Here is a 57,671-nt window from a genome sequence, read left to right as displayed (position 1 = left end):
TTTAAACGCATAAGCATTACCATTGCTTCTAACTTACGTCGTTGTTCCAATTGATTAACAGGAACTATTAATTTAATTTGCTTTAAAATATCAAATAATTCACTAAATTGACTTGTTTCTTTATAAGCTTTAGCTAAAGAAACCATATACTGTATTTTATTTGGAGCTAAACTGTTAACTTTTTCAAGTAATTTAACAAATTTAACTTGAGAACCAGTGAGATGATAGTAATTACCGATTACATATAACAACTCGGCATTTTCTGAATCAATTTGATAAGCAGCTTTCAAGACTTTTGCTGTTTTTTTTATGTTAATTCGACCTTGAAATGTCCTTAAACCTTTATCAACTGCTAATCTTCCTAATGAGCGAGCCCGTTCGATTAAAATAATCATTTGCTCCTCATTCGTTAATTCATTGGCATTATATAATTGTTTTCCAATATAAAGCGATCTTTTATAATATTGTTCTGGTGAATGTTGACTATCAGGGTAATTTCGCAACGCATCCTGATTTAACTGAACCAACATGCTAAACATCTCTTGACGAACATCAAATTCACCAACACGTTTTTTATCTAAACGCTCGTTGGCTAACAGCGCAAGTGTTTCCATATTTGTATCATTAATTTTTTTCAAGCTTTTTTTATCAGACTTATGTAAATAAATTGGATTCCCAATTGCAACATCTACGCGATTTTTAAGATTAGGCCAATTTGTTTTTCGAGGTAAGACATCAAATAGGCCATGCATACCAATTGGTATTATTGGGACACCCGTTAAATAAGCTAAAGTTTCTGCACCAGTTTTGCCATGATACATTTCACCAGTTGGACTGCGTGTGCCTTCCGGATAAATAACAACAATTGCCTTTTCAGACAGTAATTTATCTTTTAAAGTCAACATGGCAGTTGTTGCTTTACCATTACGATCTACTGGTACACAATTTAAATTTTCATGCCACCACTTAGAAAACGTACCGTCAAAGGCCTCTTGTTTAGTTAAAAAATATACTGGTTGCTTTGAATTAGCTTTTTTTAAAAGTTGTAAAAGGACGAAATGATCTAAATAACTATTATGATTAGCAATGATTATTTTGGGCCCAGACATCTTCAAAATTCCAAAATTTTTAACATTACCTAAAACAAATAATTTAACCAAACCTGTTGTAGAATTTGTTAAAATTTTATTTGCAATTGCCATCTTGATTCGTAATATCCTCCCTAACATGTGACGTCAAATAATCTTGCAATTGTGCAACAGTAATCAATGGTAATTCATACTCAATTGACATTTGCTCTAAATAATCTCGACGCGCCATATGTCCATCAGGTAATAGAATTTCACAGATAGCCCCTACCTCAGGTTCACCAGCCAATATTGCTAAGTCAATTGCCGCTTCAGTGTGACCATCTCTTATTAAAACCCCTCCTTCTTCAGCTACTAGAGGAAAACTGTGACCTGGATGAACAAAGTCACTAGCCTTCACACCGTCAGAAGCAATTTTCATTATCGTCGCTGAGCGATCATAAGCCGAAACACCAGTTGTTACACCAGTTGCTTCTGTAGATCCATCAATAGAGTATGTGAATTTAGTCCCATTAGTTTCTGTATTATTTTCAACCATTTGAGTTAGTGATAATTTCTTAGCAATATCCTTTGAGACAGGTGTGCACAACAAACCACGTGCTTTTGTAACCATAAAATTGACATTTTGCGGTGTCATCTTTGAACCCAATCCGATTAAATCTCCTTCATTTTCACGACTATCATCATCCATCATAATAATTAACCCACCATTTTTTAAATGACGTACGGCTTGTTCAATTGTTGTTTGCATTAATACTTCCTCTTTTCATTTGATGTATTCATCATAAGTGATTAGCATTGACACATCTAATCAGAATACTAATAATTTAAATAAGTATTCTAATCATTTAATATTTAAATGCTGCTAACAAAAAAATTTTAAGCTGAACAATTACTTAAATGGTCATATGAGAGGCACCAATCGACGTATTAATCAAATTAGTCGTTCATCATAGTTTTAAAGTATATGCTTTAAGAATTCGTTTTTAACTATTTAAGCATCATGTATTACAAAACACTTTTAACTTCTTACTGTAAACAAAAAAACGTAAATTTGATGTAAATAAAACATCATAGAACAGCAATTTACGAGTAATTGTCACAGACTTCATTGGATAATTTTAAAATTAGTTGTATATTTAGTCATGAAAAATACCCCATAATTGTTAGATTGTATGTCTAACAATTATGGGGCACTTCACTTCCAACCACTTGTTTTAAAATTCATTAATTAATTGCCAATGGTACTTTATGATTTGGCTTTGGATACTCTTGATCTAATCGTTCAAGATCTGTAGGAGTTAGTTCGAGTTTAGTTGCTTGCATATTTGCTGCTGCATGTTCTGAGTTATTGGTCTGTGGAATGGCAATCGTCTTTCCATTTCGTATAATCCAAGCTAGCAACAACACATATGGTGTCACATCATGTTGCTCAGCAATTTCTCTAACTACTTGGTTAGTCAACATTGAAGTACCTAACTCATTTTGTTTACCACCAACTGGACTATAAGCAATCAAAGGTACATGATGTTCATCCTGCCAAGGTAGCAAATCATACTCAATTCCCCGTTCCTCAATATTATAAAGATCTTCATTGACAGCTGCGTACTTTCCGGCAGGTAACTCCCAGAGTTCTTCCATATCCGCAACATCAAAATTTGAGACACCCCAAGCTTTAATTTTGCCAATTTGCTTCATACGGTCTAATTCGTTAATGGTTTCAGCTAAAGGAACACTACCACGCCAATGATAGAGATAAAGGTCAAGATAGTCTGTTTGTAACCGATGTAATGTCTCATCTAAATGAGATTCCAATTTAGCCTGAGATGCATTATTTGGTAAAACCTTTGAAACTAAATAAATCTCATCACGTTGATAGGGTGCCAGTGCTTTCCCAACTAATGCTTCTGATTTACCTGAACCATACATCTCGGCTGTATCAATTAACCGAGCACCTGCGTCTAATCCGCTACGAATGGCATTGATTTCACGTTGCTCTTGTGATGGATCTTCTCCCATATGCCATGTTCCAAGTCCAATTGCTGGTACTTCTACACCTGCTAATGTTACTTTCTTCATCGCATTCTCCAATCTAGCATATTACATAATGACTACACTTCGAGTCTAACTAAAAGCATCATTAAATACAATCAATATCATTTAAAAACTATTAATAATCTAATTTATTCATCTTATTAGAAATTCTATACTCAACAATTAAGACGATAATTAAAAAAAGTACAAATAAACCAATTATGATTATTAACGATTGATTAAAGTTCAATAGATGGTCCCATTTCAATTGGATTCCTAACTCTTCAGAAAACTCATTTCGTTGTGCCAATTTAGGGAAAAGATCTATCATATCATCGTTCAAAAGTGTCTGACGATAAAGTGACGCAATATACGAGCCGGGAGTCAATTTAACTAAAAATTGGGCAAATTCAGGTAATATACCAATTGGTATATATGCACCAACTAAAAATCCAGAAACTGTTCCAACAAGACTGGCAATAGCATTTAAGGTATTTCTGTTATGAACAAATATCATAATGACAGCACTAACAAGTGCATTTACTACTGATCCCAATACCATCAAACCAACTAACACAACAATTTTTGGCAATGGAATGCTCAAATCGTCCACAAAATGAAAGTAAACATACATCACTACAAAAACGACAATCTGCATGATGTAGCTAATTATCGCTGCACTCAAAACGTAGCCAAATGTTAATTTAAATCGACTAGTTCCCGTTAAAATAAAATCATTTTCTGTATTCTTTTCATGATCTTCAACTTTTTGACTCAAAGCGGACAATGTCGTTGTCATAGCTGTAATTCCCAACGTGCCACCAATTAGCCATAAATCTAAGAATGCGGTATGACCAGGTATTCTACCCCAATTACCAGCAATCGTATCTTTTAAAAACGCAATGTATAAAATAAAAGAGATTATAGCCGCTAGTAACGAAAAGAACACACCAGATTTATTACGGAAGTACAACAGTAAATTTCGATAGCACAATATGATCATATCAACGCATCTCCTTCCCTGTTAAAGCAATAAACGCATCATCAATCGTACCCTCTCGATATTCAAAATGCGTTATGCATGGCTCAACCTCGCGTAAAATACGCAGGGTTTCTTTGGTATTTGTTGGCGTAAGTTGCAATTTATTTTCTGCGATAACAGTGTACTGTACTGAAGATAGTTTCTCTTTAATAACTTCTACATCGTCGGTTTCCAAAATGAGCTGATTTTTAGCATATTGATATTTCAAATCAGTCGCTGAACCATGTGCAATTAATTTTCCTTGATCAATAATAAAAATCATATCTGACTGATCTGCTTCTTCTAAATAGTGCGTTGTCAAAACAACTGTTAATTTTTCTTCTTGGCGTAATTTCGTTAAAATTTTCCAAATCGCTTTTCTAGTCTGAATATCTAATCCAGCCGTTGGCTCATCTAGAAATAGAATATCTGGATCACCTATTAATGCCCGTGCAATGTCGGTCCGTCGTCTTTGCCCACCAGAAAGCTGGCCATATCGCTTATTAGCAAATGAACTAACACCTAATTTATGCATCACTTGATCAATTTCTGATTTATCTGCTTTACCGGTCATTTTCTGACGAATATTTAAATTTTCTGACACTGTTAATTCCGCATCTAATACACTTGTTTGAAATACCACACCAATCTTTGGTGTTTTTGTGTGATAAACAATTTTGCCACTTGTTGGTGACAATAAACCAAGTAGCATCGATATAGTTGTGGATTTTCCCGCACCATTTGGACCAAGAATTGCTGTAAAACTCCCTTGATCAATCGACATATCTATCTTATCAACAGCAACTTGATCCCCAAAAGCTTTCGTAAGCCCTTTTGTTTCTAAATACATCCTACTCCCCTTCAAATGATTATACTTCCCTCTAACTTACCTACTATTATACAGGCATTTTCACCATATTCTATTATTTGCAATGATTGGTCTATTTATTCAGAAATCGGTCATATTTTAGACATAAAAATCGACGATAGGTTGTCGATAAATATTGCACTAGTTCCCGTCAAGGTACTACGTCCCCTGAGAGTTGACGGAAAAAATAATATAAATTTCTCTCATTAATTATTAGGAGACTATAGCACTACTAACATTTGAACTCTTTTTCTTTTTATGTTGTCTTTTCTTCAATTTTGATTTACAATGTAACCTTAGTTTACGTTGTAAACATAAAAATATATCATGGGAGAAAAATATGTCAGTAGTAATTGATTTTAAACATGTCAGTAAACAATTTAACAAGAGAAAAGTGTTAATTGACGTAAATTTCCAAGTCAAAACGGGTGAGATTATTGGACTACTAGGCCCTAATGGGGCTGGAAAATCAACGTTAATAAAAATTATGACTGGTTTACTTAACCCTGATGGGGGACAAATTATGATCTTTGGGAAACAGTTAAATAAAAACAAACAAAAAATTCGAAAATATTTAAGTATTGCCCCACAATCTTTAGCTGTTTACCCACAATTATCGGTAAAACAAAATTTGAAAATTTTTGGGGAAATTAATGGACTATCAAAAAAAGAAATTAAGGAAAAATATTCTACAGTTATTCAAACGTTTGGACTTCAAGCTATAGCAAACCAAAAAGCAAATAACCTTAGTGGTGGTCAAAAACGAAGACTTCATTCAGCAATTGCGTTAATGAGTCCAGCAAAAATTATTTTCCTTGATGAACCAACAGTTGGAGCTGATGTTGATTCTAGAGACAGCATAATTCGTGCAGTTAAAAATTTAGCTAAACAAGGACTGACAATTATTTATACAACACATTATCTTCAAGAAATGGAAGATTTGGATGCTCGAATTATATTTTTAAATAACGGAGTAATTCAAACTAGTGGGAGCGTAAAAAATATAATTGATAAGTATGCTCACCCATTTTTAAAGCTATATTTTAAAGAAAAAATACCAGAAGATATACCTGGCTGGCAAAGTGAAGATGGTTATTTAAAATCAACCAATTTAGGATCCAGTGATAGCAATGCTAAATTGGTGCAAACCGTTTTAAACAAACCTGAGTTAAAAGAAAAAACATTGACTGATATAGAAATTGGAAAAGCTGATTTGGAGACAGCCTACCGCACATTATTAAGGAGGAATATTTAGCATGAAAATTAAACAAATTAGAGCAATCATAAAATTAAATATAGTTCTTCGATTATCCGATCCAGCTGTTTCAATTATCCTGATAATTGTTCCGTTGATAATGGCCCCTTTCATGATTCCAGCAGCTAAAATTCAATTGATTGCTCAAGGATATTTACACGCTAACGGTAGTGAACAAGTCATTCCGGGATTGGCAGTTTTGTTTTCTTTCTTCTCAATTCAATTAATAATACAAATGTTTTTCGACGAAACTACTTGGAATACTTGGAATCGTCAGCAGGTTTCTGCTACATCCTTAAGTGAGATCATTGCTGGAAAAGTGGTAGTTGCATATACTATTCAACTTTTACAACTTTCAGTTGTTATTTTACTGAGTTCTTGGCTTTTGAAATTTAAACCTAACGGTAGTTGTTTGGCCTTCATTATTATAATAATAGAATTTTCGGCCGTTTTAACATTTTTTGGAACTCTTCTGGTAAGTTGGGGCAAATCAGCAGATATAGCTTTGTCACTATCAAATTTATTAGGAATTTTAATGGCTGGTTTGGGCGGTAGCCTATCTCCAACAAGTACATTTCCAAATTGGGCTAAATCACTGGCTAAATTTGATCCGGCTTACTGGGCTTTGACAGCATTTAAAAAGATCAGTTTAGAGCATGGAGGATTAGCTTCCATAAATAAAAACCTGATTATTCTTTTGATTATGGCTATTTTATTTGCTATATTTACATTAATTGGATTTTACTATACCCCTTTGAAAGAAGGAAACGACTAAAATGAAGCCTCAAAAGCCAACAAAAGATACTTTAAATAAAAATTATATTTTAAATACTGCTCTTGATTTGATAGACAAGGACACACTTTCTAAATTTAACATGCGCAAGTTAGGCAAAGAAATGGGTGTTTCTCAAATGGCTGTTTATCGATACTTCGACAGCCAAGGAGCTCTTTTTGATGATCTTGTTGAATTAATTTGGAAAAAGGCGTTATTAATAAAGACGAATTCACCAAAAAATACTTGGCAAGAACAGCTTATGAATTCAATGGCACAACTTAGACAAGCATTATTAAAACATCCAAATGTGTTGCCATTAATCTCAACACATCCTTTGGTTACGCAAACCCAATTTGCTTTAATAGAGGATATTCTTAACGGGTTAAAAACAAAAGGATTAGAAATCCAACCGACTACAGTTTTTTTGATTAATTCTTTGACTGCCTATACTTTGGGTTTTGTTTGGACAGAAGCTATTGAGCCTAAAAATGGTGGCAAGCCAGATCTGCAAGTACTAGAAAATATACAAAAAAAATCAGATATCCTGAACCTACTACTCTCACCATTGCAAGATAAAAAATTTACTAGTGATGAACAGTTTCAGCTAGGAATAAAAGCACTTATAAATGGTTGGAAGTGAATATATTAGTGAGTATAGATGGCCATTAGGTATTGAAGTGCCCCATAATTGTTAGACGTTAAATCTAACCATTATGGGGCATTTCACGATAAATTTCTATATTTTTTGTTTTTTATGCATTTTTGTTCTGTTCATATATTGTATTAAAAATAATTCTAATTTTGAGTGCTATTAGCAACTTATAGAACAACCATCCACGAAGATCAAGGTTATTAATATCAACATCGTATATAGTAAAAAAGCCATATATTTCAAAACCTGTTACGGCGCGCACCTTATTTAGTTAATGCAACTATGGACAATTTTCAACAAATTAAAAGTTGAAATTGATTTAAGCATTATTGAACTAAAATTTGGGAGTTTTTAAAGCCAGTGTTATATTTTATTTGTAAACAAAAAGCCTCCTGTTGGTAACATGAGGCCCAGGTTACTTTAACGATGCCTGATTCTTAAAGATATTTTTAAAACCGTCAAATTTGGCGACGCTTTTTAGTTTGTCCTACTTCTTGTGGTGGCTGTCGATATACGTTAACAACGTCAACAATTGGTAATTAATTACATTAAAATTTTCGATCTTATTTTTTACGAGTAATTAAAAAATAATCGAATCATTATATAGAGCTGCTGTAGTAAGATAACGTTTTGCTTCAAGCGCATCATACTTTAATTGATAAGAGCGCCCCACATAGTAGTAAAAATCTTTAACAATTAGTAAATTATCTATAACCTACTCTTCATCCATATAAGCAATCATTTCTGCATATTTATGTCTTTTACAATCACGGTCATGATAATGTAGAAAACCGTATAGATTACAAGAGAATATAAAATTTCTTTATATAATGATAGTTTCTTCAGCATTGAACGACACTGAATCAAATCCGATAATTAAAAGAAAATAATTGATTCAGACTGATTTAAAAAAATGAAGAGACTATTATAGTATAAAATATTACAAATTTGGCATTGTTAAATTATCTAAGTTTGGTAAAGTAATAGCAACCATAAACAAATAATCATATCTTGGAAAGTGGCTGCCAAAAAAGAGCGCCCTGATTTAAATACTTTTTAATTTATTCGTAAGACCACGAAAATCTCGGTTTAAAAATTTTAGACTCTCCTTATAACATATATGAAAAATTACAACCAAAAATTTCAAATCAGGATCCCTCGTCAAGAGGGATACATAAATGTTCAATCCAAAGCAAACTGACCCCGTAAGTTGGAGTAATTTCCAAAATTTACGGGGTCAGTTCATCATAAACTATGTCCATTATATGCAATGAGATGATAATTTACAGATTGGTTTTATATAAAAACATGCTAATGAAAAATATAAATAAAAATTATCAGAAAAAACAGTAAAACCCAAAATATTTCAAACAATTACCTACATAACGCTCACTGCAATTTACAAGAGTAAGTTCAACCTTTTATTATTCAGATAATTACTTTTTGATTACTGAAATAGCTGCTTTATAATATGACCAAGTTTAGAACCCATTAGTTATCATGAATTATCCAATGCAACAAAAAAACAAAACTAACTTGTTATTTATAGCAATTGCGTTGTTTAATATTACAGCAACAATGATATTATCGCTTATGCCAATCTCCATGATTTTGTGGTAAAACGTTTTGTTCAATCATATTAATTATTTGCCTATTTTGTACTAAATCTGAATGTTGTGCATCATCCCCCGTTACAGTTATTTGCGTATAATGAGCAACTTGTTTTTGGAAAATAAATTTACCTGCTTCAACCGATTGTTCCGGTACAATACCATCATTATCGTATGTTTCTGTCCCTATCACCGAATACACTGTTAAATCAGACGGTAAATGTTTACGATTTTTTATAAAGTCATCAAGCATTTTTGTACGATTATGTACGCTTAGCTCAGAAAAATTATATGGTGTACCAATTGTCATTAACACTGATAACTGTAAAGATTGTGCTTGATAATATTTTTCTAAATAACGTGTCCAAATTAGTCCGCCATTTGAATGACCAATTGCTTGAAATTGTCGAAAGCGATAATGTTCTTGCAAAATAAGCATTGCTTTATCCAACCAGTAAGCTTGCTTCTTTATATTTTCATAACCATCTCGATTATTTTCAAAAGCAATCACAAAATATGGTGCTAAATCATCGGCATAATACTTTCCATGAATTGATACATCACCTTTTTTGTCAACAACCACTTTAATCAATCCATGTTTATTACTTCCTGTATTTAATTGTTTAATTAAATAATCAAAGCGATCTTGTGAAGCTGATGAACCTGGTACCAGAATCGTTGGGGTCACTTTTGAATTATAAATTGCTCGATTTACTTTTGTTTCACGATGACTCCAACTCATTGCTAATACCAACATGCTGGTTATTAAGAGAAAAGTACCTATTAGAAGAAACACTTTAATTATTTTTTTCATGTTTAATCTCCGTTGTCAATTGGTGTGCCAGTGGCCAATAGATTATCACATCAATAATCAAAAGAGTTATTAAAATAATACTATACGCTCCTAATTGATGCGATGCCAAACCACCAAAAAACAAATTAGGCATACCCGTAGGTACCCAATAAATAGCTGGTTTTAGATGCAAACACAATAACAAACTACCAATGATTCCATTTGTTATGGTTACAATAACAGCTCTTTTTAAAACATCAAGTCGCCAAAGAATAGGAAACATAAATGCTAACGGCCACCATAAATCAAAAATTAGTAAGATACCAACAAAATATAATTTTAAAGACATCTGCTTTAATTGACCCTGTAAAATTAAAGCAATGAACAAAGCAAGCAACATACCTGTACCACCAACTAACAAAAAGCTGGATATAGGATACATAGTAAATTTATATGGAGTAACATGATGTTGTAAAGTTGCAACTAAATTATTGTTTGCTGTCGTTAAGTTAATATCTTGTCCATTTAAGGCTGGTAGACTATTTACCCCCAACAAGTTTGCAACTGTAGAGACACTTTCTAAAAGAATTGTATAGACACTATTCTTTGAGCCGTCACCAATAAGCCCATTAACATTTTGTTGGAAAAATATCGTCAGATTAAAATGATAAAATTTTTGTACTACTAAAATATATATTGCATATCCTGAATTAATTGCTATACCTAACAAAAACCGCCACTTAAATTTCACTTTTCTTAATGGTAGAATTATAGTTCCCAAATAAAGTGGCAAAATTAACCAATTAATATTCATTGGAATACTAACCAAATTCCAAGCAATTAGAATAGAGATTGCGACTAATATATTTAAATGATCATGAGAAAGCTTTTCTCGTAATTCTGACATCAATGATAAAGTAATTATGAAAACCACAACTAACTTATAGCCTAAAGTTATAAATAAATTAACCACCATGTTAATGGTGTTGTACTTACTTACAAAATTACAATAATTTAAAATTGTTGGAAAAAAGCCATCTGGTTGAATAAACAGCCGTTGCATTAAAGTAATGAATGTTAAAAAAATAACAAATGGAAGAACTTTATACATATTTTGTTGAACTACTTTTATTACTCGACGCATATACACCTCGTTAATTATTGTTAAAATAAGGTTTTAAATATCTTTAAACATGTAAGGGCGCCAATCTAACTGCTTAAAATTAGTTAGAATGACGCCCTTTTAAGTTATTTCCAACTTATAAATTCGTTACTTTTTAAGATTTTACAATGACTCTATTAAATCATTATCCTAATCTTCATATGGATTCATCATCCAAGATTCTGTGTAGTATTTATTTCTTATATTATAAACAGGTGTTGGTTGCTTTGTTGTTAAAAATTTATCCACCTTTTTATCAAATGCTAACCAACCACGCCATCCTAGATGAATAGTATCTTGCATAAAGTGTTTTTTATTACCATCAGTAGAAAAATCGGCTATATTTGTAAATCCCTGTGATGTTAATTGATGCTTAATTTTACCAACTGCTTGTTGATACATATGAGTATTTAATCCCGTATACTTTGCCCATTTTTCATTTATTGGCTGGATAACAAATAAGACGTTTGTATGTGTTTGCGCAAATTGTTGTAGCACTAATTGTAAATCACCATATTCTGGTGACTGTAAATAATTCACATTTTTTTGTGACCCTTTAATCTCACCAACCTGTGCTGAAATTCGCTTTTTATAAAAAGTGTTTTGAATACCAAATTTATTATTTGTTGTATTCTTTTTAGCATAACAATCTGCTAATTTATTTAAACGATTTTCGTTATAAATTTCTGGTAGATTTTGCGTTTTAGGCAAAATATTTTTCTTGTAATTATTTCCAATTTGCAAATTTGCGAATAACGTATCTTCATGATTCAAAAATCTAAGTTTTAATGCAATTTTTGTTAAATCCGTTGACGATAATTTTTTCCCAGCTGCGACTTTTTCTAAATATTTATTTAATGAAGACGAGACATTCATTTCCAACAATCGTTTTGCAGCATATCGATCAGCCGTTGTACTTTTATCCTTTTGCAACCATGTTAAAGCCTGTGCTTGATTAAAATAGTATTTAAATGCATCTGAATTTTCACCAGGCTTAATAAACCATTGTGGTGAAATAACAAAAACGGCTTGCTTATCCCGCATTTGCGAAGTAATTTGTTGCATACCAAAATATTGCGTTAAACTTTGTGCTCCTCTTTGGCCAAGTAAAAAAGGACGATATGGACGATTATATGCTTCTGCCATAACGGATGGGTGAAAACTATCCATTCGATTCCATTCACTAGAACCAAAAAATGGTACAAACCGATGTTTAGCATCACTTAATGCCTGCTGTTTTAATTTTTGACTTTTAAAAACCGTAGGCGTTAAAGCATTAGCAGCTCGCTGTTCTTCATTAAAATTTTGCTTTACATGACTTGATTCAGGCACAAGCATTATTATTGAAAATACTAACACAAAAGCCAATATGACTGGACCAAAAATAAGGCCCAATTTTTTAAACATTTTGCAACTCCTTAACACCTTCAATAATCTTATTAGCTGTGTTCCAATCGTCACGTCCCATTTCTGATACCGGGATTTTAATATTAAATTTTGCTTCTAATTCTAAGACCAGTTCAACAGTTCCCATTGAATCAAGGACACCAGCATCAAATAAATCATCATCCATCATATTACTAACATCTGCCATGAATAGTTCATTAATAATATTTAAAACTGCTTCTTTTACATTCATCAATTTATACCTCATCTTATTTATTAATAGTTATGAAACCAAAGTTTGTCCAAAAATCCTGAGAACAATAAGAAACTTAGCATGACAACATTAAATGTTATGAAAATAGCTAACATTTCTGTGAATTTATTTTTTGGTAATTGCTCTTTATGACGTCGTTTATATCGTAGCCACCAATCATTAATAACCATACCAAGACCATGGAAAATACCGTAACTAACATAATACCAAGTTACCCCGTGCCAGAATCCCATAATGGTCATATTCAAAACATAAACAACACCGGAAGTCACATTACGATTCTTAAAAATTTTGTGCCGCATGAACACCATTACCAAACGCATAAAAACAAAATCACGGAACCAAAAACTTAATGACATGTGCCAACGATTCCAAAAATCTTTCAAATTTTTAGCCAGAAATGGCTTATTAAAATTCATAGGGGTTTCAATACCCATAATATACGAAATAGCAACAGCGAATAATGAATAGCCAGCAAAATCAAAGAATAAATCAAAACCATAAACGTACATTACACCAATCGTGGGAAGATTAATTAAACCGCCTCTTGCTAAAGCCATATGCTCAACATTTGGTAATAATAACGATCCAAATATATAGGATAAAATAAACTTATATAAAAAGCCTAGAAATAAATAATAAACTGCTTTTTCTAACATATTTAAATATCTAGTACGATCTGGCACTTGTTCATAGTCAGCAGTAAAACGACGAAAACGATCAATTGGTCCTGAAGAAATTGTCGGCATGAACAACATAAACCGTAAAAATTGATTAAACGTAAACTCTTTTAATACACCATCACGTGTTTCCATCAACATACCAACTGAACGGAACATTAGATATGAAATACCCAAAAAACCAATAATTGAGCTTTTTCCCATAGTTAACGCAGGTGTTAATTTTACAATAGCTAATGGTAAGATATCCAAAAAGACGGCACCATAGAATATCCATTTGTTATCTGCTTTTTTTCGATAAGCAGCATAACTAAAAACAATAATTATCTGCCAAATAATGTACGCACACAAAGCGATAAATTGTTGCCAATGAGTTCCTGCAAACATTAATACGATAAAAATTAATGAAATAATTGATTCATACCATTTCAAACGCTTACCGAAAAACATTGCAATGACAATTGGCATTAATAAAACAACTAAATAGACAAAATATTGCGGATCCCCATACGGTTGTAAATTAGGCAACGCTTTTAACCAATCCATCATTGTTTATTAACCTCACTAATTAGTGATTTAATATCAATTTTTCCATTAGGCGTAAGTGGTAATTCATCTCGATATAAAAATCTTGATGGCATCATATACGGCATCATATTCTGCTTAATATCATTCTTAATGGCCTTTGTCAGTAATAAATCATTTTCAAATTGTTCATGAATTTCCGGACGTAATTTGATAAATGCTAATAAGTTCTGTACTTTATGTTGCTTGTTATATCTTGGCACTGCCACTGCAGCTGCCACATATTTAGATGTATTTAAAACCTGAGATACTTCTTCTAGTTCAATACGAAAGCCATTAAACTTAATTTGAAAATCTAAACGGCCACCATAATGAAGTACTCCTAAAGAATCAAAATAACCTAAATCACCAGTATGGTATGCCGATTGATTATGAAACATAAAAAAGGCTTGCTCTGTCTTTTCCGGATTATTAATATATCCTTTAGATACACCAGGACCAGTAACAACAATTTCTCCCATTTCACCAACAGGTAATTCTTCGCCATTATCATCAATAATAAATGTAGGTGAATCTGGCTTAGGATAACCAATAGGTAACCGTTCATTTTGATCAATTAATGTTGGTGTAATTTCTACAGCTGACAAAGCAACAGTAGCTTCGGTAGGACCATAAGCATTTATAATTTTTGCTTTTGGAAATCTCTCGTGTAATTTTTTAGCCGTATTTACAGTTAGCTCTTCACCATCAAAATAAAAACATTGAAGTCTTGGTAAATTAATTTCATTAAAATCTTCAGAAAGCATTGCCATATCTGCAAACGATGGTGTCGAAGTCCAAACATCTATTGGCAATTCCGGTAATACCGAAAATAATGTTTTGAAATTTTCCGTTACTTGTTTTGGTAATGCATACAGGGTGCCACCTATTGCTAAAGTAGGCGCCCAATACATCACTGACAAATCAAATGAGTACGCTGGCTGTGCAAGCATTTTAGCACGTGCGGGAATCTGAAATGTTTCCGAATTTATCATCCAATTTGTAAAAGATAATAAATTATTATGTGATATTTGAACACCTTTCGGCAACCCTGTCGTACCAGAAGTGAAAATAATGTAATAATTATCATTACCTGTAACTGGATGTGTCATAACATATTCACTATTTGATTTAAAGCAATTGTGTAAGTCGGTCAACTTCATAACAGGAATTTGATCCATTTTTAAAGGAAGTGAATCAATTGCAATGATTAAGCTTGGCTGACTAATTTTTAAAATATCCAATATTCGATCATTTGCTGAATTAACATCAACTGGTATATATGCATGACCAGATTTACTCAAACCAATAAAAGTAGCCAGCATCTCATATTGTTGTCCACCAAAAACCATCACTACAGACTTTGATGGTATAGATAACGAATCAATATAGGATGCTAATTCATCGGAATCATGCTTCAATTCAGCATATGTGTGAATCTCTCCCAATACGTCGTATACTGGTATATCTGGTTGCGTCCTTGCATAATCATCAATAGTCATAAGCATATTTGTAATTTGCATGATAACCTCTTAAAATTTTTTATTTTAGAACTCATTATAAATAAAATGACCTTGCCCTAAACCTGAATATCCATATAGATAAACAAGAGCAAAAATTATAACGGTATAAAATATTGTTTGAAAAAAGAACTTTAATACTCGTTGCGTAGTTTGTAAATTTTTTATTTTATTCACAAATTTCCTCCTTAATATAACAAAGCAATGACAATTAATACATTTGATTGTCGTTAATCTTATAAATGTTACCGGGAATAAAATATATTTATAAGCTTAACTAACCATTAAAACTGTAGATTAATTCCATTTTAGAATGCTGATTATTGCATCACCTTTTTAAATAATTAGTAAATTTGCACTAATTTTTTTCTTATGCTATCCCTTCCATAGAGTTAGGACACCTTGCTGATTTGCGTAATATAATTCATTTCCTTTTCTTACAAATTGGTTTGTACGGACATAATACGTGCCATTATCGCCAAAATAATATTGTTGCCCGTTAATCCATTTGAACCCTTGCATCGCACGACCATCATTACCAACATAGTATTTATAACCCCACGCATTTTCCCATTGATTATCCTGTCTGACACCATTATTAAACCAATAATACGTACCCATATAATGTCTAAATCCTGTGTATGTTTTTCCGCTTTCAAACCAACGCCAACCATTCTGCGTTTTTATATAACCTTGACATAGTGTTAAAGCACCTTGTTGGTTTGCATAATATGTTTCGTCACCTTTTTGTATAAATTGATTTGTCCGTGCATAATACGTGCCGTTATCACCAAAGTAGTATTGTTTACCATTAATCCACTGGAAGCCTTGCATTGCACGGCCATCATTACCAACATAGTATTTATAACCCCATGCACTTTCCCATTGGTTATCTTGTCTGACACCATTATTAAACCAATAATACGTACCCATATAATGTCTAAATCCAGTATATGGCTGACCATTTTCAAGCCATTTCCAACCAGTCCCATCGTTCAAATAACCAGTCTGATTTTTAAAAAAAGGTGATCCATAATCCATGCTAACGTCGAATATACCTGCTATACCCGGAAATGTTGTCTGGGAATTCCATTGCCATGCACCATATTGCGTATACCAAGGATTTTTACCATCTGGATTATATGGATATGATGCCATCCAAATATTTTTCGCTCCAAATGACTGTACATTCAAACCGGTGACATTAATGTAATTAGGTGAAGTATATAGCATTTGTCTCGTAAATCCTGCAGCTAATAGTTGATTACGAAACGCAAGCGCATTTGCTGTAACATTACCTACCTGCGTTAACGTATCTTCTAAATCATCAACTAGTAATGTATTGTTAGCTAGACCTAATTTCCTAATATTTTGTAAAAAGTAGTTAGCCTCAACAACCGCCCTATTTTGTGAATTGTAAGTTGCATAATGATAGACTGCAATTTGCAATTTAGCAACGCGTGCATTTGCAATCTGAATTCTCGCATATGGATTTAAATAATTCGTACCCTGCGTTAATTTCACAATGACGCCTTTTACACCATAAGCTTTTAATTTTAGAAAATCAGCAACTGATAAGCCACCATTCCAACTTGAAATATCTACAAAATCAATTCGTGGCATTTTTGGCTGGCCCGCTACAATATTAGGCACACCAGCTCTTGGCGAAATTATTTTTTCTCTCTTATTTACATTCTGATTATTCGTTGATGATTGAGCTACTTTTGATTTTTCTGATTGCTTCTGTGAATCATTTGGTACTAGCTTACTATTATCAGAGTCTGTTAAATCATTATTATTGGGTTGTGTTGCCTCTTCAATATTTGACGTTTCATCATTAGAAGTTATATTGGTATTTGTATCATTTGATGCTGAATCTTCTTGAGAATTGTCTTGATTAGCATTCATTTGATCTGATTGTTGGCCATTATGATTGGCAACCACTTGATTTTCATCATTACCTAACGTGTCTTGATTCAGTTGATCATTTCCACTGCCTGCTTCTTGGACTGGTTCATTATCATTTGCTTTTTGTGTATTTTCAGAACCACTAACTGACACTGTGGTATTAGCAATAGCATTATTTTCAGAAATTTGATCATTTTGTTGACCAGTTGCAGAATCATTAGCTTTATTTGAATCTTTGTCATGACTTGTTTGGCTACCTTGTATTGTTTGTACTTTGATTGCTTGATTTTGGGCAACCATTGTATCAACCTTTGATGTAACAACAGCGCTTGTTTCCGTTTCTTTCGTAACTGAATCTGCTAACACTTGTGTATTTACAACAGTACTTGTAGCGAACATCGTTAAGCTAGAAATGGCGCCATAAATCCATACTTTGCCAGCTTTATACATTTTATAATGTTTTTTTTCAATTGATTGTATCACTATAGTGCTCCTTATAATCATAAAAATTACTTATTTAACATAAAAACACATACATTATGCTTTGATAAGTATTATATTAATGCACTGATTATAAATTGAAAATTCTGTTTATTTTTTACTAAATGTTTAAATTTTGTTTAAAAACAGAAATCACATATTAAGAAACCTTTAGTGTTATACCTAAATAAACAGTAAAACCCTATAAGTTGGTTTTATTTCCAGCTTACAGGGCTTTGTACATATTATTATTTTTTATAACAGATTTGTGTTCTTAGCTAATTAAAAATGCCACTAAATTCCTTCTGCAATGATTCAAATGAGTAGTCTGACTCAGATATGTCAATTGTTCACTTCTTGCCATCTTTAATTAATTTAATATATTGTCCATTGGCTTCACACATAGGTATTTTCTCTAGCACTTCTAGGATATTTTGAACAAGTGACTCCTTGGTAGCATGATTTACTTCACTGTAGGAACTTTCACTATTCGTATTTTGCGTTTTGTTTATTCGGCGTTGTATTTCAGAAATAACAGACAATGTTGGTATTGCTGAAAGGAAAATGTAAACACTATTTAACAAAGTATGCCGATCCTTTTCAAATTTCCGATGAACTAATAAATTACTACGGTGTCGTATTGCAAAATTATTTAAATACAAAAAATTATCAAGCGGCATATGATTTACGTAATAAATTTAATTCAGATGGCCTTTTCTTAAATTGGAATGGTCAAATTTCTAAGCAACTATGGCTAGCTGTATGGAAATTATATTTTGGTAATTATGAAAATGGTAAAGCGACACTTATTCAAATAATCGACTTTAAATCAATGTTTCCAACTAGTTTTTCACTAAACATTGATGCAATATTTAAAATTCGCGTAGCAGATTCTAAAGACTATCGACTTTTACAAAAAAAGCAATAATCGTACTGCTACAATCATAAGGTAATTGATGCATTACCATGTATTACGTCAATATGACACAGCATAAATATCAAGACCACTTATATCTTTAATCATAAAATGCCCCATAAATATTAGACACATGTTCTGACATTTATGGGGCATTTCACTATCCACACAGGGATCTTACCTCGACAAATTTCAAACTTCAAAATCCGTTTAGCCAATCATCTAATAACTGAGACACTTCTAACTTACGATCATCTTTAATATTTAAAAGTCTACCTTTACTCTCTTCTCCACCTTTAACTGAGAAGCCATCATTAATATGTGCATCTGGCGCTAACGTCTTAATCTGATCAAAGGTTGTCCCTTGACCATATCCACCATTAGTATTAAAAGGGAAAATATTTAAACCAGTAAAGTCATTACTGGTTAAGAAAGAAACAACTGCCTGTGGTAATGCCATATTCCAAGTTGGCGTTCCAATAAAAACATTCTTGTAATTTTTTAGACTACTAATCTGAGTATTTAAACCAGGTAGAATACCGTTTTCCTGTTCCATTTGATTTTGTTGAACTTCCTGTCGATAATTGGCCGGCCGCGTTTCACTTGTTTCTATTCTTATAGCATACCCACCTAATTTGTCATGAATTAAGTTTGCTACAGCTTCCGTATTACCTGTTCGTGAATAATACACGATTAAATTTTTATTATTATTCATAATATAAACTCCTTTAAAACACATAATGAAGCCCCGTAAGTTGATTTATTACCGACTCACAGGGCTTAACACGTTATTTCAATAACCTGCCTTTTAATTAAAACTACCACTAAATTCCTTCTGCAAAGATTCAAATGAGTAGTCTGACTCAGATGTGTCAATTGTCCACTTCTTACCATCTTTAATTAATTTAATATCTTGTCCATCAGCTTCACGCATAGGCATCTTCTCTAGCACTTCTGGGAACTTTTGAACAAGTGATTCCTTAACAGCACGATTTACTTCACTATATGACATTTCGCCATTCGCATTTTGCGTTTCGTCTATTCGACGTTGTGTCTCAGAAATAACTGACGACAATTCAGACAACTTTACCAATGTTGGTGTAACTGTGATTTCAGCAGTTGTTGGTGTTGCTGATTTGATTGCATACTTAACAGATCCCTTTTTATTGTTTACATCTTGAATCTGCTTAACCATATTTTCGGCTGCTTCATCAGCAATTGTATTGTTGAATGCTCTTGTTTCAAGAAAATCTCGTGCAACATTACGATATGAAACTTGTTCATCTTGTAGTTTATTAGTAAGCAGCTTGTCATACGAACTACCATCTTGCTTGTTTAAGAACACACTATCAACATAACTTGTCATAGCCTTTTGAGAATCTTGCGTATGATCTTGATACTTTTTAGTGTTAATCTTCACCTTAGTAGTTGGATACTTTTTAGTACCAGATGCCATCGGTGCAATTTCTAAAGTATATTTTTTATCTTTAGCGACAGGGAAAACAACGTAACCACTCGTTGTATCATGCTTTGCTAATTTTTCGTATCCCATAGTCGAGAAATCATCCCCACTACCGTAAATTTGAACGGATTTAATACGACTACCACTTTTATCTTTTAATTTAATATCACTGGTCATTAAACTAACTTTAGGACCATTATTTTTAATGTGTAAATCTAAAGCCAAATAAGCCTTATCACTAGATAAAGTCTTTTTATTATCAGGAATAATATATTCACCGCTCTTAACTTTAACTGCAGCTCCATTTGAAGGTGCTGAAGCTTTAGCAGCAACAGTGTCTATACTGCCACCAAAGCCTGCTAGCGTACCCACTGCCATAAAACTTGCAATAGCAATGCCCATTTTGTTATGCATTTTCATGATAAATACCTCTTTTTATTAATCTGCATTTAAACATAATTCCCCATATCTATATGTTTAAGCCAACTTAGTAATATTATATTTGGAAAACATCATATACGAATTAATGTCACATATGATGAGAGATATCCTAATTAAATTATAACAAAAATATGACAAAGTCTGTTGTTTCAACAACTAATTTATATATTTTATTTAAGTAAAAAGTATTATGAATAAGAAGACATTAAAAAAGATTGATGCTCGTTATACGCTAACATCAATCCTAAATCTATCTAATTATTACACATATTATCCCAATCACTTTTTAGTAAAGTCCAAATACAGCCATCATGATAACCATCTTCCAATAATTCACTAGCTCGAATTAACCCGTCTAAGTGAAAACCTGCTCGTTCTGCAACCTTATTACTTCGTGTATTGTCGACCGCTGCATGAATCTCGATTTTATTAACTTGGTAATCAGTAAATCCTAATTCGCACATCCCCCTAACTGCTCGTTGCATAATCCCTTTACCAACAAATTTAGTTGCTAACCAATAACCAATTTCCGTACTATTATCTAACTCACGAAATCTATTAAAACTAATAACACCTGCGGGTTGATTATTAAAAAGTATAATCACAGTGACTGAATCACCTTCACTAAAATGCTTTAAGTTGGTTTTTAAAACGTTCTCTTCATCAGTTACACTTTCCATATCTAATACCCATGGCAACCATGGCAACAACTCTTCACGACTATCATCAATTAAAGCATAGATTGCTTCTGCATCAATTTTTGGCCTTGGTAGTGCTAAACTTACTTCTTCATCAATTTTATACTGAAACATTATCCAACCTCCTCAAAGTAAAAACTATTCTTCATAAACTGTTATCCGTAACGCCTGGGTATCAATTGTAACTTCGCCACCTAACGGAAACGTAAAAATAGGCTGCGTATGTCCAAAATCGACATCGTAAATGACAGGTATTTTTTTAAGGATTGGATATTTGTCTAATATGTACAATAGTAAATCATGTGTCATACCGCATTCTTTAGGAAATCTGCCAATTACCAACCCTTTTAAGTCTGGATTAACTTGTAAAAATTGTGCTAACAATCGATCAAATTCATACGCATCCCCTTCTTCAGCTTCTTCTAAAAATCCAATAGGCTGCGCAATTTTTCTAAAATAAGGCGTACCAAATAATAAATGATAAGTTTGAATATTACCACCAATTATGGTTCCTGCAGCGCGCCCCTCATTATACACTTGCCATTTATTAGGCAAAAAATTTCGTGGAATTGATGTGTCATACCATGGATCACTTGTAAATACATCATTGGCTACTAAATCATACTGCGCATCTTTTAGTTGGTCTGACACTGCTTTCAACCATTGGTTTGTTTGAAAATCTTGTAAGGCATCCATTTTAAAAGAGGAATACGTTGGTGAATAATACGTCACTAACCCTGTTTTAGCAAAAATAGCTGTATGTAGACTAGTTATATCAGAATAACCAAAGAAAAATTTGGGATTATTTTGAATTAACGTCCAGTCAATATATGGTAATAATTCGTTCGCATTGAACCCGCCGATAGTGGTCATAACTGCTTTAACTTGCTTATCACGAAAAGCATCATGTAAGTCAGCCAATCTTGATGCTATTGATGCCGAAGACAGTTGATCATTTTCATAGATATGCTCACCAAAAGTCACTTTAAAGCCTAAATTCTCTAAACGTTCTTTAGCAATCAAATTATCTTGCATCCCACCAACCCGTTCTAAACTCGAACTTGGTGAAATAACACGAATTTCATCACCAGATTGCAATTTTTGAGGATAAATTTTTTTCATTTTGTATACACTTTCTAAAAGTTTTTTGATAGAAAACGTCTTGTGAGATACTTTAAAATTTTATTTACTACGCTCTACCAAAAGCCAATAACATAATATCATTATTTTTTAATTTAATCTTTTATAATATTGATATTATAGCGTTTTATTATGAGAAAATCTATTGAAATTAAAATGAAATCCAGTATATAATTAACCTAAAATGTCAGTTAACATTCAAAACGCTAGGAGTAACGATGCAAATCGAATTAAAACAATTAAGTGTACATGATTTATTACCATTCTGGGAATTAGCTTTTAGAAATCCCAATGCTGAATGGCTTTAAAAAAGTCGCCAATCTAATCATTTAAATGATAGATTGACGACTTTTTATTAGTAACAAATCAGCTGAATAACTTACTTTTTAATCAACATAATTTGTTTTCGTTTTATTCATCCAAGCATATGTCATACCAATGACCAAGGCACCACCAACATAATTACCAATTAAGGCGAAGAACAAGTTGTGTAGAACACTTCCTAATGTCATACCAGCAATCGTACCATGAGAAGCAAAGAATGCTAATGAGAATGCTGGGAAGTTTGCAATAACGTGTTCGTAACCCAAGAATGCGAAGATAAAGATAACAAAGATAATTGCCATAACCTTACCAGCGTCATCCTTCATACGTAAATTAATGAAGAAGGCTGTGTTAACAATGATGTTAGCAAAGATAGCTTCAACGAAAATTTGAATTGATGACTTGCTTAGCTTTGCAGCAATTCCATCAAACAAATAATTAGCTGATGGTAGATCCTGGAAAGGACCTGTCAATGAGATTAGGTAAGCGAAGAAGACACCACCAATCAAATTGAATAATAATGTGGTCCCTAATACTTTAGCAGCGGTTGAAAAATGAATTTTCTTACGATATACACCAACCGTTACAAACAGCATGTTTGATGTCCCCAGTTCAGCCCCCATGAAGATAATCATAACCAATGACCAACTAAACATGAAAGCAAACGTGAATTTACCAGAACCTGGCAAAAGCTTTTCAGCTTGTAGCGCTGTTCCAAATGCAGCAGCTGTTCCTAATGTTAAGAACAATGTTGCCAACATTGCTCGCGCTGCGTACCGAGCATAGCTGCTTTGAAATAAAGCAACTTTATTCATCAGAGCATCATCTATTTTTCTAAATAGCGGTGATTTTTCAACTGTCTGTTCGTTCTCTGAATCAACAGGTGTTGCTGTATCATAATCCGGCAATTGAGCTGGTCTTGAAGTTAAAAAATTTGCATCCATCAGTACATACTCCCTTTACCTATTACCATGAATCGCGCAATGTAAAGTTGCGAACATCATCAATGGTCTGAGTACCAGCAAGTTGAATAACTAGTTCTAGTTCATCTTTAAAGAAATTAAATACTTGTTCAACACCAGTTGCACCACCAAGAGATAGTCCATAGATAGCTGGTCGACCAATAGCAACTAAATCAGCACCAGTTGCTAGCGCCTTAAAAACATGTTGTCCACGGCGAACACCACTGTCAAAGACAACTGGTACGCGTCCACTAACTGCATCTACAACTGTTTCCAATGATTCAAATGCGGCAGGGCCACCATCCAATTGACGGCCACCATGGTTAGTTACCCAAATACCACGAGCACCGGCATCTAATGAACGGTAAACATCTTCAGCACTTTGAACACCCTTAACGTAAACTGGAATATCTGTGTGACTTGCAATATATTCAACATCACGTGGTGCTAACTTTTGCTTTGCTGACTTGTAAACAGCATCCATACTCTGGCCCACCCCAGATTGATATGCTGCTACGATTGGCATTGGCAATGGGAATGTAAAATGATTACGCTTATCAGCTTCACGATTACCACCCAAAGTTGCATCTGCTGTCAAGACGATTGCCTTCGAACCATTACGTTCTGCAGTTGCAATAATTTGATCATTAATACCATTATCCTTACTCATGTAAAATTGGAACCATTGGTTAGCATCTTGACCACCAGCTTCACGAATGTCTTCTAACGTTGTCGATGCAAATGAAGATGCTGTAAAGATAGATCCGAAATTAGCAACCCCTTTTGCTGTATACTTCTCTCCATCAACATGAGCTAATCCATGTGCAGCAACCGGTGCCATAATAATAGGTGCTGTCAGATGCATATCTTGAAAATCAACTTGCGTATCAGGATTTTCAACATCACGCAAAACACCAGGTACAATAACCTTTTTATCGAAAGCCGTAATATTACGCTTATAGGTAATTAAATCACCGGCACCACTTTGAATGTAACCATACCCCCCACGCGGAATGGTTTCTTTGGCTGCCTCTTCTAGATCGTTAGTATTAACAAAGTCCACTTTTCCTTCGCGTTCACTAGCAATGTACTCACTCATAAATATATCCCCTTTAAAATTTAAAATATTAAAATGTAACCGCTTACATTTTTACCTACGAGATATATAATACGGGATTAACTTCCGAAATTCAAGAATAATTTTAAAAAAGTTCACAGATTAATCGAAATTAGCGTGTCGTTTTGTTCACATTTAAAGAATATTGCCGCAGTAGTTTTGTCAAACAATCTCTTCATAATCCAATTTATACATAGATTAATAACGTACACGCCAAAATATTTTAACTTAGCTAAATCTTCCGTAAATATCAAAGCAAAAGTCAGCAAACTGACTTAAAATTAGTTCAGTTTGCTGACTTTTTATAAATTATTCTTGATAAAATTTCTAATCTGTAAAAACACGCTCATTTTCTGACAAAACGTGCCAATTTTCTATACTAATATCGTTAGTATCAAATACACCAGACTGGATATAGTCTTTTGCTTTCAAAACAAGTGGGGACGCATTATTAATATTTAATTCATCAAAATTAACTAACAAGGAACCTAACGAATCTTGCCCTTCAAACTGATTAACAGAATTCATTACTTGGCCAGAAAATTCCTGAACTTCATAGAAAACGGTAATATGTTGGTTCATCTCATAATCCAAATAACGCCAAGGATATTTAAAACTAGTAACACCTAATTGTTTTATCTTAGAAACTTTTAGACCGGTTTCTTCTTTAATTTCACGATTGATAGCATCTTTTAAAAACTCACCGTCTTCTAAGCTGCCACCAGGCAAATCAAATCGATTAATATATGGTCCACCATTTTTCTTAATTACCACTAACTTATTATTAATAACAATAATACCATAGACACCAAATGCACGATGTACATTATTATGTTCCATATTTACCCTCCATTGCTATCTCTTTAATAACACGCCTGTTTTATCAGCATACCATCGGTTGCCCAAATAATTAATATTTCGATTTGTAACCAATGCTTTTGTTTTAGGATCAAAATAATAACCACGCCCATTTATTTCATGATAATCAGATTGTAGAACATTGTTAACAGCATATTGCCACTGATTAGATTCATTCTTTTGCCAACCATTTGAACTAAACAATTGTTTACTATCATGTTCATCGGAAAGCATTATGTAGTTACTATTCATCCAATTACTAATAACTTTAGCCATTTGTCGATATGTTTTTTGATTTGGATGGACTAATTTATCCCCCAAGTCAGATGGAGAATTAGCGACACCAAAATCAGTAACATTAAGTACTGGGATACCAAAACTAAAATAAACATCCGTTAATGCACTTTTTAATTGATCAATTGCGTAATTACTTTGCTTAATTGGAATATATGACGTCACGGGCAAAATACCGAAAATTTTAATTGCCGGGTTTGCATTGCGCAACCGTTGAATATTAGCTTGCAGCTTCTGCTGTACATACCCTAAATTATTACGACTGTAATCTAAATCATTTATGCCAATTTCCAAAACGACAATATCTGTGTGCTTTATAGTATTACCCTTTAATATGCGTGAAACATTATTAGATAGGTCAAATATCGGCGTACCATTATCATTGCCAGATATTTGTGAACCTGCTGACGAAAAGGAATTATTTAGTGTTCTCGGATTCAATAATCGTTTTAATACGGTCGGATAATTATCTTTGAGCACTTGTGTACCATCCCACCCAACAGATAATGAATCACCAATTATTAAAATACGTTTATTACCATAGTAGATTTCATTTGAAAGTACTCTAGTTTCGTCTTTGCTTACAGCAAGAACCTTATTTTGCCTGGTAACTGGCAATAATAGACCATTTTGAGACGTTTTTGTTATCAATTCATTAGCAAATATCAAATTTTTGGGAAATGATAGAATAAGCAGTACTGTGACCACGAACATACTAAATTTAATATACTTACTAGACATTTCCGACTCTCCTAAAACCAACTCATACTTGTATGTATAGTGCTATTTAACGCGCTTCGTTTTAGTATTACGAAGCCAAACCTTTATAAGGATAGCACTTATATGTTTCCAAATATAGAATTATTTAGCAATTAATTTTTTCAAATTTTGGTACACACTAAATTTAAATTTATTCACCGGTATATCAAAAGTACCAATCAATTGCTGCGCAACACCCTCAAATTGTGTCTTAAACTTTAAAACACCATCGGTGCCGTCAAATTTACCGTCAATGCCTAAGAAGTTATATGTTTTAACCCCTAATTTTTGCGAAATTTGTAACATATAGTCTTGAATTTGGTAAGGTGCATAGAACTCACTGTATTCTTCATATGATCCCGAAAATAAATAATCCGTCTCTTGTGGCATAATGATGAACATGGCCGCAGCAACTGGAATCACATCTTTTCCTGCGTGAATCCGCATTCGTTTACCATGTTCAATCCGTACTTTATGATTTTCCTTTTGCTTGAATAATTCACTAAGTTGTTTATCAATTCGTGTTTTATTAGCAGCTGTCTCACGTTTCTGTTCCAACTTATCAATATCACGGTTAGCCTTTTCAAGTTTATCATTGGCAACTTGAATATACTTCGAGAAGGACACTTCTGCTACTACAAACTTAACCCGATTCTTAAATTTATCGTACGCCGTTTCAAAATAAGTTAAATCTTTACTCAAGAAATGCCGACGTTCAGCCGTGTCATCAATAATTTGTTTAAACACCGGCAACTCTTCTCTAGATAGTTCACGCACATTAACTTGATAGAGCTTATTCTTCTTTAAATACTGCTTGGCCATCTTATGGTAACTCTTTGATATTTCCATATATGTTTGACCATCAATCTTTTTAACATATTGCCAAACCGTTACGCCAGTATCTTGCATGCCATACTTAAATGGTTCATGCGTGAATCCCAAACTACACATCGTATCAAGAATTTGCTTTTTAGGTGTACAAATTGGTTGTCCATCATTGTCGAATTCTTGATAAATAGCATTTGGCGACAAACTTAAATACAACCCCTTATTATGTTTAGCATACTGCACTAAACCATTAAAAAAGCATTGCAAGGCATCCCTATCAGCCCAATCCTTTACAATTGGTCCGTAATCTAATGAATACTTATAACCTAATTTGGCGGGATCCCAGTTCACGACACCACCAACAAGAATTTCATTTGTATCGTTCACGACACCAAATACTTTTGCTTTACGACCCCTACTTAACAACAATTCAAATTGATAACTACTTTGACCAAAGTTCCCTACTTCATTAGTTTCCACAAACTTTTCCCACTGGTCTAGTTGACTATCTAACGTTATAAACCTCATAATGCCCACAATTTCCTATTTCTGTTTTTTATTTATTACAAATATATGTACGTATATGACATTTATTATACACCTATTTTAAAAACAGATAACAATTTCTTAAAAAAGCCTAAAACAATTCATGATTTTTACAGAAGCAACTTTAAATAAATTGCTTACCAAGAATTGTTAAATCTAAATTTAATTTGCATATATTACCCCTTTTTTGTAATATAATAAATTAAAATTTCCATTAAACTCTATTATTATAACTCGTAAAAGAAAGTGAGAAAATATTCATGCGAATCAATATTTTACAACATACGCCTAACGAAGGTCCGGGTAGTATTAGAACTTGGGCTGAAAAATTTGGACATCAAATTTATGTCTATCATCCCTATCAATTTAATGGTATTTTACCAACAGCTGATCAAACAGACATGTTGGTAATTTTGGGTGGTCCGATGAGTCCTAATGATGATTTACCTTGGATTAAAGCGGAACGAAACTTAATCCAAGAATTATTAAACAAAGATACCCCTATGTTTGGTGCCTGCTTTGGTGCCCAACAAATTGCTAAAACTATGGGATATGTAATCAAAAAGTCACCAGCAAAAGAGGTCGGTTGGGCACCAGTTTATCGACAAACAACAACCATTCCTGATATACCCGACAAACTTTTGGCACTACATTGGCATGAAGAAATGTTTGAAATACCACAGGAAGCTGAATTATTATTTTCTAGTGATGCTGTGAAAAATCAAGGATTTGTACTAAATCATCGCGTAGTTGGATTACAATTTCATTTCGAACCACAAGATAATGATGTCCGTGAAATTGTCACCAATGATGCGCCTTATATTGCAGGCTCTATCTTTAAGCAGAATGCAACAGATATTTTAAAAACGCCAGTACCAAAAGAAAATCAAGAAACGATGTTCCAAATTTTAAATTATATTAGCGCTGATAAATAATCATATATAAAACAACCCCTGTAAATTAGCATTTTGCTAACCTACAGGGGTTGTTTATGTTTAATATCTATTTTTTGCCCAGTTATTACCAAAAGAATTTTGTTGTGTTTCAACAGGTGAAACTGACAAACTACCGATTTTACGATTCTTCAACGTTAATCCTCCCCAAAATGAATGATTTCATTAGGATTATTCTACGTTAATTTGCGTTGCCATCCTATTAATTTGCTTTATCCTTGCTGGATTTTGATTAGCATACTGCAATAATTGATCAGTTTTAACATACTGCGACATCTCTTGATTGTTTGAATGAATAATAAAGCTTCGATAATCAACACCATTTTTATCAAGTTTGAAGTAATTAGGCGGTAATTGTTTTTCATCATCCGTTATATTTTTACCTGACCAAACAAGTTTACGACCATCTGGCAATGCATTAACTTGCCAACCACTAGATTTATCAGCCAGTTCTTGCCATCGTTCAATCGGCAAGTTGCTAATACCATAATAAATGATTGTTGCGTATAACAATTTTTTATTTGACTGTAGTGTTGGCATATCCAATTTTTTAACAATCTCTACATGTCGCTTTGCTTTTTTTACATTAAAATTATTTAACGAAAACAAACGTTTCTTTTTATGATGCGTAAACTCTGTTTTATTAACTAACTTGACGTCACTAAAATTAGCTGCTTTATCAACCAGATAATAACTCGTATAGCCTCGATACTTAATTTTTGCTGCATCATATTCGGGGACAATCAATGTCTTACCTTGCAATTTTCCTTTTGCTTTAACAATAAGTGGTGATTTTGCGTCAATACCGACCTCACGTAACTTAATATAATATTGTTGCTTATTATCCCGCTTAGCGTAAATGCTAAAGCTTGAATTTTCTTTATTAGGATCCTTAATATGTTTTTTTATTTCGTCTGGCCGATTATTCTTCTGTTTTGCGGCTTTAAAAAAAGCATCGGCCATTTTATCATACATGTGTTGCTGTTTATTATGATAAACAACTAAACTGATACTCAAAATGCCGACGATTAATATTGTAATAACACTAATAATTATATATTTACGCTTCACTACGACCTCCTAAAAGATCATTATGCTCTTAATTATAAGTTCGAATCTTAGGTGGCACATATGTCGCCATAAAGTTAAATATTTCATCTAAAGAATCTGAGAAAAGCAACTTTTCACGATCTGCCATCGTTAAGAATTCCTTCTCCGTCATTGTATCAAACATTTTTTCTAAGGGTTCATAATAGTTATTCACATTATAAAAAATGCATGGATTAGAATTATTACCTAAACGTGCCCACGAAAAGGCTTCAATAATCTCTTCTAATGTTCCTGGGCCTCCCGGTAAAGCAATGCAAGCATCTGACAACGTCAACATTTTTTCTTTTCTGATTGACATGTTGTCAACAACCTGCAAATCAGTCAACTTATCAAAGGCTGCTTCACGTTCAACTAGTTGTTTTGTCATAACACCGTGAACCTTACCACCATTTATTAAGACTTCATTGGCTAACGTTCCCATTAATCCAACGCCACCACCACCATAAACTAGTTCTAAATCACGTTCAACTAGAGCGTGAGCTAATTCTTTTGTCGCCTGTTGGTAACTATCATCATTTCCTGTCGATGCACCGCAATAAACTGCAACCTTTTTCATTAAATAAAATGCTCCTATTCTTTAATTACTAAAACATAGCCTTCTGTATTGGCTTTAAAGCACAATCAGAAGGCTAATTTTGATAACTATATTAATTTACTCTACAATTTCACAGAATTCAACAATTACGCCGTCCGGTCCTTGAACATTAAAAAATTTAATACCCTTGTCCCAAAATGGTAAATGTTGTACTTCATTATCTATTAAGTTAAAGCCTTCTTTTTTGGCTTCGACTAATGCAGCATCAGCGTCTGTCACATCCAATGAAATATGGTTGATAGCACCTGGTTTCCCAACAATTTCATCCCCAGTCCAAGCCTCAATCACTAAGTTTTGACGTTTCATAAAAATCACATTCCCAACTGGAAAATCGCCAATTTTCTCAAATCCCAATTTCGTCCAGAATGCCTCCGATTCGGCCAATGATGAAGCCGGAATACCAACATGTTGTAATCCTGAAAAATAGTCCGTTAGTGCCATTACATTTCCCCCCAAAAATTTATTAATTCATTTCAATAACTACTATTGTAAACGGTTACTTTAATAATGACAATTCATAAATATAAAGCACCTAATCATTAAACTAATACTGATTAGGTGCTTTATTTACCTATATTTAAATTTAATGAACGTATATTGTTAGAATGGTTACAACACCAAATAATACCCCCGGTACATTTGATATAATAAGTGGCCAATCTCGATACTTCTTTAACCAGCCATAACCAGTCCATAGTATAGCATCTAACATCATTGTTAGTGGCTGACTCAGTGACACTGGATTTCCTGCTAAATTAGATTGAATTTCAGAAATGTATGAAACATACATTAACACACACATCACTGTCGCTAATTCACTAACGATCCTGACTACCTTAACCCTTCTATTTGAATCAATAAAGCGCCGTCTATCACTAGATTTATCGGTTTCGCTGTTCATTTTCCCGTTTATTTCCTCCTACAGATAAAATAATGCTCGCCTCTTATGATAGACGTATTATTTTATTATGCAAGGTATGATTTATAAAAATTATAATATTTGCAATTTGTATGCGTTTTAATTGTTTTATAAATAAAAAGGTTAGAACAATTGCTTTTGTCCCAACCTTTTACAATCTATTTCTTACCAAGCAGCTTCAATTGCTGCTAAGGTAACATCTGCTGTACTGCCAAAATTAATGTTAGCTGCCTTTAAAACATCTTTATCGCCAATACCAACACTCGTTTCACCAGCACCATTAATGCTCTGAATACCCGCTGCTGAATCTTCAATACCAATTACTTCTGATGGCTGTAGTCCTAGAACATCAGCCGCAGCCGCAAAGATTGCTGGGTCAGGCTTACCAGCTGTTACTGATGCGGGATCAACAACTGATTTGAAATAATCCGTTAACCCAAGACGTTCAATAATAAATGGTGCATTCTTTGATGCTGATGCAACACTCATTTGATAGCCAGCTGCTTTTAGTTCATCCAAAAACTTTTGCATACCAGGTAAAATATCATCTGGTGTTAATGTTGAAATTAACTCGCGATATTGTGTATTTTTTTTAGTTGCCAAGTTTTCACGAGCTGTCTGGTCATACTTATCCGCAACACCACCAGCATCCATGATTAAGGCTAAACTTCCCATTCGGTCAATACCTTTTAAACTTTCTTCAAGTTCAGGCGTCCAGGTTGTTCCCACTTCATCAGCGATTTGATGCCAAGCAATAGTATGGAATTTTGCAGTATCAGCCAAAACACCATCCATATCAAATGCAAAACCTTTAATTGTTGTAAAATTAGTCATTTATTGCTAAACCTCCTCAATTACCTTAGCTTCGTTTGCAATCAAGTGAACACTTTGGTTATAAACCGTTACGTCAATATCATGATCCGCTAACACTGTTACTTTGCCTGGAACAATATCGATTGCTATTAGTGTTCCTCGGAAACGTTGCTTAAATGATAAGTGACACCAACTATCGGGTAAACTAGGATTAATAACAACGGCACCATCGCGTAGGTTAACACCACCAAATTCATTTTGAACGACCGCTAATGTTTCACCCATTACACCAATGTGAATACCTTCTGCTGTTGTTCCACCTTGAATATCATAATAATCTGATCCGATTGCTGTCGTTAAGAATTCTAATGCTTCTTGCTTATTATCAAGCGTTATATCAATTCCTGCAAAAACAGGTCGTGATGTTGTTGAACCATGGACTGTTCTAGCAAGATAGTAATCCTTATTCACTTGCAACCAATTTTCTGGTACTGAATAGCCTAATTGTTCAATTAACCGCAACATATGTTGATGACCTAGATTATAAATCGTCATTAACAAATCTGTCTGCTTAGCGACTTGATAATCATCTGGTGATAAGCCTTCTGCTTTCATCAAACGATCAATTCGGTGAATATCAGTATACTTAGCACGATAGGCGTCAAAATCAACCGGCTTTAAATCAAAGTAACCCGCATATTGTGCAATCACACCATCCTCATTAATTTCCAAGGCTAGCTTATTAGCAACGTCTTCTGCTTCTGCGAGTAAGGATGGATCAATATCAGGTAGCTGTGGATTAGCACCTAATTCTTGTAACCAGTTCAAAGCCCAAGTCAACATCAAGTTAGTATAAGCGTTGTCTTTAATACCACCAGTCTCTGCATTAGGATAAGCCTCATGGAATTCATCAGGTCCCATTACACCAGCTATATGATAGCGATTATCTTCTTCTAACTGTGCTTTATTCAACCAGAATTTTGAAGTTTCAACAACAACATCTAAACCACCTTCACGTAAGATGCTTTCATCTCCAGTCATTTGCACGTAAATCCAAAGATTATAAACTACGGCTAACGATACATGGCGTTGTAAGCGGGAATTATCAGCATCCCATTCATTATTCACCGTGTTTAAGTGAATAATTTGTGCTTGCTCATCCCCAGTCATACCAGATTGCCAAGGGTACATTGCACCAACTTCGCCCTCTGATTGTGCATTTAACTGTGCGCCATGCAGGCGTGTTAGTCGGTATTTCAAGATATCCTTAGCTGCCGCTGGCTCATTAGCAGCTAAATAAGGTACAACGAAAATTTCATCCCAGAAAATATGACCTCGATAACCCTCACCTGTTAATCCTCGCGAACCAACAGAAGCATCCAAATATTGATTAGCATTGTGTTGTGCCGACTGATGCATATGGAAAATATTCATACGAATCATGCGTTGCAAATCTGCATCATCGCTATCTAACACGATGTCATTATCTTTCCATACACCTTGCCAATACTTTTGCACATCCGCTTTAATATCAGCAAACGTATCCGTCAATTGTTGCGTAACAACATCAACCGGATTGTCTTCTTCATAACTAGTTGCAACACCAATGATGCGATCAATATTTATGGCACTATCTGGTGTTAATTTGAATTGTGCTTGTGTCACAATTTGATTATCTGCCTGTGTTGATACAAATTCCGCATCACCACTAGTTGTTTTTGCGCCAACTGCTAAAACAATCTTTGATTGTTTTGTTTGTGCAGTTAAGACACTATCCGTCATATTGGTAACATCGAACTCACGCGATTCAAAATCACGATAACGCTTAACATTTTTATTTTCTACGGTACCATCAATAACGGCTTGCACTGTCACATCGGCATTAAAATCTCCTGAAATTGAAATATTAAGTGCTAATTGATGCATCTTATATGGATTAACAACTTTTTGAGTTTCTAAAATCAAATCACCTTTAGCAGTTGGTAACGTGAATTTTTCTGACAGCAGACCAGTGTCAAAGTGTAAAATTGATTCACGTGCCGTTGGTTCAAATGAGATCAATTCATCATCGACAAATAAATTAATCAATTGCGGATTAGGCAAATTAACAAGATCCTCATTAACCACATCACGCCCTGCTACTGGCGTTGTTGTTTGATTAAATACTCCCGCAACATATAATCCTGGATAATGATCGTCACTATAAGATGTCATTACTGGAGCACCACGCCAACCAAGATAACCATTTCCTAAAGTTAATAATGATTCTTCGCCGTATGACCTAACACCATCTGTTAAATTATCATAAACTAATTGCCAATTATTTTGACTCATCTATAACTCCTTTATTTGAATTAATTATTGAACTGCATCCTTGAACACATTCTTTTGTTCAGCTTCCTTAGCAGCCTTTACATCAGAATCCTTGAATCCCCAGAAGTAAACAGCGATGAATGACACAACTGTTGTGACAACTCCAGCGATTACGAAATACCAAATGTTATTTGGATTTGTCTTTGAGAAGAATGATGGGAAACCAATCCATGAACCAGTGAAACCAAACATATCAACCTTAAACAATCCAGCAATCAAACCACCGACAGCACCACCAATGTTTGCCATCCAGAAAACACGACCATACTTCAAATTAATACCGTACATGGCTGGTTCAGTAACACCAGCAAATCCAGATAGTGCACCAGCTAATGCCAAACTCTTAATATTTGTAATCTTTGACTTAGCCCAGACTGCCAAAGCACCAGCACCTTGTGCAATCATTGTAAAGTTAATCAAACCATTCAAAACTGAATGACCAGTTTGTGCAATATCGTTAGAAATAAGTGGCACAATCATCCAATGTAGACCGAAAATAACTAATACTTGGTAAAGACCACCAATCAACAAACCAGCAATTGCTTGGTTTAACGTTACAATCCAATTAATAAATGCTGCCAATCCTGATGAAATCAAAGTGATAACCGGTCCAACAACGACCAAGACAACCATTGAAACAATGAATAACGTAAATAATGGCTGGAAAATTGAACGAAGGCTTAGTGGCAAAACTTTCTTAAGCCAGTTTCCAACTGGACGAGCTAACCAAGCCGCAAAGATAATTGGGAAAATTGAATATGTGTAAGATGGAATGTGAATTGGTAGCCCCAAGAAAGTTGCATTCATCGTTACACCCAAAAACTCAGTGAAATTCTTTGAAGTCTTAGCACCTAAATCAACCATCGTTGGGTGCACTAACACACCTGCAATCGCTGCGACAATAATTGGATCCGACTTCAACTGCTTAGCAGCAGTATAACCAACTAAAATAGGCAAGAAGTAGAAGGTTGAATCACCCATTGTATTAATAATTTGGTATGTGGTTGATGATTCATCAATCCAACCCAAATTAAATGTAAATAACGTTAAAAATCCTTTTAAGATACCAGAAGCTGCCAATAAACCAATGACCGGCATCATTGAACCAGTAATGGTACCAATTAGCAACTGGAATCCATACTTAATTGTGCCAAAAAATCCTTTAGGTTTATTAGAACCACCTGTGGCACCGCCAGTTGCTTCAACCGCTGCTTCAGTTGCTTCTGCATCGACAACATCATCACCCAATTGATCGATAACTTTGTCGTACACATCTTCAACAGCCTGTCCAATAACAACTTGGTATTGGCCCAACTGTGAATTGTAAACTGCACCTGCAACCCCATCTAAATCTGAAATTGCCGCTGAATCAGCCTTCTTCTCATCTTTTAAATAAAAACGTAAACGTGTGATACAGTGAATAACTTTATCAACGTTTTCTTTACCACCAACGTTTGTGATAATGTCCTTTGCTAATGCATCATAATCTTGTTTTGCCATGAGTATTTCCTCCTCAATTAATTGATGGCAATTGCTTGACCAACTTGTTCACCCGCCGTAACTGAACCAACATTTGTCGTCAAGTTATCTAGCTTATCTGCTGAGTTAGTAATTAATACCATTGTCGTCTTAGGTAACTTGGCAGTTTCAATACTCTGCCAATCAACTACTGACAAGGTATCACCACCTGAAACAATGTCCCCAACTTTTACTTGTGGAGCAAATGGTGCACCATTTAATGACACCGTATCAATACCGATATGAACTAAAATTTCAAGTCCATCAACACGCTTAATACCAACTGCGTGTCCTTGTTGTAGTGTCACTTCACCAGCAACTGGCGATACAATATCACCACCATTAGGCTCAACTGCAAATCCATCGCCCATCATCTTACCAGCGAAAACAGGATCAGAAACATTTTCTAAATTAATTAGTTCACCTGTTACCGGTGCGTATAAATTAGCATCATTTTCAGCGACTTTTTTCTTTCCAAATCCAAACATGAATAATCTCCTTCTCGTTAAACCTTACGTCGTCTTGCAAACTCAACACTTGTAAAGCGATCAGCACGATGGCGTGATTCCGTATATGACAAAATACGATTATCAGCTAACCTGGTTTCACTACGAATGACAACCATGGCCATTTTTTCATCAACATGTAAGAGCTGACGATCACGTGCATTGCTTTTCTCAACTGTCATTCGCTTAATTGCATAGTCGATTTGTAATCCTAATTGATTTTCAAAGTAGTCAAACAATGACTTTTGCGCCGCTTCATGAGGCACCGTCGCGACCGTTTCTTGATTGACGTAATCATAATCTAAAACAGTTGCTTCACCGTCTACTCGTCGACGTCTTTCTACTAAACTTGCCAACATTGAAGAATCAGATAAAGTTAATTTTTCAGGAACTTCAACATTTGGCTCAATACTAATGACATCATTGCTGGCATTTAAATTAGCTTGTGATACCATTTCACGATAACTTTCAAGAGTTGAAACGGGAAACACAAAATGTTTACGATCCAAAACGACAGATCCCTTACCAGGTAACCTTTGTACATAACCATCACTTGCTAGAGCTTTAACTGCTTTCCTAACAGTCTCACGTGATACTTGATAACGAAGCACCAATTTACCGTCACTTGGCAGAAAATCACCTGGCAGATAAACTTGATTATGCAAATCCTTCAATAAATCTTGATAGATTTTTTGATATTTTTCCATTTGCTTCCCCCTTTCAACAAGTTCATTCTACCTGACTATGAAATCGTTTTCAACGTTGACATATCAACAATTTTAAAACAGGACTAGTCAGGTTGTACAAACCCTTGATTTACGTTGATTTTCCGGGCTAGTCAGGTTTTTTAATCAATTGTATTCGCTTCCACAATAAATTAACATAATTTACTAATTCCATCTGACCAGCTTTTTAGAATTGCAATAAAATTATGCTAAAGAATAAACAAAAAGTGTCGAAACAAAGCTTTTCGTCTTTGGTTCGACACCCTTAATTAACTATTTAAAATTTTTAAATTGTTGTTCCACGATACAACGAAATTGGTAAAATAAAATCTCCTTCATCAATCAGTTGCTCATCATTATCAATTCTATGCATTAACATCTTGACTAACATCATGACAATATCATCTAACGGTTGCACAATTGTCGTTAAATCTGGGAAATACGTTCTTATGAAATCTGTACCATCGTAGCCAATAACTTTTAGCGAATCGGGCACCTTTATTTTGAGCATCGCTGCGACCTGTAATACTAGAATAGCTGTTAAATCGTCCGCACATACGATACCGTCAGCTTGTCCTTTTTCTAATAAACGCCGAATAGAAGCTTGTTTAATCATTGGTGTTTCATCAAAATAGATTGGAAGTACATGACTATCTAGGCCCAACACTTCAATTTGTTGACGATATCCTTGTAACCGTTTATCAGTCGGATTTCCCTTTTGGTCAGGGTTTCCCATAAAGTAAATTTGACGCGCACCAGCATCGTATAAGGTTTGTGTCGCTAAAACACCACCTTGTAGATTATCGCTACTAATTGTTGGCATTTTGTCAACATAACGCCGGTCAAAAGAAATAATTGGCAAATTAGTATTTTGATATTCTTCAATCCCTAAATTATGGGCACCTGTAATAATACCATCAACTTGGTTAGCTAACAGCATTCTCAAATAATCACGTTCCTTTTCAACATCGTCTGCTGAATTACAAAGAATAACTTTATAGCCTTGCAAAAATAAACTTTTTTCAAGCTTTTCAATTAATTCTGAAAAGAACGGATTTGTGATACCAGGAAAAATCAACCCAATAATCCGTGTTTTTTTCCCCTTTAAAGATCGCGCCAATGAATTTGGCTGATAATGTAACTTTTCCATTGCATCAAAAACATTTTGCTTCGTTTGTGCGCTTAAATAACCATGATTATTAATCACTCGCGAGACAGTGGTTGGTGATACACCCGCTTCTTTAGCAACATCTGATAATTTTGGTTTCACAATAGCACATCCTTTTTGAACAAATAACTTTTATTTATTCATTGTACCAAAAAATAACCATTACATATCGTTAAGTTTAAAATATTGCCCTGTGTAGTCAGTTATGTTTTCATCAGAAAAAGCAATCGTTGTATGCGAATTATCTGCAAAATAACGTAAAGTCAAAACCTTTTGACCATCATTAACAAAAATCTCACATACGGAATGGTCAACAAAAATATCAAGCATTACAGGCGTATTTGGATCTAGTCTAATTTGATGCTGTTCACCAAATTCAATACCAAATTTTTCACCAACGTTTGACCGATCAACGGTTAATTTCCCGTCTATTGTATTAAATTTTAATTGTAATGCATGTTCTGTAGTACCATCACTTGCCAAAAGTAAATTACCAATTTGATCTGCCCCTAACGTTAGACGTAGTTCATATTGTTGACCAGCTTTTTCAACCAATACACGTTGCTTTTGAGGTAATTCCTGTTCATAATCCCGTAATTTTGACATTGCGGCAACGGGTTGCTGGTAAAGCTGGCCGTCAACAATTTTTAACTGTTTTACCATACTTAAACAATGGGCCCAGTTCTCTTTATCCGTTGGATATGCAATTTCTGGCAACCCAATCCAACTAATCAAATATGCATTACCGTCTGGTGCATTAAATGCTTGACTTGCATAAACATCAAAACCTTCATCCAACTGTACCATCTCACCATTTTCTGCTTCAAAATAATTCTGTTCAAAATCAAAATAATCAGCAATTGCGTAAACGTTCGGATAAATATTAGTCGTTTTTAATTCATCTTGTGGTAACCCTTGAGGACAAAAAATTAATACTTTTTTGCCATCAACATCAACTAAATTGGGACATTCAACCATAAATCCTAAGTCATGTAAATTGTGTTTAACATAGCCTTGATCATGCCAATTTTTTAAATCATTCGATTGGAAAAGTGATATTTCACCCTTTAATGTTTCCTTATCCTGTGCGCCAATTAATGCATAATACTCGTTATTAATTTTTAATAATTGTGGGTCGCGAAAATGATCAGTAACATAAGCTGGTTGCTTAATTAATGGTTCCATTAATTTTGTTATGTGATTATCTTTGTCCATCCAAGCACCGTTTTGAAAACTTTCTCGTTGCCAATCTTGTGTACGAACATTTCCGGTATACATTAAGAATAATTGATCATCAATCACCTGAGCTGAACCTGAATAGGCACCATGTGAATCATAACGACCGCCGGCTGGTAAAGCTATGCCTAAATTTTGCCAATGAACCAAATCATTAGATACACAATGCACCCATGACTTTAACCCATGAACTGGTCCAAAAGGAAACGCCTGATAAAACACATGCCATTGACCGTTAAAAAATGAAAATCCATTTGGATCATTTAATAAACCAGATTTAGGACTAATATGAAATTTTGGTTTGTATTGTGACGTAGCGGCTTGTTTTTCCAAATTATCAATTAAAGTCGTTGAATAATTTGAATAATTCCGATAACGTTGCTCTCTCGTCCATGCCATAATAAGGCTCTCCTTTTCGTGACAGTGAGTTATTTATATTAAAATCTATCACTTATAAAATAAGTTAAATGAAAATAAATGTCAATCGTTTGACACAATTATTACTCCTTAAAATATAACCTCTAATAAATTTTAAAATTTTTAATGTCAAACGATTGACATACACAAAAAATGCGGTATCCTTAGTATGTAGCAATAAGAGAAAACGCTTTCAAATATCCAAAAGGAGTAGAAAAATGGATCATAAAAAAGTTGCTAATGAAATTGTCGATGCTGTCGGTAAAGACAATTTTGCTGCCGCTGCACACTGTGCAACACGTTTACGTTTAGTTATTAAAGATGAGGGAAAAATTAAACAAGACGCATTAGATAATAATGATGATGTTAAAGGAACATTTAAAACAAATGGTCAATATCAAATCATTATTGGTCCTGGTGATGTTAACAATGTTTACGATGAACTAATCAAGATTGCTAATGTATCACCAGTTTCAACTGAAGAATTAAAAGACTTGGCCCAGGATAACAAAAAATTCAATCCTATCATGGCCTTTATTAAGCTATTATCTGATATCTTTGTACCAATCATTCCAGCCCTAGTTGCCGGTGGTCTATTAATGGCCTTGAATAATTTCTTAACTTCTGAGGGATTGTTTGGGCCGAAAGCATTAGTTGAGACATTACCTGCTATTAAAGGCCTATCAGCCATGATTCAGTTGATGTCTGCTGCCCCATTCATTTTCATGCCAATCCTGGTTGGAATTTCCGCAGCTAAACGTTTTGGTGCTAACCAATACTTAGGTGCTGCTCTGGCAATGATTATGGTATCCCCAGATTTAGTCGCAAATCATAATTGGGATATTTTTGGTTTAGCAGTCTCACAAAATAATTATTATTATCAAGTTATTCCAGTATTAGCCGCTGTTTATATTCTGTCAGTTATTGAAAAATTCTTACATAAAAAGTTACCATCAGCAGTTGATTTTACTTTTACACCACTAATTTCATTAATGGTAACAGGCTTTTTAACTTTCGTAGTTGTCGGTCCTGTCATGCGTCTACTTTCAGACGGTATTACTGATGGTATTGTATTCATCTATGGCGCACTTGGTTTTGTTGGTACCGGTATCTTTGGTTTACTTTATTCACCAATTGTCTTAACCGGATTACATCAAAGTTTCCCTGCCATTGAAACACAATTAATTAGTGCTTTTACTCAAAACCATACTGGTTATGGTGATTTTATCTTCGTTGTTGCCTCAATGGCTAACGTTGCTCAAGGTGCTGCAACATTTGGTATCTTTGCATTAACAAAGAATAAAAAGATGAAAGGTTTGTCTTCTTCTGCAACAGTATCTGCCCTACTAGGGATTACAGAGCCCGCACTATTCGGTGTTAATCTAAAGTATAAGTTCCCATTCTTCTGTGCCTTAATTGGTTCAGGTGTTGCTGCTGCTCTAGCCGGTTTCATGCACGTAATTGCTGTTTCACTAGGATCAGCTGGTTTCTTAGGTTTCCTATCAATTAATGCAACATCAATCCCAGCTTATTTGCTATGTGAGGTTGTTTCTTTCATAGTCGCATTCTCACTAACTTACTTATACGGTAAGAAGAACAGTGCTAAAATGGCTGCTATCGATGGCGTTGGTGCCCCTTCTACAAACGATGATGTCACATCAACTCCAGTTATTACTGACACTGACAAAATTGTGATGGCTCCTGTTTCAGGTGTCGCTACTGATCTTAGTGAAGTTAATGATGATGTCTTTTCTTCTAAATTAATGGGCGAAGGTGGTGCAATTGTACCCACTGACAACAATATTTATGCACCAATTGCAGGTACATTAACTGTCGTTTATGAAACAAAACATGCTTATGGTATTAAGGGTGATGATGGGATTGAAGTTCTAATCCACTTAGGAATCGATACCGTTAACTTAAAGGGCGAATTTTTTGAAACGAACGTAACACAAGGTCAACACGTCAATGTTGGTGATCAATTAGGTAGTTTTGATATCAACAAGGTTGCAGCAGCTGACTATGACACAACGGTTATCACAGCCGTAACAAATACAACTGACTTCAACAACGTTGCTCGTCTAGGTAACGGGGACATTCAACATGGTGATCAGTTCGTTATTGTGACACCTTAAAAATTTTGAATATAACAAAAAGACCAATGATTTTTTAATCATTGGTCTTTTTAACTATATTAATTTAAAACGCTTAGGCTTCTTCACCATTCACTTTAACAACAGCCTTTGAAACAACACCTAACTTACCATTCACAAAATCGTCAACTGTTTTATAGTCTAGTTCATGTGACATTAATGGCTCAACATTTAATTTACCAGATGAAAGCAATGCCAATGAGTCCTCAAAACTATTTGGATTAATAAATGATCCTTGGATGGTTAATTGCTTTTGGAAAATATCATAAGTATTCATTTCAAACTTAGCGTCCGGTCCACCAACACCAAACATCAACACTTGTACACCTCGTGCAGCGGCTGCAATAGCCTCTTCTTGCGTTTGTGGCATACCAACTGCTTCGACAACAACATCATATTCTTCTGCGGGTACGACGTCACCCTTATTAGTATTGAAAATGTTTTTAACACCAAATTGTTCTTTATTCATAGCTAATTTTTCATCTACGATACCAGCTAAATCAACTTGATGAATCCCATATGCTTGTAGTAATTGCACAAATAGTTCACCCATAAAGCCGTCTCCAATAACCAAAGCCTTTTGATAAGGAGACACCTTCAATAACTTAATACCGTGAACGGCACATGAAATTGGTTCAACAACTGAAGCAGATTTCAATGACACGTTATCTGGAATTTGATAAACGACCGATGCTGGTGCAGTGAAGTAATCGGCAAATCCCCCATCACGAGTTACCCCTACTGCTGACAAGTTCTCACACAATTCTGGACGTCCAGTGCGGCAAAACTTGCATTGACCACAATAAATGTTAGGATCAACAGTCACACGATCACCGACTTTTACATTTGTTACTGCATCCCCAACTTCAGCGACAACACCTGAATTTTCATGACCTAAGACAATTGGTGGCACTGCATCTGTTGAACCTGGTAGTCCCGCGTACAATGCGTGATCAGTACCACAAATACCAGCAAATGCAGTATGAATCAAAACCTCATCAGGTAAAACATTTGGTCGGTCAATCTCTTTAACCTCTAATTTTTTAATATCTGTCAAAACAAGAGCTTCCATAATAAATTCTCCTTTGTATATAAGTATCCCTCACTATATTGTAAACGCTTACTCAAATAATAACAAACTTTTTTATTGAAAATTTTTTGAACAAAAAAGGACCGGCAGATGTCTGCCAGTCCATTAAAAATATTAATCTTGCCACAAATATTTAGCATCCATCACTGGATCTTGTGAAGTCAAAATTTTTGGTCCGTCGTTCGTAATTGCTAACGTATGCTCATATTGTGCTGATAAGCTACCATCACCAGAAACATAGTATTCCCAACCAGTTTCAGGAACAATTTCCGTTTTAATCTCCCAATCACCGCCAGCATTTACCATCGGCTCAATTGTGATAACCATGCCAGCCTTTAGACGTAGTCCCTTATGTGGCACTCCATAATGAAAGACATTAGGCTCTTCGTGCATTGTAGGTCCAATTCCATGACCAATCAAATCACGGACATCACCCATATGGTTCTCATTTTCAACATAATCTTGAATAGCAAAGCCAATATCACCTAAACGATTACCAACTTGTGCTTGATCAATTCCTAGATACAAAGCTTTAAGTGTAACATCCATTAAATGGTCAATTTCTGGTGTGCTTTCACCAACAACATACGTCCAAGCTGAATCACTTTCATAACCGTGCCAGTTAACACAAAAGTCAACTGTTACAATGTCATGATTCTTTAACTTCAAACCCTTACGTGGTGTTGCATGAGCAACTTCATTATTGATACTGATGCATGTTGCATACTTATAACCTTCAAAGCCCTTTTCTGAAGGTGTTGCATCATGATCTAAAATATATTGATTGACAATTTCTTCAATCTCCCAAGTATCCATACCAACATTAATCTTATCGCGCAATGCCAAGTGTGCACCAGCTAGAATAGCACCAGATTTTGCCATACCTGAAATTTCTCGCTTAGATTTTAAAGTAATCATTTTCTCTCCTTTATCAGCCTACTTGATTTTTTGTGTTAACTCACTCGGCTTATTTTGTATTATTTTTAATAATTCCAAATTAAATACCCGCCGTTTAATAGGTCGATACTTTTTTAGAAAATGCATATGCAATATATTAATTGCAAAGCTGAGTAAAATTCCCGGAACATAATTAAACAATCGTTGTCGATCATAAACCATTCCCGGATAAACCACAACAAACTGATTATCTAACTTTTTGACGCCATAATCAATCACTTCTTTTTTGGCTACCATATAATCACGCAAAAACCAAGGCGCTGCATTTGCACCAATAAAGATAAATTTAACGGATTTTTCAGCCGCAGCAACTTGATCAATCGCCTGTTTCGCTGGTTGTACACTATTTTGATAATAACTAGTATTTTTACGCTTGCTAGGTAAAAAAATACCCACGCAATCAATCACAATATCTGATGATGAAATTACTTGTTGCCACTTACCAGACTTATTGAAATCAACTGCCATATAGGTAACAGGCCTAACTAAATTCTCTTTATTTTTATCTCCAGAACGAGACATACTTATTAAATCGTAATTAGAACTATTTTTTATAATTGTTGCTAAAATACCTTGTCCCAGGTAACCGGTACCACCCATCACTGTTATCTTCATAATTTTTACTTCCAATCAACATTTTTTGAGCTAATATTAGTACCTTCATAGTTTATCAAATTTTTACCGCTTTTTTTAGCTTGATATAAATACTTATCTGCACGCTTATACAAAGCTAACTCCTCAGTATCAGTTACATCATGTTGCGTAATACCAATCGATAAGGTGACTTTAATTGATTCGCCATTCGCGTTTGTAATACTCAACTGATTTACCATATTCTGAATGTCTGAAATAATTGTTAAAACTTGTTGAGAACTAACATTTGCAAATAATAACGTAAATTCTTCACCACCAACTCGATAGAATGAAGCTTCCACTTTTAAAGTATGAATATGATCATTAATTATCTGCGATACCATTCGTAAAGTGGCATCTCCCATGGCATGTCCATATTGATCATTAATTTTCTTAAAATCATCTATGTCAAACATTACTAAGTACCAAGGTACTAACTTCTTATGATAAACGCTTAAATCTGCTTCAAAGGCACGGCGATTACCAATACCAGTCAAAAAATCTGTGTTAGTAAGTCGTGACAACAATTGCCACTGTTGTCTAATCAACCTATCTAATAGCAAAAAAATTGTCATATAACCGATAGACGATAAAACTTGTGAAATAAACAAGCCGAATGTTATACGAGAATCTACCGTAAACATCATCCAACATAGTATTAAATAAGGCGCAATAAAAATATACGAGCGCGGACCCCACTGGGTAACAAACGTTTGTCTGAAAAATGTAAAAATATTAATCAAGATAATTGATAACAATCCCACACATGAAATAAATAGCCTGATTTGACCTTGTGGTGTAACAAAAGTATCAAAGTTTTGAAACACGGCGACGATAAAGGATATAACAATAATCACATTATTGATGCGTACGTAGATGCGGTCATGAAGCAACATTATGAAATATAGCATCATTGCTACTTCAATACTAATACTCTCTAGCTGAACCCAATAAGAATTCATTTTGAATAAATTTAACATTGTAATGATAATTGCTGCCATAGGCATAATTATCCTAATCCAAAATAATCTTCTACGCATTACAAAAGAATCTTTAGCTTTATTAAGTAATGCTTTCAACCCATAATTAACCGCAATTGTCCCAATCATAATTAAAACTGCCGTTAATTGAATTGTTATCAAATAAAATAAATCTATCATACTAGTCCTTACAATTTTTCGGGCTTAGCAAATAAAAAGCCCTGTTGGTTATGGACGTTCATCGTCAATAACCAATATGAAACCATTTCTTCTTCAACACCTTCAACAACCAATGAAATTTGTTCGTTAACTGTTAAACTACGTAACAGTTTAATTGTCCAATAAATTTGTTGTTGATTTAAATTCTGACCACCATTAACAAAAGACCATTTAATTCGTGAAATATAGGGTCTTACCAACATAAAATTACCAATTGAATTATTACCCTGCATAATATCATCTAATGCAATCTTATACCCCAATTCATGCAGCCGTTTAAAGGCAGAGACATTAATATTTTCAGGGTAGTCTGTAAATCTTTTTTCTGGTGCTTCTTCTGTTACTTCTATTAGAATACGATTTCGCATGTCTTCAGCAACATTTTCTAAATATGCTAAAGTTTCAGGAAATTCTAGTTCTTGTTGCGTAAAATTTAAGCTAAAACGATAATCGGGATATTCCTCTTTTAAATAATTAAGTGCTTTATCTAAGTCCTTCAAATAAGCAATATATTCAGTAGACGTAGAGTTTAATAACTTATGAAACTCTCGTTCGGGAAACCCTGCTTTCTTCTTGTAGCGTAATAATAATTCAACATCGTGTACCTCATGCGTTTTAGCATCAATTATTTGTTGTCCAACAAAATAAAAATCACTCATGGATAGATTTTAATTTACCTCACTCATATATTTTTTTGCTGAGATAGCATGTAATCCATCATTATCTACTTTATATATGCCCGTTTTCACTTTACTATGATATGCTTTGTGAGCCAATTTAGTAAAAGTTTGATGATAACTAGGGATAACAACATAATGATATCCTTTAATTATATACTTAAATTCTTGTGTCGAAACGTCAAATGCCTCGCGACCATCAACCCGATCACTAAATAAATAATAACGACCAACATATTTCGTATAAGCGTTATCAACTTCACTTTTAACTGGATCAATCACCAATACTTTTTCATGATTAAAATGTGTCACATCGGGAATCATCTGCTGCATTGTTTTAGGCAACGCATGTTCATTAATTTTATCTAAATAATTTATCCCATTAATTTCAGATAACATTAATACTGTCCCCAATAAAAATATGATAAAAGTACTTTCTTGGTAAATTTGTTTCGTACGCAAAGAAGCAAAAGAAGTCCGATTTCTTAGTTTTATATTTGGTTCAAATGATGAACGATCGTAATCATTTAACATAACCACACTCGCAATCAACATTATGAAGATTACAATTGTTGATAAATAGCGATCAATTCCTGCTAAGGTTATCGCCTCACTATAAGGCATAGAAACCAAATACATACCTAATAATCCAACAATATACATTATTGTTATTAAATCACTAACCAACAATATTCTTAAACTATAACTGGTTTTATGAAGCAAAAAACGTATAATCAACCAACTAGCTAACAACACCAAATTTATCAATAAAAAACTTTGCAAAAATAGCGTGTCGATATTGAACAAATGAGCCAAGAATTTATGGATAATTAAATCCTTCGTATGTGTTGATTCTTGATCAACCTGTCTTTGATAAGCTTGAACATTTAATGCATGTTTTGATAATTTTGAAAAAGTTTCTGCTACATGCCACCGCCAGAATAACCAACCGGTAAAACTAATTGCAATCGTAACGACAATTTTTAAAACAGCAAACATGAACATTTTTAATTTATTCTGGCTATGAAAAGCTTCTGATAATACCGACATACCAAAATAAATTAAAATCAAAATAGCAAAATAAATTGCTGAACTTTTTGTTAACAATAAAAAGTTAACAATTAGACTCGTACTAATAATTTGCCACCCAGCATGATGATTTTTATTAATATAGACTGCGGCAATGCCCGCAACGCCTAATACTGCTAATACACAGTCTACCAGCAAATTATTAAACCTAATACTGATATTTAATATGTTAATAAAACTTATTACTAATAATAAAGTAACCGTCATCAAAATTCTTTTTTGATCTCTTAACATGCCAAATAAGGTATATAAACCCGTCCAGATAATTAAAAATTGTCCAATTAATAACACACCTTCATGATAACCAACAATAGTCGTAAAGTACGTTAAAAATATAGCGGTAGCTGGTGGATAATCAGTAAACGTTACTAAATTTTGACCAGCCGTAGGTAATTCACCAACAAAATGTAAATATTTAACCATCGTTGCCCAATGTGAAAAATTATCATAGTGAATTAGTGAACTGTGATAAAGCGTGAAAGCAAATAGCGTACCAAAAATAATAAACCAAATATCAAATACATGAATGTTATTAAAGTAAAAATTTCTATTAAATATTTTGTCAGCAATAGAAGCTGCACATAAGCAAAGACCTAACCAAAAAACAAGCCATATACTAATCGTCAAATAACCAGCCAACGCTGCAAAATAAATCATTAAACTTTGTATAACGATGGCTAATAACCATGCCAGATACCGATTGCCACCTAATCTAGTAATCGCTTGTCGATAACCGATTAAGGACAAGCCAAAAAGCAGTAATTTTAATATAATCATTGTTTACTTTGCTCTCTTCTTATTTTAATTCTCATCCATACATTCTTGATATGATAAGTAATATTCAGTAATAACGCATCATAGATTGTCATCCACGAATCTTGTTCCCAAGGAAGCAACATATTTTTACCATTATAAATCAGACCATACAATTTATTCTGATCCATTGGTGTTATTTGTTCAATCATGGCACCATACCTATTCTGACCACGTGCCACCTTAACGATACCCATAAATTGAATATCATCATGTACCAGATTAACTGTTATGTGATCATCAACGTGAAGCATGTGGTTGTCTAAAACAACAAATGACAACCCATTATCAGAAACATCAACGGTTTTTATTGCTACCTTACTATCGTTAACCGTTGTTACCGTGCCTGCCACTTCACGCGAGAAACGTTCCGACTGTCGGTTAATTGGTCTTCCCCATGAAATATACAAGCTAAACGTCAAATTAATTAAATGCGTTATTAGCCAGAAACTAATAACCGCACCATACATTATTTCTGAACCCCACTTACCATAATTAAAAGCAATAAGTGACCACAAATCCAAAATCCACAAAATTAAGTATGGTAGGCTATATGTTAATGCTCGTGTTGATTGTTTACTTACCTTAGCTGTTACTTTAAACTTTTTTTGTTTAATTCCCAATGTTTCTAATAAAACAGGTAACCAAAGATATGGGGCAAAGAATGTTTCTTGAATTTCTCCCCAACGTTCACCACGAATGTTTGTATTTCCTTTATCCATTACATAATGCAACAATAAATAGCCTGGTGCCCAAAAGATTAGTAATAACCAAAAATTAGCATCAACCAATTGCACATGCCATAGCACAAATAAAATGGGTGCTAAGATGAATAACATTCGTCTTAAAAATGACCACCAATATAGGTAAACATTTATTAAAATCATACGGTTGAATAATGGAATTTTGCGGTTGATAAATATATGCAAATTCCGTGAACTCTGCATTACACCACGTGCCCAACGTACACGCTGCTTAATAACGCTTCTCACATCCATTGGTGTCATACCACTTGATTCAGGCTCCATAGTAGATATGCTAGTATAACCAGCCATATTAATACGAACACCTAACTCAAAATCCTCTGTTAACGTTTTTTCCGGAAAACCACCGGCTTCATCTACTGCTTCTCGCATAAACAAAGCACCTGATCCGGTAAAAATTGCAACACCATTTGAACCATTTAAAATATTTATATCCCGAGAAAAGAAATCTTGTTCATTAGTAGCTGTTTTTTCTGAAAATAAATTGTATTGAAAAATATCAGCATTATAAAAGCTCTGCGGTGTTTGTAGAAATCCTAATGTTTTAACTTGATCATCTTCAATTCGGTCGTTTTTATTTTTAATAAAATAAGGGACTGAATGTAACAAAAATGTTTGATATGGAATCATATCGGCATCGAAAACAACTAATAATGGTGCTGAAATATATTTCAGTGCGTGATTAATATTACCCGCTTTAGCTGCTTGATTTCCTTCTGGCATATCAATATATTGCACATGACTTTCCAAAGCTAAACGCCTAACTTCAGGGCGATTACCATCATCAGCTATCACAATATTCACATTTTGACCAAAACCTGGTGTCATATTGACAGCCGCGTTGACTGTTTTTTGTAATAATTTCACATCCTCATCATGTGTCACAATAATAACGTCAACGTCAGGCCAAATCGTTGTGCGATCAATTTCGGGTAAAGCAATTTGGGCTTCCTTTTCCTTGTTAAATCGTAAACGTAGCCATATTAAAATGAATGCCGTAAAATTGGATAACAATTCACTCAATAGTAGTAATAATGCAATGATAAATGAAAATAAGTGATGGTAAGTTGGAATAGTAAAAAATATCCGCCAAATCAAATACAAAACGGTTAATATTATGGCCAACGCATAAATGGCTTTTTGATAAAATTTAAGCTTCACTTTTCCCCTCCACTGGCTTAAACACCACCTTCTTTTGAATTTGATAACTAATCAAAAACAATAAGAAATCTATCCATAATTTAATAAACGTTATCCAAAATGTTGAATGTAGCTGGCCTGTTAGTTCACTCATTAAAGTAGTCATCAAACCAGATGTTATCATTTGTACAAACATTAATGTGACATACTTTAATAACGTTCTTGATCCTTGATCTTGAAATACAATTTTTTTATTAACACCGTAATTAAAAATAGCTGATAATAAGCGCGCTATGATTGTAGTTAATAAAATGAAGTTGGATGAAGTTGCATTCATCATAAAATTAACTAATATGTAGAAACTAACAAAATCAATTAGAAACGAACCTAATCCGCTAAAAGCAAATTTAAAAAAACGACTATAAATTGATATTGAATCTGCAATCACTCTAAAATGTGATGTTTCATTATCATTTAAATAAACTGTTTGAATTGGTACTTCAATAAGTTCGACATTTGATTGCTTTGCTGACAAGAGCATTTCAAATTCAAATTCGTAACGATTTGATTTGAACGACAATAATTGCTTTACATATTTTATTGGTATCACACGTAATCCAGTTTGTGTATCATTTATATTAATTCCTACTAACAAGCTAACTAATTTATTGGTCAACAAATTTCCGAATCGACTCCTTAGGGGTACATCATCTCCAAATGTACGACTGCCAATAACTAACGCCGTCATATTTTTGATAAATGTGTTTTCAACCGCTCGAAGATCCTCAACCAAATGTTGTCCATCTGCATCCATAGTCGCAATCCCTAAAATATCAGGATAATTCTCAACAATATACTTAAATCCAGTTTTTAATGCTGCCCCTTTTCCTTCATTAACCACATGGTGTAGCACAACAATATCTGAAAAATTCATTTTAATTTGATTAAAAATATCTTGTCCATCTGATCCATCATCTATAATAATGATTCTTTGATCAAAATTACTTTGCTGATATAAATTATCAATTAACTGTAATAATTTCATATCAGGATTAAAAGCAGGAATTAGTATACCAATATTACATAAATTATTATTTTTCATAACTCTTATCTCACGAATTTATTATTTTAGCACTTAGCTTTAATATAATACAAAGTAAAGTTTTCCAAGTCAATACCTATACCAATTTGTATATGTTGAAAATAAATAAATAAGTCATGATAAAAATGGTATGTGTAATAATGTAAGGCATTTCATTTTATTAATTTATATAATTATGAATATTTAAAAATATTTTTTAATAATTCTCATATACCCCATTTAATACAAATAAGGATGCCACATATTTCGATATATAATCAAAATATATGACATCCTTATATGAGTCTGAAATTTTTTCTATCTAGTTTTTAATGATTAATGCTTAACAGCATACTTGAAATTAAATGGTGCACCTGTTGGGTTAGCAATGACACCCTTAACGCTTGGATTCAACATTGAAGCTGTTGAACGATAGTATAGCGGTGCCACACCAGCTTCCTTCTCTAATATTTGTTCAGCCTTCTTGAAGTCATCATATTGTGGCTTCTTATTATTAGCATTCTTAACTTCGGCGCTTTCTAATGCAGCATCGTAGTCAGCATTCTTCCACTTACCGTAGTTATATGATGCATCAGCCTTATACAAATCCAAGAATGATGAAGCATCAGGATAATCGGCTAACCAACCAAAGTTCAACATTTGGAAGTCTCCATCAGTACTCAACTTCAAACGTTGCTTCTTTGGCACAGTCTTAATTGAAACATCCATTCCCTTTAGGTTCTGCTCTAATTGCTCTTGCAAGAATTGTGAAACACGCTTTGAAGTGTCATCATCATCGGTTAACAATTGTACAGATAACTTAGACTTACCTTCCTCTTTCAAGCCTTGCTTAAATAACGTTGCTGCTTTCTTCTTATCAAACTTAATTGCACCCTTTACTTCAGCATCAGTAGCAAAATCCTTATTATTATTTGGATTCTTAACTAAGCCCTTAGGTGTATAAGTTGTTGCCGGAATAGCTGAACCTGTAACAATTTTATCTGATAATGTCTTACGATTAATTGCATAAGAGACCGCTTGACGAATCTTCGCATTTTTAAACTCAGGAACTTTTTCTTGGTTCATCTGCAAAGCTTGCGTTGCACCAGTTTTAATTTCTTCATAGCCCTTCTTATTCTTTGATGCTTTAACCTGATCAGGAGAGAGCGGTGTAAAATCTAATTTCTTTCCTTGATACAAATTATAACCTGTGTTTTGGTCCTTAATAGTCTGAACAGCAATCTTCTTAGTCTTAACTTTCTTCGCATCAAAGTACTTATCATTCTTTACAAATGAGTACTTGTTGTTTGATCCAGACCATCCCTTTAACTTGTAAGGTCCTGCTGACAAATAAGTTTTAGCAGATGTTCCATACTTACTTCCCTGCTCATTGACGAATTTTTCATTCTGTGGGAAGAAAACAGGCATCGTAATTTCCTGTAAGAAATATGAAGAAGGTGACTCTAATGTTACCTTCAATGTATGATCATCGACTGCTTCAATTCCTAAATCAGTCGGTTGCTTATCACCATCTTGAATAGCTTTTGCATTTTTTACACTATCAAGCAAGTAAGCATATTCCGATGCCGTCTTAGGATCAATTGAGCGCTGCCATCCGTAAACAAAATCCTTAGCAGTTAAATCATCCCCATTCTCCCACTTCAAACCTGAACGTAGATGGAATGTATAGGTTAGTCCATCTGATGATTTATCATAACTTTTAGCTGCTTCGTTCTCTAACTTATTTCCCTTACCAAATTGCACTAATGGTAACCCCGTAGCACCAATTGCATCAGCTGACACAGTATCAGTTGATTTAGCTGGATCCATTGTTGGCAATGCCGCTACTTCTGACCAATTAATCGTTTTACCAGTTGTTGCCGCCGAAGCCGTAACAGTCGGTAATGCAACACTACCAATCATTGTAACTGATGCCGCTAATGCAGTAATTTTTCCAATATTTCTCATAATTGCCACCTTCTACATCCTATCTGTTAATGTTTCATTATATTACCATATAACCCTCATTTAGTCTAATTATTTTTTAATTTTATTTTCAGGTAATAAAAAAGGCCAAAGCACTAGGCTTTGACCTTTTATAACATACAAGCTAACAGCTGAATGCCAACTTTTATTGCGCTTTCTTAATGAACTCAATAACAATACGATTAAATTCATTATAAAATTCTAAGTGTGGAATATGACCCGCACCCTCAAATACGTACACGGCAGAATCTGCTTGTTTGTGCAAATCATTTGCAGCTTGCGCATGTGCAAATGGGTACAAAGGTGACTCCGAACCAGCTAAAAACAAATGTGGTATACGTTCATTTACAACAACATCTCGCCAGTCCTGAACAATACCATCAACCATTAATGGCCGATTCTTTTTGAAATTAAATGGCACGTAACCAGCTGAAACTTGTTGTTTCAATTCTTTATCGATGGTTTGGCGAATTAACTTCGTTTTGGAAAAATCATCAGCAATTCGACTAATTTCTTTAAATGAAGAATCAGCAATACCATACTGCCAACCATCTTCATTTAACATTTTAGGCGTCTGATCTTCAGTTACCAAAGCTTTAACATGCCGGTCACCAAACAAAGAAATATACTGACTAGCCACCATTGCTCCCATTGAGTGACCAACTAAGCTAAAATCTTCAACATGTAGATATTCCAACAGATTTTGTAAATCCATCGCTAACCGTGAAATGCGTAAACCTTTGTCCGTTTGCTCACTTTGACCATGATTACGATATTCAAAACGTAAAATACGAAAACCAGCTTGTTTAAAATCATCAACTTGTGCCGTCCAGGTCGTAATCATACTTGTATACCCACCTAGCAGTACAACTACCGGTTGATCGTAATTACCATCAAATTGGTAATGTAATCGCACACCGTCATTTGTTTTAAAGAAAGACATTGCTTACCCACCTCAATTTAGTTATTTCTATCTATTATACATGAATACCCAAACCATCCGCTACTTCGGCTGCATCCATAATTGCTTCACCCAAAGTTGGATGTGGATGGATAGTCAAAGAAATATCTTCTGAAGTTAAACCATTCTCAATTGCCAATGAAAGCTCAGAAATCAAATCTGAAGCCGATGGACCGACAATTTGAGCTCCTAGCATTGCATTACTCTCTTTATCGGTAATCAAGCGAATAAAGCCGACACCTGCATCCATAGCTAATGCACGTCCATTACCTGCAAATGGGAACTTGCTAATCTTAGCATTCAAGCCCTTTTCTTTAACAGAATCTGGCGTTTCTCCTGTAGTAGCAAGTTCATACTGTGTATAAGCAACAGCTGGTAATGAGTAGTGCAAATCACGTGCATTCGCAGCGCCACTAATAGCTGCTGCTGCGACCTTACCTTCAAAACTTGCTTTGTGAGCCAAGGCTGGACCGGCAACAATGTCACCAATTGCGTAAATGTGAGATACACTCGTCTTCATCTGATCATTTACTTCAATCAAACCATGATCACCAACTTTAATATCAGTGTTGTTTAATCCAAGCGTATCGGAATTAGCTTTACGTCCAACCGATACCAAAAGATAATCACCGGTAACCGTTTGTTCCTTACCATCAACTTCATAAGTCAATGTGACTTCTTTATCAGTTTGAGTAGCACCCTTAGCCATTGCTGACGTGATGATTTCACCGCCGTGTTGCTTGAAGTCATTCAACACTGGTTTTGTCATTTCTTTATCAAAACCATTCAATGTGTGATCAAGACCTTCAACAATTGTGACCTTTGATCCTAAGTTGGCATATGCGCCACCTAATTCAGAACCAATAACACCACCGCCGACAACAATTAGACGCTCAGGTACTTCTGGCAAGCTCAAAACACCAGTCGAATCAACAATACGACCACCAAACTTCAAGCTTGGAATCTCAACAGGTCGTGAACCAGCAGCCACAATTGCATTTTCAAAACGCAACAATTGGTGACCATCTTCTTGCACGACGTTTAAAGTCTCATTATCAGTAAATGTTGCTTCACCTTTAATTACTTGAACATGGTGCTTCTTCAAAAGCATCGCAACACCGCCCGTAAGTTGTTCAACAACCTTGTGTTGCTTCCAATCTTGTGCCTTTGCCCAGTCTAATTTACCAGTCAGTGACAAACCAAATGGGTTTTCTTCTTGTAATTCACGATAATGATGACCAACATTAATCAATGCCTTTGATGGGATACATCCAATATTCAAACATACACCACCAATATTATCACGCTCAATGATGGTAACATCTTGGCCTAATTCAGCTGCTCGAATTGCGGCAACATAACCACCAGGGCCTGAGCCAATAATTACTGTACCAACATCCGTTGCTTCTGCACCAACAACCATTTTTATACCTCCATCAACATAAAGCTAGGATCAGCCAACAACTTCTTAAAGTAATTCATTGATTGTTGACCTAACATACCATCAATCAAACGGTGATCGTAGCTTAGTGATAACTTCATATTCTGTCCGACAGCCAATTCACCATTTTCATCAACGATTGGCTCCTTAAGAATTGATCCAAGACCTAGGATAGCTGATTCCTTACCATTAATAATTGGTGTGAACCAAGTTCCACGAGCTGAACCCAAGTTAGAGATAGTAATTGTTGCACCTTGCATTTGTGCTGGCTTAATAGTACCTTCGCGAACAGCTGTTGCTAGGTCTGCAATCTCGGTTGCAATAGCCATAATTGACTTGCTCTCAGCATGTGCAATAACTGGTACATACAAACCTGATGGTGCGTTAACGGCAACACCAACATTTACAGTATCATGATAGATAACTTCATTGCTATCCATATCAATTGATGCATTAAGCTCTGGGAACTTCTTACCCATTGCTGCCAATGCTTTAACTGCATATGCTAGATAAGTTAACTTAACGCCTTGTTCCTTAGCTGATTCCTTGAATTGTGAACGGTGTGCAACCAACTTTGATACTTCAACACTATCAAAGTTCGTAACCGTTGGAATCGTAGCATTTTGCACTGACATTGCCTTAGCAATTGCCTTACGAACACCACTCATTGGCTGACGACCAGACTTCATCTCAGCTGGTTCTATCTTTGGAGCTGGTCCGGCTGGAGCAACAGGTGCCTCCGGCTTTGGAGCTTCAGGAGCTGGTGCTGCTGGCTCTTCAACACCTAATTGTGAACCAGTAAAGCCAACAACATCGTTCATTGTAATATGACCATGGCGACCAGTAGCAGGTACTTGGTTCAAATCAATTTGATTTTCAAATGCGTAATGACGTACAGATGGCATTGCCAAAATTTGACCGTTAGTTGCAACAACATTA

51 protein-coding genes (2 of these 51 cut by a window edge) are annotated in these 57,671 nt (G+C 34.4%); 6 read left to right on the top strand and 45 right to left on the bottom strand.

Translation table 11 applies throughout. The features are described from left to right. The 5 genes from GA0061074_RS00570 to GA0061074_RS00550 all read right to left on the bottom strand — a co-directional run. Window positions 1-1,202 carry the 5' portion of a lysophospholipid acyltransferase family protein gene (locus GA0061074_RS00570; protein ID WP_159426629.1) on the bottom strand. 49 nt of this gene lie to the left of the window's left edge, so the window shows 1,202 of its 1,251 coding nt (coding positions 1-1,202); the start codon lies at window positions 1,200-1,202; its stop codon lies beyond the left edge, outside the window. Next, complete coding sequence (ribB, locus tag GA0061074_RS00565) at window positions 1,186-1,839, bottom strand: 3,4-dihydroxy-2-butanone-4-phosphate synthase (RefSeq protein WP_092461162.1); 654 nt, start codon at window positions 1,837-1,839, stop codon at window positions 1,186-1,188. The genes GA0061074_RS00570 and ribB overlap by 17 nt, the downstream gene beginning before the upstream one ends. A gap of 476 nt (window positions 1,840-2,315) precedes the next feature. Further along, a complete protein-coding gene (locus GA0061074_RS00560) occupies window positions 2,316-3,167 on the bottom strand; it encodes an aldo/keto reductase (RefSeq protein WP_092461161.1) in 852 nt (283 codons plus the stop codon). Between the two features lie 91 nt (window positions 3,168-3,258). Then, window positions 3,259-4,125 carry an ABC transporter permease gene (locus GA0061074_RS00555; RefSeq protein ID WP_092461160.1) on the bottom strand — a complete coding sequence of 289 codons (867 nt, stop codon included), beginning with the start codon at window positions 4,123-4,125 and terminating at the stop codon, window positions 3,259-3,261. Window position 4,126: 1 nt separating this feature from the next. Next, on the bottom strand, window positions 4,127-4,993 hold the full coding sequence (locus GA0061074_RS00550) for an ABC transporter ATP-binding protein (protein WP_092461159.1): 867 nt from the start codon (window positions 4,991-4,993) through the stop codon (window positions 4,127-4,129). A gap of 358 nt (window positions 4,994-5,351) precedes the next feature. On the opposite strand from GA0061074_RS00550, the gene GA0061074_RS00545 reads away from it, so the two are divergent. The 3 genes from GA0061074_RS00545 to GA0061074_RS00535 are packed head-to-tail and all read left to right on the top strand — an operon-like array spanning window position 5,352 to window position 7,681. Then, a complete protein-coding gene (locus tag GA0061074_RS00545; protein ID WP_092461158.1) occupies window positions 5,352-6,266 on the top strand; it encodes an ABC transporter ATP-binding protein in 915 nt (304 codons plus the stop codon). 1 nt (window position 6,267) lies between these two features. Beyond that, the gene (locus GA0061074_RS00540) at window positions 6,268-7,041 is read left to right on the top strand and encodes an ABC transporter permease (RefSeq protein ID WP_092461157.1); all 774 of its coding nucleotides are present in this window, start codon (window positions 6,268-6,270) and stop codon (window positions 7,039-7,041) included. A 1-nt stretch (window position 7,042) separates the two neighbouring features. Beyond that, window positions 7,043-7,681, top strand: coding sequence for a TetR/AcrR family transcriptional regulator (locus GA0061074_RS00535; protein WP_092461156.1), 639 nt, complete (start codon window positions 7,043-7,045; stop codon window positions 7,679-7,681). 1,596 nt (window positions 7,682-9,277) lie between these two features. Here GA0061074_RS00535 and GA0061074_RS00530 read toward each other — a convergent pair. The 8 genes from GA0061074_RS00530 to GA0061074_RS00495 form a co-directional block, all read right to left on the bottom strand. After that, window positions 9,278-10,045, bottom strand: coding sequence for an alpha/beta hydrolase (locus tag GA0061074_RS00530; RefSeq protein WP_240005843.1), 768 nt, complete (start codon window positions 10,043-10,045; stop codon window positions 9,278-9,280). A gap of 55 nt (window positions 10,046-10,100) precedes the next feature. Next, window positions 10,101-11,240, bottom strand: a complete 1,140-nt coding sequence (locus GA0061074_RS00525) for a hypothetical protein (RefSeq protein ID WP_092461154.1) — start codon at window positions 11,238-11,240, stop codon at window positions 10,101-10,103. A 168-nt stretch (window positions 11,241-11,408) separates the two neighbouring features. After that, window positions 11,409-12,665: a D-alanyl-lipoteichoic acid biosynthesis protein DltD gene (gene dltD / locus GA0061074_RS00520; protein WP_092461153.1), complete on the bottom strand. Its 1,257-nt coding sequence runs from the start codon at window positions 12,663-12,665 to the stop codon at window positions 11,409-11,411. After that, window positions 12,658-12,897 (bottom strand): D-alanine--poly(phosphoribitol) ligase subunit DltC, encoded by a 240-nt coding sequence (gene dltC, locus GA0061074_RS00515; protein ID WP_092461152.1) that lies wholly within the window; start codon window positions 12,895-12,897, stop codon window positions 12,658-12,660. The genes dltD and dltC overlap by 8 nt, the downstream gene beginning before the upstream one ends. Before the next feature lie 23 nt (window positions 12,898-12,920). Beyond that, window positions 12,921-14,147, bottom strand: a complete 1,227-nt coding sequence (gene dltB, locus GA0061074_RS00510) for a D-alanyl-lipoteichoic acid biosynthesis protein DltB (protein WP_092461151.1) — start codon at window positions 14,145-14,147, stop codon at window positions 12,921-12,923. Next, on the bottom strand, window positions 14,144-15,670 hold the full coding sequence (dltA, locus tag GA0061074_RS00505; protein WP_167550156.1) for a D-alanine--poly(phosphoribitol) ligase subunit DltA: 1,527 nt from the start codon (window positions 15,668-15,670) through the stop codon (window positions 14,144-14,146). The genes dltB and dltA overlap by 4 nt, the downstream gene beginning before the upstream one ends. Before the next feature lie 39 nt (window positions 15,671-15,709). Then, window positions 15,710-15,859: a teichoic acid D-Ala incorporation-associated protein DltX gene (locus GA0061074_RS00500; RefSeq protein ID WP_092461149.1), complete on the bottom strand. Its 150-nt coding sequence runs from the start codon at window positions 15,857-15,859 to the stop codon at window positions 15,710-15,712. Window positions 15,860-16,057: 198 nt separating this feature from the next. After that, a complete protein-coding gene (locus GA0061074_RS00495) occupies window positions 16,058-18,073 on the bottom strand; it encodes a GH25 family lysozyme (RefSeq protein WP_159426628.1) in 2,016 nt (671 codons plus the stop codon). Window positions 18,074-18,611: 538 nt separating this feature from the next. Between GA0061074_RS00495 and GA0061074_RS00490 the strand changes: the two genes are divergently transcribed. Next, a complete protein-coding gene (locus tag GA0061074_RS00490) occupies window positions 18,612-18,998 on the top strand; it encodes a hypothetical protein (RefSeq protein WP_092461147.1) in 387 nt (128 codons plus the stop codon). 187 nt (window positions 18,999-19,185) lie between these two features. Here GA0061074_RS00490 and GA0061074_RS00485 read toward each other — a convergent pair whose 3' ends face one another. The 9 genes from GA0061074_RS00485 to GA0061074_RS00445 form a co-directional block, all read right to left on the bottom strand. Then, entirely contained in the window at window positions 19,186-19,701 is a 516-nt protein-coding gene (locus GA0061074_RS00485; RefSeq protein ID WP_092461146.1) for a flavodoxin, read from the bottom strand. A 93-nt stretch (window positions 19,702-19,794) separates the two neighbouring features. After that, entirely contained in the window at window positions 19,795-20,868 is a 1,074-nt protein-coding gene (locus tag GA0061074_RS00480; protein ID WP_092461145.1) for a DUF5105 domain-containing protein, read from the bottom strand. A 275-nt stretch (window positions 20,869-21,143) separates the two neighbouring features. Then, window positions 21,144-21,701, bottom strand: a complete 558-nt coding sequence (locus GA0061074_RS00475) for a GNAT family N-acetyltransferase (protein WP_092461144.1) — start codon at window positions 21,699-21,701, stop codon at window positions 21,144-21,146. 24 nt (window positions 21,702-21,725) lie between these two features. After that, window positions 21,726-22,709, bottom strand: coding sequence for a S66 family peptidase (locus GA0061074_RS00470; protein ID WP_092461143.1), 984 nt, complete (start codon window positions 22,707-22,709; stop codon window positions 21,726-21,728). Window positions 22,710-23,113: 404 nt separating this feature from the next. Then, window positions 23,114-23,995: a formate/nitrite transporter family protein gene (locus GA0061074_RS00465; RefSeq protein ID WP_092461142.1), complete on the bottom strand. Its 882-nt coding sequence runs from the start codon at window positions 23,993-23,995 to the stop codon at window positions 23,114-23,116. A 22-nt stretch (window positions 23,996-24,017) separates the two neighbouring features. Continuing rightward, window positions 24,018-25,112, bottom strand: coding sequence for an alpha-hydroxy-acid oxidizing protein (locus tag GA0061074_RS00460; RefSeq protein WP_092461141.1), 1,095 nt, complete (start codon window positions 25,110-25,112; stop codon window positions 24,018-24,020). Between the two features lie 345 nt (window positions 25,113-25,457). Further along, window positions 25,458-25,970, bottom strand: a complete 513-nt coding sequence (locus GA0061074_RS00455; protein ID WP_092461140.1) for an NUDIX hydrolase — start codon at window positions 25,968-25,970, stop codon at window positions 25,458-25,460. 15 nt (window positions 25,971-25,985) lie between these two features. Beyond that, the gene (locus tag GA0061074_RS00450; RefSeq protein ID WP_092461139.1) at window positions 25,986-27,023 is read right to left on the bottom strand and encodes an SGNH/GDSL hydrolase family protein; all 1,038 of its coding nucleotides are present in this window, start codon (window positions 27,021-27,023) and stop codon (window positions 25,986-25,988) included. Between the two features lie 120 nt (window positions 27,024-27,143). Beyond that, window positions 27,144-28,397 (bottom strand): peptidoglycan bridge formation glycyltransferase FemA/FemB family protein, encoded by a 1,254-nt coding sequence (locus GA0061074_RS00445; protein ID WP_092461138.1) that lies wholly within the window; start codon window positions 28,395-28,397, stop codon window positions 27,144-27,146. A 278-nt stretch (window positions 28,398-28,675) separates the two neighbouring features. Here GA0061074_RS00445 and GA0061074_RS00440 point away from each other — a divergent pair, with 278 nt between their 5' ends. Further along, on the top strand, window positions 28,676-29,350 hold the full coding sequence (locus tag GA0061074_RS00440; RefSeq protein ID WP_092461137.1) for a type 1 glutamine amidotransferase: 675 nt from the start codon (window positions 28,676-28,678) through the stop codon (window positions 29,348-29,350). A gap of 189 nt (window positions 29,351-29,539) precedes the next feature. Here GA0061074_RS00440 and GA0061074_RS00435 read toward each other — a convergent pair whose 3' ends face one another. From GA0061074_RS00435 to GA0061074_RS00385, 11 genes are all read right to left on the bottom strand, one after another. Next, window positions 29,540-30,439, bottom strand: a complete 900-nt coding sequence (locus GA0061074_RS00435) for a hypothetical protein (RefSeq protein WP_092461136.1) — start codon at window positions 30,437-30,439, stop codon at window positions 29,540-29,542. Between the two features lie 28 nt (window positions 30,440-30,467). Then, window positions 30,468-31,034, bottom strand: coding sequence for an LOG family protein (locus GA0061074_RS00430; RefSeq protein ID WP_092461135.1), 567 nt, complete (start codon window positions 31,032-31,034; stop codon window positions 30,468-30,470). Between the two features lie 96 nt (window positions 31,035-31,130). Next, window positions 31,131-31,514: a VOC family protein gene (locus tag GA0061074_RS00425; protein ID WP_092461134.1), complete on the bottom strand. Its 384-nt coding sequence runs from the start codon at window positions 31,512-31,514 to the stop codon at window positions 31,131-31,133. 142 nt (window positions 31,515-31,656) lie between these two features. Beyond that, complete coding sequence (locus GA0061074_RS00420) at window positions 31,657-31,974, bottom strand: SemiSWEET family transporter (protein ID WP_092461133.1); 318 nt, start codon at window positions 31,972-31,974, stop codon at window positions 31,657-31,659. A gap of 183 nt (window positions 31,975-32,157) precedes the next feature. Further along, complete coding sequence (gene pgmB, locus GA0061074_RS00415; RefSeq protein WP_092461132.1) at window positions 32,158-32,826, bottom strand: beta-phosphoglucomutase; 669 nt, start codon at window positions 32,824-32,826, stop codon at window positions 32,158-32,160. 6 nt (window positions 32,827-32,832) lie between these two features. Next, complete coding sequence (locus GA0061074_RS00410; protein ID WP_092461131.1) at window positions 32,833-35,139, bottom strand: glycoside hydrolase family 65 protein; 2,307 nt, start codon at window positions 35,137-35,139, stop codon at window positions 32,833-32,835. Window positions 35,140-35,163: 24 nt separating this feature from the next. Next, on the bottom strand, window positions 35,164-36,678 hold the full coding sequence (locus GA0061074_RS00405; protein ID WP_092461130.1) for a PTS transporter subunit EIIC: 1,515 nt from the start codon (window positions 36,676-36,678) through the stop codon (window positions 35,164-35,166). 17 nt (window positions 36,679-36,695) lie between these two features. Continuing rightward, complete coding sequence (locus GA0061074_RS00400) at window positions 36,696-37,184, bottom strand: PTS sugar transporter subunit IIA (protein WP_092461129.1); 489 nt, start codon at window positions 37,182-37,184, stop codon at window positions 36,696-36,698. Window positions 37,185-37,201: 17 nt separating this feature from the next. Further along, window positions 37,202-37,909: a trehalose operon repressor gene (gene treR / locus GA0061074_RS00395; RefSeq protein ID WP_092461128.1), complete on the bottom strand. Its 708-nt coding sequence runs from the start codon at window positions 37,907-37,909 to the stop codon at window positions 37,202-37,204. 304 nt (window positions 37,910-38,213) lie between these two features. Further along, window positions 38,214-39,197 carry a LacI family DNA-binding transcriptional regulator gene (locus GA0061074_RS00390; RefSeq protein WP_092461127.1) on the bottom strand — a complete coding sequence of 328 codons (984 nt, stop codon included), beginning with the start codon at window positions 39,195-39,197 and terminating at the stop codon, window positions 38,214-38,216. A 60-nt stretch (window positions 39,198-39,257) separates the two neighbouring features. Further along, complete coding sequence (locus GA0061074_RS00385) at window positions 39,258-40,730, bottom strand: sucrose-6-phosphate hydrolase (RefSeq protein WP_092461126.1); 1,473 nt, start codon at window positions 40,728-40,730, stop codon at window positions 39,258-39,260. A 236-nt stretch (window positions 40,731-40,966) separates the two neighbouring features. Between GA0061074_RS00385 and GA0061074_RS00380 the strand changes: the two genes are divergently transcribed. Next, window positions 40,967-42,883 (top strand): sucrose-specific PTS transporter subunit IIBC, encoded by a 1,917-nt coding sequence (locus GA0061074_RS00380; protein ID WP_092461125.1) that lies wholly within the window; start codon window positions 40,967-40,969, stop codon window positions 42,881-42,883. A 73-nt stretch (window positions 42,884-42,956) separates the two neighbouring features. Here the strand turns inward: GA0061074_RS00380 and GA0061074_RS00375 are convergent, their stop codons facing one another. The 12 genes from GA0061074_RS00375 to GA0061074_RS00320 form a co-directional block, all read right to left on the bottom strand. Next, the gene (locus GA0061074_RS00375; RefSeq protein WP_092461124.1) at window positions 42,957-43,973 is read right to left on the bottom strand and encodes a zinc-dependent alcohol dehydrogenase family protein; all 1,017 of its coding nucleotides are present in this window, start codon (window positions 43,971-43,973) and stop codon (window positions 42,957-42,959) included. Between the two features lie 132 nt (window positions 43,974-44,105). After that, the gene (map, locus tag GA0061074_RS00370; RefSeq protein WP_092461123.1) at window positions 44,106-44,909 is read right to left on the bottom strand and encodes a type I methionyl aminopeptidase; all 804 of its coding nucleotides are present in this window, start codon (window positions 44,907-44,909) and stop codon (window positions 44,106-44,108) included. 18 nt (window positions 44,910-44,927) lie between these two features. Further along, window positions 44,928-45,563: an NAD-dependent epimerase/dehydratase family protein gene (locus GA0061074_RS00365; RefSeq protein ID WP_092461122.1), complete on the bottom strand. Its 636-nt coding sequence runs from the start codon at window positions 45,561-45,563 to the stop codon at window positions 44,928-44,930. A gap of 5 nt (window positions 45,564-45,568) precedes the next feature. Further along, window positions 45,569-46,741 carry a GGDEF domain-containing protein gene (locus tag GA0061074_RS00360; protein ID WP_092461121.1) on the bottom strand — a complete coding sequence of 391 codons (1,173 nt, stop codon included), beginning with the start codon at window positions 46,739-46,741 and terminating at the stop codon, window positions 45,569-45,571. An 8-nt stretch (window positions 46,742-46,749) separates the two neighbouring features. Then, a complete protein-coding gene (locus GA0061074_RS00355; protein ID WP_092461120.1) occupies window positions 46,750-47,439 on the bottom strand; it encodes an EAL domain-containing protein in 690 nt (229 codons plus the stop codon). Window positions 47,440-47,448: 9 nt separating this feature from the next. Then, the gene (locus tag GA0061074_RS00350) at window positions 47,449-49,323 is read right to left on the bottom strand and encodes a hypothetical protein (protein ID WP_092461119.1); all 1,875 of its coding nucleotides are present in this window, start codon (window positions 49,321-49,323) and stop codon (window positions 47,449-47,451) included. Continuing rightward, window positions 49,320-51,284: a glycosyltransferase family 2 protein gene (locus GA0061074_RS00345; protein WP_092461118.1), complete on the bottom strand. Its 1,965-nt coding sequence runs from the start codon at window positions 51,282-51,284 to the stop codon at window positions 49,320-49,322. The genes GA0061074_RS00350 and GA0061074_RS00345 overlap by 4 nt, the downstream gene beginning before the upstream one ends. After that, window positions 51,274-52,365 (bottom strand): bifunctional glycosyltransferase family 2/GtrA family protein, encoded by a 1,092-nt coding sequence (locus tag GA0061074_RS00340; RefSeq protein WP_092461117.1) that lies wholly within the window; start codon window positions 52,363-52,365, stop codon window positions 51,274-51,276. The genes GA0061074_RS00345 and GA0061074_RS00340 overlap by 11 nt, the downstream gene beginning before the upstream one ends. A gap of 315 nt (window positions 52,366-52,680) precedes the next feature. Continuing rightward, the gene (locus GA0061074_RS00335; RefSeq protein ID WP_092461116.1) at window positions 52,681-54,312 is read right to left on the bottom strand and encodes a peptide ABC transporter substrate-binding protein; all 1,632 of its coding nucleotides are present in this window, start codon (window positions 54,310-54,312) and stop codon (window positions 52,681-52,683) included. Window positions 54,313-54,475: 163 nt separating this feature from the next. After that, the gene (locus GA0061074_RS00330) at window positions 54,476-55,273 is read right to left on the bottom strand and encodes an alpha/beta fold hydrolase (protein ID WP_092461115.1); all 798 of its coding nucleotides are present in this window, start codon (window positions 55,271-55,273) and stop codon (window positions 54,476-54,478) included. Between the two features lie 34 nt (window positions 55,274-55,307). Further along, the gene (gene lpdA, locus GA0061074_RS00325) at window positions 55,308-56,714 is read right to left on the bottom strand and encodes a dihydrolipoyl dehydrogenase (RefSeq protein ID WP_092461114.1); all 1,407 of its coding nucleotides are present in this window, start codon (window positions 56,712-56,714) and stop codon (window positions 55,308-55,310) included. A gap of 2 nt (window positions 56,715-56,716) precedes the next feature. Further along, a protein-coding gene (locus tag GA0061074_RS00320; RefSeq protein ID WP_092461113.1) for a 2-oxo acid dehydrogenase subunit E2 crosses the window boundary here: on the bottom strand, window positions 56,717-57,671 show its 3' portion. 359 nt of this gene lie beyond the right edge of the window; only the last 955 of its 1,314 coding nucleotides appear in the window; its start codon lies beyond the right edge, outside the window; its stop codon occupies window positions 56,717-56,719.

It is taken from the genome of Weissella bombi (assembly GCF_900094835.1).
GTDB classification, from domain to species: domain Bacteria; phylum Bacillota; class Bacilli; order Lactobacillales; family Lactobacillaceae; genus Weissella; species Weissella bombi.
Note: the sequence above shows the minus strand (reverse complement) of the source record. Positions and strands in the feature narration are given on the sequence as shown.

Bases quoted from the DNA above. Each gene is read 5' to 3' on its own strand.
- ribB (WP_092461162.1), bottom strand. From the start codon at position 1,839: ATGCAAACAACAATTGAACAAGCCGTACGTCATTTAAAAAATGGTGGG.
- GA0061074_RS00560 (WP_092461161.1), bottom strand. From the start codon at position 3,167: ATGAAGAAAGTAACATTAGCAGGTGTAGAAGTACCAGCAATTGGACTT.
- GA0061074_RS00555 (WP_092461160.1), bottom strand. From the start codon at position 4,125: ATGATCATATTGTGCTATCGAAATTTACTGTTGTACTTCCGTAATAAA.
- GA0061074_RS00550 (WP_092461159.1), bottom strand. From the start codon at position 4,993: ATGTATTTAGAAACAAAAGGGCTTACGAAAGCTTTTGGGGATCAAGTT.
- GA0061074_RS00545 (WP_092461158.1), top strand. From the start codon at position 5,352: ATGTCAGTAGTAATTGATTTTAAACATGTCAGTAAACAATTTAACAAG.
- GA0061074_RS00540 (WP_092461157.1), top strand. From the start codon at position 6,268: ATGAAAATTAAACAAATTAGAGCAATCATAAAATTAAATATAGTTCTT.
- GA0061074_RS00535 (WP_092461156.1), top strand. From the start codon at position 7,043: ATGAAGCCTCAAAAGCCAACAAAAGATACTTTAAATAAAAATTATATT.
- GA0061074_RS00530 (WP_240005843.1), bottom strand. From the start codon at position 10,045: ATGAGTTGGAGTCATCGTGAAACAAAAGTAAATCGAGCAATTTATAAT.
- GA0061074_RS00525 (WP_092461154.1), bottom strand. From the start codon at position 11,240: ATGCGTCGAGTAATAAAAGTAGTTCAACAAAATATGTATAAAGTTCTT.
- dltD (WP_092461153.1), bottom strand. From the start codon at position 12,665: ATGTTTAAAAAATTGGGCCTTATTTTTGGTCCAGTCATATTGGCTTTT.
- dltC (WP_092461152.1), bottom strand. From the start codon at position 12,897: ATGAATGTAAAAGAAGCAGTTTTAAATATTATTAATGAACTATTCATG.
- dltB (WP_092461151.1), bottom strand. From the start codon at position 14,147: ATGATGGATTGGTTAAAAGCGTTGCCTAATTTACAACCGTATGGGGAT.
- dltA (WP_167550156.1), bottom strand. From the start codon at position 15,670: ATGCTTATGACTATTGATGATTATGCAAGGACGCAACCAGATATACCA.
- GA0061074_RS00490 (WP_092461147.1), top strand. From the start codon at position 18,612: ATGTTGGTATTGCTGAAAGGAAAATGTAAACACTATTTAACAAAGTAT.
- GA0061074_RS00485 (WP_092461146.1), bottom strand. From the start codon at position 19,701: ATGAATAATAATAAAAATTTAATCGTGTATTATTCACGAACAGGTAAT.
- GA0061074_RS00480 (WP_092461145.1), bottom strand. From the start codon at position 20,868: ATGAAAATGCATAACAAAATGGGCATTGCTATTGCAAGTTTTATGGCA.
- GA0061074_RS00475 (WP_092461144.1), bottom strand. From the start codon at position 21,701: ATGTTTCAGTATAAAATTGATGAAGAAGTAAGTTTAGCACTACCAAGG.
- GA0061074_RS00470 (WP_092461143.1), bottom strand. From the start codon at position 22,709: ATGAAAAAAATTTATCCTCAAAAATTGCAATCTGGTGATGAAATTCGT.
- GA0061074_RS00465 (WP_092461142.1), bottom strand. From the start codon at position 23,995: ATGGATGCAAATTTTTTAACTTCAAGACCAGCTCAATTGCCGGATTAT.
- GA0061074_RS00460 (WP_092461141.1), bottom strand. From the start codon at position 25,112: ATGAGTGAGTACATTGCTAGTGAACGCGAAGGAAAAGTGGACTTTGTT.
- GA0061074_RS00455 (WP_092461140.1), bottom strand. From the start codon at position 25,970: ATGGAACATAATAATGTACATCGTGCATTTGGTGTCTATGGTATTATT.
- GA0061074_RS00450 (WP_092461139.1), bottom strand. From the start codon at position 27,023: ATGTCTAGTAAGTATATTAAATTTAGTATGTTCGTGGTCACAGTACTG.
- GA0061074_RS00445 (WP_092461138.1), bottom strand. From the start codon at position 28,397: ATGAGGTTTATAACGTTAGATAGTCAACTAGACCAGTGGGAAAAGTTT.
- GA0061074_RS00440 (WP_092461137.1), top strand. From the start codon at position 28,676: ATGCGAATCAATATTTTACAACATACGCCTAACGAAGGTCCGGGTAGT.
- GA0061074_RS00430 (WP_092461135.1), bottom strand. From the start codon at position 31,034: ATGAAAAAGGTTGCAGTTTATTGCGGTGCATCGACAGGAAATGATGAT.
- GA0061074_RS00425 (WP_092461134.1), bottom strand. From the start codon at position 31,514: ATGGCACTAACGGACTATTTTTCAGGATTACAACATGTTGGTATTCCG.
- GA0061074_RS00420 (WP_092461133.1), bottom strand. From the start codon at position 31,974: ATGAACAGCGAAACCGATAAATCTAGTGATAGACGGCGCTTTATTGAT.
- pgmB (WP_092461132.1), bottom strand. From the start codon at position 32,826: ATGACTAATTTTACAACAATTAAAGGTTTTGCATTTGATATGGATGGT.
- GA0061074_RS00410 (WP_092461131.1), bottom strand. From the start codon at position 35,139: ATGAGTCAAAATAATTGGCAATTAGTTTATGATAATTTAACAGATGGT.
- GA0061074_RS00405 (WP_092461130.1), bottom strand. From the start codon at position 36,678: ATGGCAAAACAAGATTATGATGCATTAGCAAAGGACATTATCACAAAC.
- GA0061074_RS00400 (WP_092461129.1), bottom strand. From the start codon at position 37,184: ATGTTTGGATTTGGAAAGAAAAAAGTCGCTGAAAATGATGCTAATTTA.
- treR (WP_092461128.1), bottom strand. From the start codon at position 37,909: ATGGAAAAATATCAAAAAATCTATCAAGATTTATTGAAGGATTTGCAT.
- GA0061074_RS00385 (WP_092461126.1), bottom strand. From the start codon at position 40,730: ATGGCATGGACGAGAGAGCAACGTTATCGGAATTATTCAAATTATTCA.
- GA0061074_RS00380 (WP_092461125.1), top strand. From the start codon at position 40,967: ATGGATCATAAAAAAGTTGCTAATGAAATTGTCGATGCTGTCGGTAAA.
- GA0061074_RS00375 (WP_092461124.1), bottom strand. From the start codon at position 43,973: ATGGAAGCTCTTGTTTTGACAGATATTAAAAAATTAGAGGTTAAAGAG.
- map (WP_092461123.1), bottom strand. From the start codon at position 44,909: ATGATTACTTTAAAATCTAAGCGAGAAATTTCAGGTATGGCAAAATCT.
- GA0061074_RS00365 (WP_092461122.1), bottom strand. From the start codon at position 45,563: ATGAAGATAACAGTGATGGGTGGTACCGGTTACCTGGGACAAGGTATT.
- GA0061074_RS00360 (WP_092461121.1), bottom strand. From the start codon at position 46,741: ATGATAGATTTATTTTATTTGATAACAATTCAATTAACGGCAGTTTTA.
- GA0061074_RS00355 (WP_092461120.1), bottom strand. From the start codon at position 47,439: ATGAGTGATTTTTATTTTGTTGGACAACAAATAATTGATGCTAAAACG.
- GA0061074_RS00350 (WP_092461119.1), bottom strand. From the start codon at position 49,323: ATGATTATATTAAAATTACTGCTTTTTGGCTTGTCCTTAATCGGTTAT.
- GA0061074_RS00340 (WP_092461117.1), bottom strand. From the start codon at position 52,365: ATGAAAAATAATAATTTATGTAATATTGGTATACTAATTCCTGCTTTT.
- GA0061074_RS00335 (WP_092461116.1), bottom strand. From the start codon at position 54,312: ATGAGAAATATTGGAAAAATTACTGCATTAGCGGCATCAGTTACAATG.
- GA0061074_RS00330 (WP_092461115.1), bottom strand. From the start codon at position 55,273: ATGTCTTTCTTTAAAACAAATGACGGTGTGCGATTACATTACCAATTT.
- lpdA (WP_092461114.1), bottom strand. From the start codon at position 56,714: ATGGTTGTTGGTGCAGAAGCAACGGATGTTGGTACAGTAATTATTGGC.